This is a genomic window from Comamonas terrigena NBRC 13299, assembly GCF_006740045.1.
Lineage (GTDB): Bacteria > Pseudomonadota > Gammaproteobacteria > Burkholderiales > Burkholderiaceae_C > Comamonas > Comamonas terrigena.
In genome coordinates, this window is sequence record NZ_AP019749.1 from 1647044 (window position 1) to 1703205 (window position 56162).

Sequence of the window (56162 nt, forward strand, 5' to 3'; positions counted from 1 at the left end):
CAGCTACCCGGTGTTTCTGCCCATCACCACGCGCTGGTCGGACAACGATGTCTACGGCCATGTGAACAACGTCGTCTATTACAGCTGGTTCGACACGGCGGTGAACGCCCACCTGATTGAACAGGGCGTGCTGGACTTCCACGGTGGCGACACCATCGGCCTGGTGGTGGAGACGCAGTGCAACTACTTTGCCTCCCTGGCCTATCCGCAGAAAGTGGAGGCCGGCATCCGCGTGGCCCGGCTGGGAGGCAGCAGCGTGCGCTATGAGGTGGGCATTTTTGCCGCGGGCAGCGAGGAATCGGCGGCGGCCGGCCACTTTGTGCATGTGTATGTGGACGCCGCCACGCGCCGTCCCAAGCCGCTGCCGGAGGCGCTGCGGCGGGTGCTGCAGGCCTTGCAGCCGGCCACGGCAGCGGCCGCAGTCTGACGCGCCAGGGCAGATCTGGTGCATGCCTGGTGCATGTCTTAGACATGCCGGGGCTGTGCCCAGCGCGCAGCTGCAATGAATTTGATAGCTGCCCAGGATCACCATGGTTGCATCAGCGGTGATTTGGATGTCCATGTATGCGCCGCGCGGTTTTGCCCGGGCCCGTGCCCGCTTGGCCTACACTGTGCCCTCTGTTCCGATCGCGCCGCCATGCGGGCGCACTTTCCATGATCATCCACAGTCTGCTCGACACCGACCTGTACAAGTTCACCATGATGCAGGTGGTGTTGCACCAGTTCCCCGGTGCTGCCGTGGAGTACAAGTTCAAGTGCCGCAACCCGGGCGTGCAACTGGCCCCCCTGGTGCAGGAGATTCGGGACGAGATCCGCCAGCTGTGCAGCCTCAGCTTCACCACCGATGAGCTGGACTACCTGCGTTCGCTGCGCTTCATCAAGAGTGATTTTGTGGATTTTCTGGGGCTGTTCCGCCTCAATGAAAAGTACATCCAGGTCACGCCACTGCCCACGGGCGAGATCGACATCACCATCCAGGGGCCCTGGCTGCACACCATCCTGTTTGAAATCCCGGTGCTGGCCATCGTCAACGAGGTGTATTTCCGCAATACCCAGCCCCGCCCGGACTGGGGCGAAGGCCGCGCACGGCTGCAGGCCAAGATTGCCCAGATGCGCGGCGAAGGGCTGGAACACCTGAAGATTGCGGATTACGGTACGCGCCGGCGCTTTGCTCGCAGCTGGCACGAAGAGGTGCTGCGCACGCTGTGCCGCGATCTGGGTGCGGGCGAACAGCGTCCCGCACCGGGCCATGGACCGGGGCAGTTTGCCGGCACCAGCAATGTGCTGTTTGCCAAGGAACTGGGCATCTTGCCGCTGGGCACCATGGCGCATGAATACCTGCAGGCCTGCCAGGCGCTGGGCCCGCGCCTGCGCGACAGCCAGATCTACGGCTTTGAATCCTGGGCGCGGGAGTACCGTGGGGATCTGGGCATTGCGCTGTCGGATGTGTACGGCATGAATGCCTTTCTGCGCGACTTCGACCTGTATTTCTGCAAGCTGTTCGATGGCGCCCGCCATGACAGCGGCGATCCGTTTGCCTGGGGGGAGCGTCTGCTGGCGCATTACCGCGACAACCGGGTCGATCCGCTGACCAAGACTCTGATCTTCAGTGATGCGCTGACCATCCCGCGCACCATCGAGCTGTACCGGCGTTTCCATGGCCGCTGTCTGCTGGCCTTTGGCATCGGCACCAATCTGACCAACGACCTGGGCTATGAGCCGCTGCAGATCGTCATCAAGATGACGCGCTGCAACGGACAGCCGGTGGCCAAGCTGTCGGACACGCCGGGAAAAAGCATGTGCGACGACCAGAAGTACCTGGCCTACCTGCGTCAGGTATTTGACATCGCTCCCACGGCATGATCGGGCACGCAGGACGGCCCCGCGCACAGAGGGCACGCCTGCGGTCCACAACTACAAAGAGACAGAAGAAGGAGTACCCCTATGAAGCATCTGCGCAGCGCGGGCCTGGGCCTGCTGGGACTGGCGGGCCTGTTGCCCGGCGCCGCCATGGCGGCGGAAATCGATGGCGCTGCGCTGTCCGTGCTCTGGGGTGTGCCTTTTGCCGGCGTGCTGCTGTCGATTGCGCTGATGCCGTTGCTGGCGCCTACGGTGTGGCACCACCATTTCGGCAAGATCACCGCCGCCTGGGCGCTGGCCTTTTTGCTGCCGTTTGCGCTGGCGTTTGGAGTCGGTGCGGCCGGTGTGCATCTGGTGCATGCGCTGGTGGCGGAGTATGTGCCGTTCGTGATCCTGCTGACGGCGCTGTACACGGTGGCGGGCGGCATCTACATCCGCGGCAATCTGCGCGGCACGCCGCTGCTGAACACCGGCATCCTGGCCATCGGTGCGGTGCTGGCCAGCTTCATGGGGACGACGGGCGCGTCCATGCTGCTGATCCGCCCGCTGATCCGCGCCAACGACAACCGCAAGCATGTGGCCCATGTGGTGGTGTTCTTCATCTTCATCGTCTCCAATGCGGGCGGCTCGCTCACCCCGCTGGGCGATCCGCCGCTGTTCCTGGGCTTTCTGAAGGGCGTGGATTTCAGCTGGACGCTGCGCCAGATCTTCCCCGAAACGCTGTTTCTGGTCGGTGTGTTGCTGGTGATCTTCTATCTGCTGGACAGCTGGTATGCCAGCCGCAATGGCGAGCGCAAGGCAGTTGACCCCACGCCGGACAACGCCACGCCCACCCAGCTGGGTTTTGATGGCAAGTTCAACTTCGTGCTGCTGGGTGTTGTCGTGTTTCTGGTGCTGATGAGCGGGCTGTGGAAGTCGGCCGTGGTGTTCGATGTGATGGGCACCGAGGTGGGCTTGCCCGGTCTGGTGCGCGATGTGGGCCTGATCGGGGTGGCGCTGCTGTCTCTGTGGATAACGCCGGCCGTGGTGCACGAGCGCAACCAGTTCGGCTGGGGGCCGATGCAGGAAGTGGCCAAGCTGTTTGCCGGCATCTTTCTGACCATCATCCCGGTGATCGCCATGCTCAAGGCTGGGGTGGACGGCCCGTTCGGCGCCATTGTGCGCGCCGTCACCAACCCGGACGGCACGCCCAACCCGGCCATGTACTTCTGGGCCACGGGCGCGCTGTCGTCCTTTCTGGACAATGCGCCCACCTACCTGGTGTTCTTCAATACCGCCGGCGGCGACGCGCAGGTGCTGATGACCAGCATGGCGGCCACGCTGTCGGCCATCTCGGCCGGTGCCGTGTTCATGGGGGCCAACACCTACATCGGCAACGCGCCCAACATGATGGTCAAGGCCATCGCCGAAGACCGGGGCGTGCGCATGCCCAGCTTCTTCGGCTACATGGCCTGGTCGTTCGGCATTCTGGTGCCGTTGTTTGTGGTGATGACCTTCATCTGGTACCGCTGATGGCGGCGCGCGGGGCGGTGGATGGGGCGCGGACCTGATCCGGCCATGGCCTCTTTTCCACTACCATCGTTTCTATGATCCAGCCGGAGAGCTTTTCATGAGCAGCGCACGTGACGACGCCACCTTGGCCACCGCCATTGCGGCGCTGCACAACAACGTCCACTATCTGGGCGCCATTGCCCAGATGGCAGGCCAGCGGCAGGTGGTGGTGACGGAGACCGTGGTGTCGGACAGCGGAGCGCCCTTGCTGGAAAAGGGCACGGTGCTGGGGGGGGATCTGCTGGCGCTGCTGGCCGGACACCGCTTGCCGGCACCGCTGGATGCGCAGCTGGAAGTGAGCGAGCCGGTCGACATCGGCCTGCTGCATGTGGAGATGACGCGCCTGCTGTCCGAGCACCCGCTGGGCCGTCTGCTGGCGGCTGACCTGGGGGCCGAAGGGGCCATACTGGGCCGCGCGCTGCGGCTGATGCCCTGGCCGCACGCCGCGCGCTTCAAGATGACGGTGGTGCAGGTCCAGCTGCCCCTGCTGTTCGAGCATAGTGTGCTGATGGCCATGGTGTCGGTGTTCCTGGCCATTCGTGCGGGTTGGGACGAGGCCCAGTGCGCCAGGCTGGCGGCTGCGGCCCTGCTGCACGATGTGGGCATGCTCTATATGTCCACCGCCTGGGCCGACGCCGGGTACCGGCTTTCCGAGCGCGAGCGTGTCCAGCTGGCCGCGCACTCCATCACCGGCTCCATGGTGGTGCAGAGCATGGGCGCCTACCCCTTCAGCGTGGAAGACGCGGTGCTGGAACACCATGAATGCATGGACGGCAGCGGCTACCCGCGCCACCTGATGGGCGAGGCGATCTCGCCCATGGGGCGCATCCTGGTGGTGGCCGAAGTGGTGTCGGCTTTCTTTGGCAAATACAAGGCCATGGCCGGCGAGCGCCTGTCACTGGCACTGCGCCTGAATTCCCGGCGCTATCCGGCGGAGCAGGTGGCGCCGGTGCTGGCGCTGCTGCAGCGCGATGCCGCCGCCGCCGCGCCGCTGGCCGTGGAGGTGGTGCTGCGGGATTGCCTGGCCGTGGCCACGGTGTTCCAGTACTGGGCCTCCTGCAAGCGCGTGCTGCCCGAGCAGTGGCAGGCGCAGTCCGGCAGCCGGGCGCTGATGTGGGTGGATGCCCGTATGCGCGCCATTGAACTGTCCCTGACCGAATCCGGTGCCCACCCGCGTTCGCAGGACGACTGGCGCGCCATCTTTGCGCAGATGCCCGAGAGCGTGGCCGAGCTGGGCCTGATCCACCGTGAAGTGCTGTGGCAGATGGACAGCTGCATGGACACCTGCCAGCGCCGCTGGCCGCCCACGCAGCCCGCGCAGTCCACCGCGGAGCGCGCCTTGTGGACCTGGATCCACAGCAGCCGCAAAGTCCTGGGCCAGGGCACTGCGGCCACGGAACCCGATGCGCCGCAGCCACAGTGACTGTGTGCTGCGGATGTGATTTTTCAACAGAGAACCGACCTGGAGACTCCCCTCGCCATGCCCCGACAAAGCATTCTGATCGCCCGTGCCATCTCGTCCGAAGTGGTGGATTTCTTGCGCCAGCACTTTGATGTGCACACCAACCAGGACGATGTGGTCTGGAGCCCCGAAGAGCTGGCCCAGCAGCTGCAGGGCAAGGATGGCGTGCTGACCACGGGCTCGCAGAGCATCAATGCGGCCCTGCTGGCCGCTTGCCCGCAGCTCAAGGTGGTGTCCAACATGGCCGTGGGCTACAACAACTTTGACGTGCCGGCCATGACCGCTGCCGGCGTGCAGGGCACCAATGCCCCGGATGTGCTGACCGAAACCACGGCGGACTTCGGCTTTGCATTGCTGATGGCCACGGCCCGCCGCGTGACCGAGAGCGAGCACTACCTGCGTGCCGGTCTGTGGAAGGAATGGCGTTACGACCTGTTTGCCGGCAGCGAGGTGCATGGCAGCACGCTGGGCATCATCGGTATGGGCCGCATCGGCCAGGGCATTGCCAAGCGTGGTGCACATGGCTTTGGCATGAAGGTGGTCTACCACAACCGTTCGCGCCTGACGCCGGAGCTGGAAGCCGAATGCAAGGCCAGCTACGTCAGCAAGGAAGAGCTGCTGAAGACCGCCGACCATGTGGTGCTGGTGCTGCCTTTCACCCCCGAGAACCGCCACACCATCGGTGCGGCCGAGCTGGCGCAGATGAAGCCCACGGCCACGCTGATCAATATTGCGCGTGGCGGTATCGTGGACGACGCGGCCCTGGCCCAGGCGCTGCGTGCCAAGACCATTGCGGCCGCCGGCCTGGATGTGTTTGAAGGCGAGCCTGCCGTGCACCCCGATCTGCTGACGGTGCCGAATGTGGTGCTGACCCCGCACATCGCCAGTGCCACCATGACCACCCGCCGTGCCATGGCGCAGCTGGCGGCGGACAACCTGGTGGCCGTGCTGGGCGGCCAGGCACCGCGTACGCCGGTGAACCAGCCGGACGCCGCGGCGCGTGCGCTGCGTTGGGCATGACATCCCACCGCTCTGAGCGGTTGCCCGGCTGAACGCTGTTCTCGATCCGACTGTGCCGGAGCAGGATGGCAGGCGCACGGCGGGGTGCCCATGTGCAGTGTCCTGGTGTGACGGGCATGCGTTCCTGGCGGTGTGCCGCAGCAGGCCTCTTGAAAAAGTGAGCTTCGAGCCCCGCTTTGGAGCTGCTTTTGGCGCGGTGCCATGCCGAAATTGACGACAATCTTCTGCGGAAAGTTGGCAATTCTTTAGAGCAAGGAGCAGGCAGTGGTGCACGCGTGGATGGTCTGGCTGGTACTGGGGTTGCTCCTGGCCGTGTTGTTGTTGCAGCTGTGGCTGGCATTGCGCCCGCGCGCCGGCGGCGATGCGGCACTGGCCCCACAGCTGCTGGCGTTGCAGCAGGCGGCGCAGCAGACGCAGCTGGCACTGGCCAGGAACGACGGCGCCATGGAGCACATGGCCCAGCAGTTGCTGGGTTTGAGCCACCAGCTGAGCCAGCACCAGCAAGCGGCCAGCGACAGCCTGCGCAAGCTGGTGGACGGTCGCATGGCGCAAAGCCTGGCCGAGGCGCGTGCCAGCCGCCAGGAACTGCAGCAGCATTTCCAGCAACTGCAGGAAGCCATGGCCCAGCAGTTGCATCGGCTGCAACAAGGCACTCTGCACAATGCCGAGCAACTGCGGACCACGCTCAACGAGCGACTGTCCGCCATCCAGACCGACAATGCCGACAAGCTGGAGGCCATGCGCCGCACGGTTGACGAAAAGCTGCACGAAACACTGGAGCAGCGCCTGGGCGAATCGTTCAAGCTGGTCAGCGACCGGCTGGAGCAGGTGCACAAGGGCCTGGGCGAGATGCAGTCGCTGGCCGGCAGCGTGGGCGATCTGAAGCGTGTGATGACCAATGTCAAAACGCGGGGCACCTGGGGCGAGGTGCAGCTGGGCGCGATCATCGACAACGTGCTCACCCCGGCGCAGTACGCCAGGAACGTCAAGACCGTGCCGGGCAGCGATGAGCTGGTGGAGTTTGCCATCCGTCTGCCGGGGCAGGGCGGGATGGACGATGTGCCGGTGTGGCTGCCCATCGACGCCAAGTACCCGGTGGAGCATTACCAGCGGCTGCAGGATGCGCTGGATGCTGCCGAGCGCGGGGCGATCATGGCTGCGGGCAATGCGTTCGAAACCTCCATCCGCGCCGAGGCCAGGAAGATCGCCGCCAAATACCTGGCACCGCCCCACACCACGGACTTTGCCGTGATGTACCTGCCCACCGAAAGCCTGTTTGCCGAAGTGCTGCGGCGCCCGGGCCTGGTGGAGAGCCTGCAAAATGACAGCCGTGTGGTGGTGACCGGGCCGGCCAATCTGGCGGCCATGCTCAACAGCCTGCAGATGGGGTTCAAGACGCTGGCCATCGAGCAGCGCTCTTCCGAAGTCTGGGCTGTGCTGGGCCAGGTCAAGACCGAATTCGCCAAGTTCGGCGAGGTGGTGGAGGCCACGCGCAAATCCATTGACGCTGCGGCGCGCCGCTTCGAACAGGTGGACGTGCGCACCCGGGCCATCCAGCGCCGCCTGCGTGGCGTGCAGGAGCTGCCCAGTCCCGCATCCTCCGATTCCATCGATGCCGCAGACTTGTTGGGGTCCGCAGCTTCCATGGCCTCCGCACCAGGACTTGCTTCCACCAGCGCTGCCGCTGCGCCTGGGAAGGCTGCGCAGGGCCCCGAGGACGACGCTGAGTGAGTGCGGCGTTGCTGCGCCTGATCCTAGCGCAAATCTCCATCCATGCCTGCATGACGGGCATGCGCATGGCCACCCCCTTGCTGGCCTTGCGTGAAGGTTTTTCGGCGGCATCGGTCGGTTTTCTGCTGGCGCTGTTTGCGCTGACCCAGGTGTTTCTGTCGCTGCCAGCCGGCCGCTACGCGGACCGCCATGGCCTGCGCCGCCCGTTGGCGCTGAGCGTGGCCATTGCCGTGCTGGGGGCCGGCGCCGCTGCAGCGTTTCCTGTCTATCCGGTGCTGTGTCTGGCGGCACTGCTCACCGGAGGCGCTTCCGGCACCGCCATCATCGCCCTGCAGCGCCATGTGGGGCGCAGTGCGCACGACAAGGCCCAGTTGCGCAAGGTGTTCAGCTGGCTGGCCATTGGCCCGGCCATCTCCAATTTCCTCGGTCCGTTCTGTGCCGGTCTGCTGATTGACTATGCCGGGGGGGAGGCCGCCAGCACCACCGGGTTTCGCGCCGCGTTCCTGCTGCTGGCGCTGCTGCCGCTGAGTGCCTGGTTTCTGTCACGCAGCGTGCAGGAGCTGCCGCCGGTGGAAGTGCCTGCTGCTGCAGCCAGGCCGGCCACGGCCTGGGACCTGTTCCAGAACCAGGGCTTTCGCCGCCTGCTGCTGATGAACTGGGCGCTGTCGTCCTGCTGGGATGTGCACACCTTTGTGGTGCCCATACTGGGGCACGAGCGCGGGCTGTCGGCCTCGGTGATCGGGACCATTCTGGGATCGTTCGCCATGGCTGCGGCGGCCATCCGCCTGCTGGTGCCGCTGCTGCCCGAACGCATCGGCGAATGGCAGGTGGTGTTCACGGCCATGGTGCTGGCATCGGTGCTGTTTCTGCTGTACCCGCTGATGCCGGGTGCCTGGAGCATGGGGGCATGCTCCATCTTGCTGGGGCTGGTGCTGGGATCGGTGCAGCCCATGGTGATGAGCATGATCCACCAGATCACCCCGCCGCACCGCCATGGCGAAGCGCTGGGCCTGCGCATGATGGCCATCAACGGCTCCAGCGTGCTCATGCCCCTGATCTTCGGTTCGCTGGGCGCGGTGGTCGGGGTGTCGGCCCTGTTCTGGGCCGTGGGAGCGCTGGTGGGCAGCTGCGCACGCCTGCCATGGTTGATCGGGCGGGATGATCTGCCCGGTCACCCCACGCAGCTGCCGCCATCGCGCTGAGTGGTCTGCTAGCTGCCCATCGGGGGCATGAAAAAAGCCCGTGGCGCTTTGCAGCGCACGGGCTTTTTCGGGGATGGGGAGGTCAGTCCTGCAGGTTGTAGAACTTCTTGATGATGCTCCAGGCGCTGGCAGGATCGTCCACGTAGTGGAACAGCTCCAGATCCTTGGCCGAGATCATGCCTTCTTCCACCAGCATGTCGAAGTTGTAGAGCTTCTTCCAGAAGGCCGAATCGAACAGGATGATGGGCACGGGCTTGACCTTGGTGGTCTGCACCAGCGTCAGCACTTCGAACAGTTCGTCCATGGTGCCAAAGCCGCCCGGGAAGGCCAGCAGGGCCTTGGCGCGCATCATGAAGTGCATCTTGCGCAGCGCGAAGTAATGGAACTTGAAGCTCAGGCCCGGTGTGATGTAGCGGTTGCCCGACTGTTCGTGCGGCAGCAGGATGTTCAGGCCCACATTGGGTGCACCCGCTTCGTAGGCGCCGCGGTTGGCCGCTTCCATGATGCCCGGGCCACCCCCGGTGCAGATGTAGATGCGCTGGTCCTTGGGCTGGCGCAGGCTGTGCTCCGCCACCAGGCGCGCAAATTCACGGGCCTGGTCATAGCGGCGGGCATTGCGCACGCCTTGTTCGGCCGCCTTGATGCGCTGGGCATCGCCGCTGGATTTGGCCTCCAGCAGGCGCTGGGCCGCCACATCCGGGGCCACGAAGCGGGCGCTGCCATACACCACGACGGTGTGGTCAATCCCGAACTCGGCCTGGCCGATATCGGGCTTGAGCATTTCCAGCTGAAAGCGGATGCCCCGGGTTTCACGGCGGGCCATGAATTCCGGATCGGCAAATGCCAGGCGATAGGAGTCAGGCTGGGTCAGGTCAATTTGCTCTGCGGCCTGGGTGGATGCTTCCAGATCCACCAGCGATTCGGCGAGCGAGCGGTCGTGCAGGGAAAGCGTTGCGTCCATAGGGCTCCAGAAAACTCCGTGTATCGAGGAATCCATCTTCGCAGAAGCCAGGGCCCTGCGCAGGCTTCTGCGCGGATTTCTTTGACTGGACGGCATGGACATCTGCCGTGCACAAGCGCACAAAGCACAATGGCGTGCGGTGCCGTGCCGCAGTTCAGGCAGGGCGCAGACCGGAGAGGGTGGCGATGCCCGCCATGGTCAGCAGCAGCGACGCCAGCAGGTGCGATGCCGCCCAGGCCGTGGCCATGCCCCAGCGGCCTTGCTGCAGCAGCTCCACCACCTCGGCGGAGAAGCTGGAAAACGTGGTGAGGGCACCAAGAAAACCCGTGACCAGTGCCAGGCGCCAGACGGGATCCAGACCGGGGTGGCCCTGGAAAAAAGCCACGCACAGACCGATCAGATAGCCGCCCATGGCGTTGGCCGCCAAAGTGCCCCAGGGCAGAGATCCCGGGCTGCTGAGCCACTGGCCCAGCTTCCAGCGGGCCAGGGCGCCCAGGCAGGCGCCCGCACAAATTGCCAAAGCGTGTTGCATGGCCGCAGTGTATGCGTCTGCGCGGCTGCCGGGCTCAGCCCTTGCTGTCCTGGGCCGCTTCTTCTTCGGTCAGTGGTTCGTTGAGCACGATGCCGCTGACGCTGGGAGGCACATTGCGTCCCGCGCGGCGCGCGCGGAACAGTGCGGCACGCATCAGGAAAATGGTGGTGATGGGGACGGTGACGGCAATGAACACGGCAATCAGCAGCGGGTGCGCGGCAAAGCCATGGCCGGAAACCGAAAAGAAGATCACCAGGGCCCACATGATGAGCCAGCAGCCCAGGGTGGCAATGATGGAGGGGGCGTGCACCCGCTCGAAATAGGACTTCAGTCGCATCAGGCCCAGCGAGCCCAGCAGGGCAATCAAGGACCCGGCCAGCACCAGCACGGCAATGGCCACTTCGGCCCACAGCGGCAGCATGATTTCGTTCATTCGATCACCTCGCCGCGCAGCAGGAATTTGGCCATGGCGGTGGAGCTGACGCAGCCGAACAGGGCAATCAGCAGAGCCGCCTCGAAGTACATGCTGGAGCTGTAGGTGATGCCCAGCACCAGCATCAGCAGCATGCCGTTGATGTACATGCAGTCCAGCGCCAGGACCCGGTCCTGGGCCGTGGGGCCCTTGAGCAGGCGCACCAGGCAGCAGGCCATGGCGGCCGTCAGCAGGAACAGGGCCAGGGTCAGGGTGTAGGTGAACCACAGGCTCATTCGAAAATCTCCATCAGAGGGCGCTCGTAGCTACGCTTGATGTGGGCCACGATGGCATCGGCATCGCCAACTTCCAACACGTGCAGCAGCAGCATGGAACGGTCGCGCGACAGCTCGGCCCAGGCCGTGCCGGGGGTGATGCAGACGATCATGGCCAGCACCGCCAGCGCGTTGGGGTCGCGCACTTCCAGCGGGATGTACACAAAAGCCGATGGATGCCTGCGCAGGCTTGGGAACAGCAGAAAGCGCAGCACGGCCAGGTTGGAAGCGGTGGTGTCCTTGACCACGGTGGCCGCCAGAGTGATGGCCGTCCATGGGTGTCGAATGCGCACCGGCAGCGGACGCAGGCCGCGCAGCAGGATGGGAATCAGCAGTCCCAGAATGGCGCCCAGCACCATGTGGCCTGCGCTCAGGGAATGGTTCAGCAGCAGCCACGCGCCAAACAGGAAGATGGACAGCAACGGGGCAGGCAGGATGTGCTTCATGGTGCTGCTTTCTCCGTGGTAGGCAAGGGCGCAGCCAGCGGTTCGAGGACTGCGGCAGGTGCTGCCGTCTGGGCCGGTACCGCCGTGTCGGGTTTGGGCTCCTTTGGTGGATTGGGCACCGGATCCTGCTGCATCACGGCTAGGATGTAGGTCGATGGCGTATGCAATGCGTTGGCCGCGTTCTGTGTGAACTCCATCACCGCATGGGCATGCATGGTCAAGGCCACGCACAGCGCCATCAGGCCTGCAATCGGCGCACCTTCCAGCACGCGCAGCTCGGGCTTGGTACGGTCGTGCGTGGCCCAGAAATGGCGGATGCCGGCGCGTGTCAGTGCAATCAGCGCAAACAGACCGGTGGTGATCAGCAGGGCGACCAGTACCCAGCCCAGGTTGCCAGCCTGATAGCCTGCGGACTGGCCCAGACCCACCGGATTGACCAAGTTGGTGAGCATGGCAAATTTGCCGATGAAGCCCGACAGCGGCGGCAGCCCGGTGACCACCAGGGTGCACATGATGAAGACAATGCCCAGGAACGCGGCAGCAGCAGGGATCACGCGGCCGATCAGGACTTCTTCGTGTTCGTCCAGGTTCAGCGACTTGGTGGGTACCAGCTCGGGGTTGAGGAAGGGGGCGTCTTCATCGCCGAAATCATTGGCGCTGGAGCCATCGTTGCGCCAGCGGTCCATGATGTCGGCCAGCATGAACAGAATTGCCACGGCCAGCGTGGAGCTGGGCAGGTAGTACAGCAGGCCGGCGGTCAGCATGTTCTGACCAAAACCGGTGGCCGCCAGCAGCGTGCCGGAGGACAGGATGGCCGCATAGCCTGCCAGATAGGTCAGGCGCTGTGCGCCCAGCATGCCGAAGGCGCCATAGGCCATGGTCACCATGCCCATCACGGTGAGCCACTGGCCACCGAACAGGGCCGAGTCGCCGGCTTCGCTGGAGAACAGCAGGGTCCACAGCCGCAGGATGGTGTAGACGCCCACCTTGGTCATCAGCGCGAACAGGGCGCCAACGGGGGCGCTGGCCGCGCTGTAGGCCGGCACCAGCCAGAAGTTCAGCGGCCAGATGGCCGCCTTGATCAGGAAGGCGATGGCCAGGATGGCGGCGGCCGTGTGCAGCAGGCCCCGGTCGGCGGGGCTGACATGGGGAATGGCCTGGGCCAGATCCGCCATATTGAGCGTGCCGGTGATGCCATACAGCATGGACACGCCGACCAGAAACAGCGAGGACGCGGCCAGGTTGATGGCGATGTAATGCAGACCGGACTGCACGCGCAGGCGCCCGGAACCATGCAGCAGCAGCCCATAGGAGGCGGCCAGCATGATTTCGAAGAACACGAACAGATTGAACAGGTCGGCCGTCAGAAAGGCGCCCGACAGGCCCATCAGCTGGAACTGGAACAGCGGGTGGAAGTGCACCCCTGCCTTGTGCCAGCGGGCAATGGAGAACATGCCGGCGGCCAGGGCCACGCAGTAGGTCAGCACCAGCATCATGGCCGACAGCCGGTCCAGTGCGAGCACGATGCCGAACGGCGCTTTCCAGTTGGCAGCCAGGTACACGCCCATGGCGCTGGGTCCGGCTTGTTCGTCGCTCCACTGCAGCAGCGCCACCGCAATGCACAGGCCTATGGTAGTGGACGCAATGTTCAACACCACCTTGAGGCGCAGGTGCTCTTCCCGCAACAGCAGCATCACGGCGGCCGTGAACATGGGCAGCAGGATGGGCGCCAGAATCAGGTGCGGCATCAGAGAAGTGGTCAGCCAGTCCAGCATCACGGCATCTCCTGCTCGTCACGCGAATGGCTGCCATCCACATGGTCGGTGCCGGACATGCCGCGCGAGGCCAGCAGCACCACCAGGAACAGCGCCGTCATGGCAAAGCCGATCACGATGGCGGTCAGCACCAGGGCCTGGGGCATGGGGTCGGCGTAGTTGGCCAGGGTCTCGGCCAGACCGGCCTGCATCACCGGCTCCTTGTCGATGGCCAGGCCCTCGCGGCTCATGCTGAAGATGAACAGATTGACGGCATACGACAGCAGGGACAGGCCGATGATGACCTGGAAGGTCCGGGGCCGCAGCAGCAGCCACACGCCAGATCCGGTGAGCACGCCAATGGTGATGGCAAGCACGATTTCCATCAGCGGACCCCTTCCTGCAAAGCGGCGATCGTGGCCTCGGTTTCTGCCTGTTCTTTTTCTTCCATCAAGCGTGCGTGGTAACGGTGGCCGCGCACCGATTGGTGGGCAATGGCCGTGAGGATGAGCAAGACGGAGCCTACGACCAGGGCAAAGACACCGACGTCAAAGAAGGTGGCGCTGGCCAAGTGCATCTCGCCCACCAGAGGGAGGGTGAAGTGGAAGGTGTGGCTGGTCAGGAAGGGGTAGCCGGCATACACCGCACCCAGGCCGGTGCCCAGGGCACACAGCAGGCCCACGGCAATCCAGCGGCGCGGGAACAGCGGCATGTGCGCTTCCACCCACTGCGTGCCCGAGATGATGTATTGCAGCAGCAGGGCCACCGAGAACACCAGGCCGGCCACAAAGCCGCCGCCGGGCTCGTTGTGGCCGCGCACAAAGATATATACCGCCACCAGCGTGGCGAAAGGCAGCAGCAGGCGCACCAGCACAGCGGGCACCATCAGATAGCCCACGGCGGTATCGCTGGCATTGCGCGGGTTCAGCAGATCGGTCTGCAGGTCCCCCGGCAGGAAGCGCTGTTGCTCCGGCAGGTCCATGGTTTCGCGCGCCGGGCGGAAGCGCCGCAGCAGCGCATACACGGTCAGCGCCACCACGCCCAGCACCACGATTTCGCCAAAGGTGTCGAAGCCGCGGAAGTCCACCAGCATCACGTTGACCACATTGCTGCCGCCGCCTTCCGGAACGGCCCGCTCCAGGAAGAAGGTGGAGGTGCTCTGCGAGAACGGGCGGCTCATCATGGCAAACGCCAGCCAGGCCATGCCGCCGCCAGCGGCCAGGGCCAGCAGCAGATCGCGCAGGCGCCGGCTGCGTGCCAGCAATTCGGTGGACAGGGCGGGGATGCGCAGGTTCTTGTCGCGCTTGGGCAGCCAGCGCAGGCCCAGCAGGATCAGGATGGTGGTCACCACCTCCACCACCAGCTGGGTCAGTGCCAGATCGGGGGCGGAGAACCACAGGAAGGTCAGCACCACACACAGGCCCGCGCCGCCGAGCATGATCAGCGATGCCATCCGGTGGTACTTGGCCTTCCAGGCCGCGCCCAGTGCGCACAGACAGCCGATCACCCACAACACCAGGAAGGCGGGCGACAGCGGCAGGGGCGGGCGATTGCCCAGGTCCAGGCCGCGGATCCACAGCGGCATGAAGCCGCTCAGCAAGGCAATGGAGACCAGCCAAAGCATCTGCCACTGCAGGCGGTGGGTGGTCAGTGCGCGGCGCAGATGCTTGGCCAGCAGGCTGATGCGGGCCAGCACGTTGTCGAAGATGCGCTTGCCGTTGATGTGCTGCAGCACGGGAACGGCGTCGTCGATGCTGCCGTTGTTGCGCAACAGTCGCAGTGCCGTGTACAGCGCAATGCCGCCCACCAGCGCCACGAAGCTCATGATGAGCGGCGTATTCACGCCATGCCACACGGCCAGGCTGAATTCGGGCAGGGTGCCGCCCACCACGGGAGTCGCGGCTGCATTCAGGAACGGGCCCACCGACCAGGCTGGCAGCACGCCCACCACCAGGCAGGCCAGGACCAGCAGCTCCACCGGCACGCGCATCCAGTGCGGTGGCTCGTGGGGCTTGTGGGGCAGGTCGGTGGCCTTGGGGCCGAAGAAGACATCGACGGTGAAGCGCAGCGAATAGGCCACGCTGAAGATGCCGGCCAAGGTGGCGACCACGGGCAGCACGATCCGCAGCCAGTGGGCGGCGTCAACGAACACGGTTTCTGCAAAGAACATTTCCTTGGACAGAAAACCGTTGAGCAGCGGCACCCCGGCCATGGCCGCACTGGCCACGCAGGCCAGCGTGGCGGTGATGGGCATCATCTTGCGCAGGCCGGACAGGCGACGGATGTCGCGCGTGCCGCTTTCATGGTCCACAATGCCGGCCGCCATGAACAGCGAGGCCTTGAAGGTGGCGTGGTTCATGATGTGGAAGACGGCGGCCACGGCGGCCAGCGGGCTGTTCATGCCCAGCAGCAGGGTGATCAGGCCCAGGTGAGAAATGGTGGAGTAGGCCAGCAGTCCCTTGAGGTCGTGCTGGAACATGGCCAGATAGCCGCCCAGCAGCAAGGTGGCAGCACCCGCGCCGCCAACAATCCAGAACCATTCGTCCGTGCCGCTGAGCACCGGCCACAGCCGCGCCAGCAAGAACACGCCGGCTTTCACCATGGTGGCCGAGTGCAGATAGGCCGACACCGGGGTGGGGGCCGCCATGGCATGGGGCAGCCAGAAGTGGAACGGGAACTGCGCGCTCTTGGTGAAGGCGCCCAGCAGGATCAGCAGCAGCGTCGGCACATAGAGCGCATGGTCGCGCACCTGCTGGGCCGCCGCCAGGATGTTGTCCAGGTCGTAGCTGCCGACGATGTGCCCCAGCAGGATCATGCCCGCCAGCATGCACAGGCCGCCGGTGCCCGTGACGGTGAGTGCCATCCGCGCACCGCGGCGGGCATCCTGGCGGTGGTGCCAGTAGCCGATCAGCAGGAAGGAGAACAGGCTGGTCAGCTCCCAGAAAAACACCAGCTGGATCACATTGCCCGACAGCACGACGCCGGTCATGGCGCCCATGAAGGCCAGGAAGAACGAGAAGAAGCGCGGCACCGGATCGGCGGGCGACATGTAGTAGCGCGCGTACAGCACCACCAGGGCGCCAATGCCCAGCACCAGCATGCAGAACATCCAGGCAAAGCCGTCCATGCGCACCACGATGTTCAGTCCCAGCGCAGGCAGCCACGGAATCTCCTGGCGCAGCACGCCGCCGTGGGCTATTTCGGGAAAGAACAAAGCGGCCTGTACCAGACAGACCAGGGCGATCAGACCAGCCAGCGTGGATTCGGTGTTGCGTGCGTTGGCAGGCAGCACCGCGGCCATCAGGCTGCCGATGAAGGGCAGGAGGATGAGTGCGATCAGGGGCATGGGCTTTTTTATTCTACGGGCAAGCGTGGAGGAGGCCGCTATGAAAACCTGAGCGTGTTGAGGCCATTGGTCATGCATTAGGCATGAAAAACCCGCCAAAGGCGGGTGCAGGGCAGGGGCGTGGTGTATCAGGCCGCCGGCTTGGGGGTCTTGGCCGCTGGTGCCGGGGGCGTGTTGGCGGGCTTGGCTGCGGTGGCTGGCGTGGCCGTCTTGGCCTTGTAGCTCTGGCCGTTGATGGTCAGGCCTTCGCCGGACATCTTGGCGGCATTGCCCGGGCCTATGCCCTGGACGCGCCCGATGAAGTCTTCCCAGTTCTTGAATGGGGCAGTTTTGCGCTGCTCCACAATGCGGGCGGCAGTGGCGGGGCCTATGCCCTTGATCTGGTCCAGCTCGGCCGGGGTGGCCTTGTTGGCGTCGACGGTAGCAGCGTGTGCCAGGCCGAATACGCACAGGGCGGCGGCGGCGATCCATTGCTTGAGCATGCGGTCTCTCCACAAAAGAAAAGGGACGACGGCAAGAACGCCGCCCTGTACATGCTGCAGGGGGAATGGCCCCTGTGGGGGCGGGTTAACCCCAGCGCCCTGTGCCGGTAGGCGGCGCAGGGCGATGAGCCGATCAGTGGCGCTCTGTGTCTGCTGCACCCGGTCGGCGCGCATAGCGGCCTGCGATCACAGCCGACACCATCAGTTGCATGGGGTGGAACAGCATCAGCGGCAGCACGATGCTGCCGACCATGCTGGCAGGGAACAGCACCTTGGCCATGGGAACACCGCTGACCAGGCTTTTTTGCGCGCCGCAGAACAGGATCGCGATTTCGTCTTCGGTGCTGAAGCCCAGGCGGCGGCTGGCGAACACGCACAGGGCCATGGAGCAGGCCAGCAGCAGTGCGCACAGCACAAACAGGCCTGCCATGGCGGGCAGCGGCATTTGCGACCACAGGCCGGCGACCACGGCGCCGCTGAAAGCCGAATACACCACCAGCAGGATGGAGCCCTGGTCCACCACCTTGATGGATGTGCCCATCCACTGGACGATGGGGGCCACCCAGGGGCGCATCAGGTGGCCGACGATGAACGGTACCAACAGCTGCAGCGCAATCTTGCCGATGGCGGCCAGCGGATCGGACGACGAGGCGCTGACATGCAGCAGCATACCCACCAGCAGCGGGGTGAACAGAATGCCCAGCAAAGTGGAGCCCGATGCACTGCAGATGGCCGCAGGCATGTTGCCGCGTGCCAGTGCCGTCAGTGCAATGGCGGACTGCACGGTGGCGGGCACGGTGCACAGGAACAGAATGCCCAGGTACAGGTCGGGTGTGACCAGGGGCTCCAGCAGCGGGCGCAGCGACCAGCCCAGAATGGGGAAGGCCACAAAGGTGATGGCCGTGATCACCAGGTGCAGGCGCCAGTGGCCGATGCCGGCCAGAATGGCCGGGCGTGACAGTTTGGCGCCATGCAGAAAGAACAGCAGCACGATCACCACGGTGGTGGCAGTGTTCAGCCACTGTGCGGGAACGCCCGAGGCGGGGAAAAAGCTGGCGAGGGCCACCGTGGCCATCAGCATCAGGGTGAAGTTGTCAGGAAGAAAGCGCGGGCGGGACATGGACAGGCGGTAGAGACAGAGGGCGGACTGCGGATTGTCGGGGAATAATCCGCAGGTTGCAGTCTGCAGCCGGTTGTGGGCGGCCATGGCCCGCCGTGGCATGACCGCATTGCGGCATAGGGTGTGGAGTTGTCCCGCGGCGCACTTGGGAGTGCAGCGTGGAGGCGGCCAACGCCAGCGCACCAAAAAAATGGATGCAGCCCTAAACTTTGCTGCAAAGTTGTCGATGAGGACACATCACAGCTGAAAAAAGGAATGCCATGTTGGTCATCAATCCAGGTCAAGCCGAAGGCCAGCAGGCCCCCTATACCCGTGGTCACACCTTCCAGATGCCGGTGTTCAAGCCGGGTGTGCGTGTCATGCACGCAGGCCGCTCCGAGACCGTGAGCCATGTGGTGCTGCGCCGCCGCGAAATGATGGTGCATCTGGTGGGGCGCGACGAACCGGTCAAGCCCGAGCGCCTCACGCTGACGCCCACGATGTTCACCACCGAGCGCCGTCCCGAAGTGCTGAGCTGGTTTCTGTAAGCCCGTCTCTGGCGCCAGTGGCGCACCAAACACAACAGGCTGCCTATGGCAGCCTGTTGTGTTTGGCGAAGGGGCCGAGAAGGGCAGGCGCGCGCCTGCAATGCTTTAGTCGGCCATGGGTTCGCCCAGGCGCACCGCCGTGGCAGCATCCCAGCCGGCGTTGAAGGCATTCAAGGTGCCTGCCGGCATCAGCATGACCACGGTGGAGCCGAGCAGAAAGCGCCCCATTTCCTCGCCTTTGTGCAGCGTGATCTGCTGGTCTTCGTAGCGCCAGTCGCGGATGTCGCGGGTGCGCGGCGGGTTCACCACGCCGTGCCAGACGGTGGCCATGCTGCCCACGATGGTGGCACCCACCAGCACCAGGGCAAACGGGCCTTGCGCGCCTTCAAAGATGCACACCACCCGCTCGTTGCGGGCAAACAGGCCGGGCACACCACGTGCCGTGGTGGGGTTGACCGAGAACAGATCCCCCGGCACATAGATCATGCGCAGCAGCCGTCCGGTCTGCGGCATGTGGATGCGGTGGTAATCGCGCGGGCTCAGGTAGATGGTGGCGAAATGCCCGTTGTCGAACTGGCTCGCCAGCGCCGCATCGCCGCCCAGCAGTGCCTGGCTGGAATAGTGGTGGCCCTTGGCCTGGAAGATCTGGTCGCCGGCAATGGGGCCGATCTGGCTGACTGCGCCGTCCACCGGGCAGATCCATCGGCTGTCGCTCAGCGGGCGCGCACTTTCACGCAGCGGGCGCGTGAAGAATTCATTGAAGGTGGCGTAGGCCGCGGGGTCCGGGTTGGCCGCTTCCTGCATATTGACCTGGTAGCGCTGAATGAACCAGCGGATCACCGATGTGGTGAGCGAGCCCGCCTGCTTGCCGGCCAGGTGGCCCATGAGCATGGTGAGGGCCTGTTTGGGGATCAGGTATTGCGGGAGTACGGCAAGGCGGTCGGACACAGGCAGAGGGCTCCGGAAGAGGGCAGTTGGCAACAAGTGGCGTAAGTGTGGGCGCGATTCTATCGGTGCTGTGCGCAGGGCTAACCCGTGGTTGCTATGATTTTGAGCATGTTTCCAGTGAAAAAAACTGCGGAGAGCGGAGCATCCCATGTCTGAAACCGACCAGCGGCCGCATGCTGCGGCCCCCGGCTCCGGGCCAAGCCCGGCGGCGCCAGTGGTGCGAGAGTCTGCGCAGATGCCCACGCCGCTGGGCTCCCAGCATGCCCAGCTGACGCGTTGGGCGCTGTGGCTGCGCAATTTCTGGCCTGGCCCGGTGCGCATTGATCTGCAGGAGCTGCTGCGCATGGCGTTGGGTGTGGCACTGGGGCTGCTGGTGACGGGCATGTTGTCGCGCTGGTGGACGGATGTGCCGACCAGCACCTGGATGGTGTCGTCGCTGGGGGCCAGTGCGGTGCTGCTCTTCGGTATGCCGGCCAGCCCGCTGGCGCAGCCCTGGCCGGTGCTGGGCGGGACTGTGGTGTCGGCCCTGGTGGGCGCGCTCTGCCAGCGCCTGGTGCCGGATCTGGCGGTGGCGGCCGCCCTGTCGGTGGGGTTGAGCATCTTGCTGATGGTGCCGCTGCGCTGCATGCACCCGCCAGGCGCCGGTTTTGCCGCTTTCGTGGTGCTGGAGCATGCCGATGGCGTGGCGCTGGTGGCCTTCCCCATTCTGTTCAATGTGGCGGTGCTGGTGCTGTGCGCCGTGGTCTACAACACCTTGACCGGCAAGCGTTATCCGCATCCGCAGCACAGCTACAAGGGCGCCGGGTCGGCGCGCTTTGTCTCGGCCGACCTGGATGCCGCGCTGTCCCATTACAACCAGGTGCTGGACATCAGTCGGGCCGATCTGGAAGGCTTGCTGCACATGGCGGGCAAAGCGGCTTTTCAGCGCACCCTGGGCGATCTGCGCTGTGCAGACATCATGTCCCGGCCGGTGTTTGCGGTGGAGCCGCAGGTGGCACTGAAAGAGGCCTGGGCGCTGATGCGGCAGGAGCAGGTCAAGGCGCTGCCCGTGGTGGATGCGCAACACCAGGTGCTGGGCATTGTGTCGGTGACCGACTTCATGCGGCTGGCCCAGCTCGATGTGCGCGACGGCCTGGGTCAGCGGCTCAAGCACCTGGTGTCCTGGCGCAGCAACAGCCAGGGAACGGTGGGCGACATCATGTCCCAGGATGTACAGGTGGCCGGTGACGACGGGCTGGTGACGACGCTGATCCCCTTGTTTTCGGAAGCCGGTCACCACCACCATATTCCCATCGTGGATGCGCAGCGCCGGCTGGTGGGCATCGTCACCCAGACCGATCTGGTCCGCACTCTCAGCAAAACCATCGGCTCGGGTGACTGAGCGGCGCCGACACGCAGCAGCGGTCGTGCCATATTTTTGCCATCGTGCGGGCGTTTCCTGGCGTGGACGCGAAAAAAGGCAGCGGTCAAAAAAAGACAGTGCCTGTTGCAGCAGGTACAATTGAAGGATTTTCCTCGAGCAGTGCCAAGCCTTGCCCGGGAAGCGTGTGGAAGGCCGAATGCACGGCCTGGAGCGCCTTTCCGTCTGATCTGCGCCGTGGCTGGCGCAGTGCACCCGCTGTCTGTCTGAAGGAAAGGGCCGTCGCTTGTGGCCCGGCAGGTGGTTGTGGCCCACCTTGCGCTGGCACCGCTGACACAGATTGAACTGAAAGAATTGAAATGGCTAAAGAAGAACTGATTGAAATGCAAGGCTCGGTCACCGAAGTGCTGCCCGACTCGCGTTTCCGCGTGACCCTGGAAAACGGTCACCAGCTGATTGCCTACACTGGCGGCAAGATGCGCAAGCACCACATCCGCATTCTGGCCGGCGACAAGGTGTCGCTGGAAATGTCGCCCTACGATCTGACCAAGGGTCGCATCACTTTCCGTCACCTGGCAGGTCGCGGTCCAGGCCCCAACTCTTCGCGCTAAAGCGTTGGCGCCGCACAAAATGTGCATTTCGCGCCAACCAAGCCAAAAACCGTGTTGTGAGCACGTATAATCACATCTTTGTCGGAGCGTAGCGCAGCCTGGTAGCGCATCTGCTTTGGGAGCAGAGGGTCGCGAGTTCGAATCCCGCCGCTCCGACCATTGATTCAAGGGGTTAGCTCAATTGGGCTAACCCCTTTTGTCTTTTCTGGCCGCGCTGCAGGGTGCGTGCCTGCATCCCCTCCTGTCCGTTGTGTTCCAGCTCCGGTGCCATCTTTGTGTGGCCTGGCGGCTTTTGGGGTGCGGTTTTCGCTGCTTCCTGGCTTCGGTCTGAGATGGCTTTGTTACGATCCATTCCAACAATAGGAGAGGGTATGTTCATAGCCATTGTCTGGGTGGCGCTGGTGTTCGCGTGCGGATGGCTGGCTGCAAAGCGGGGGCGATCGGGAGTGGGCTGGTGCGTGGCCGCCTTGCTGGCGAGTCCTTTCATTGCAGGCATGCTGGTGCTGCTGCTCCCTGTGCAGGCCAGTGTCGAAATGCGCCGCCAGCAAAAGCGCTGCAAACAGTGTGACCCCAAGGGGCGGCGCAGCGCCGGAGAGTGCACGCAGTGCCTGGCGTCGGCGCCTTTCAATCTCTGAAGCCCGGTAGGCCTTCCAGGGCCTTGCGCACGCAGTACATCGCCCGAAGCCCGCTCGCGGTTTTTTTGCGCCGGGACCTGCCCAGGGTGGTGCACAGCGGCTGTCTGCCGGGGACCGGTGTCTGACAGAATTTCACAAAGCGTGCGATCTGCCGCACATCTCTACCAAAATGATGCGGATTCGCTTCTATAGAAATTTCTGAATCGATAGCATTTCTCTGAAATACGGAAGGCTATCGTGATCGAGCAGTTGTGGGATGAGGTCTTTGAAGCGGCGCTGAAGCTTCATAAGCGCCTGGATGTGGAGCAGTTGGATGGCATCCCTGCAGAATTTTTGCAGCAACTGAACGCGGCACAAAGCCAATGCTGTGCATTTGCAGAGGAGTTGATGCAGCAGACGCCCGGCCGCTTGGTCGCGATGGCTGCCGATCCGGAAGTGAACCACCGCGGGCTCCAGCTTGCGCATGCCTATGCCAGCCTGGTGCTGGAGGCTGCCCGGTTGCGTCGCACCCTGCCGCAAGCAGGGCGCGACTGAAACAGTGCATCCATCGGGCCGATGGGTGGCGTAAATCGGGTATACTTCTCGCTGTCCGGAGCGTAGCGCAGCCTGGTAGCGCATCTGCTTTGGGAGCAGAGGGTCGCGAGTTCGAATCCCGCCGCTCCGACCAAGATCAACCCCATCGAGTGAAAGCTCGGTGGGGTTTTTTCATGCTCATTTAATCCTGGTCAGTCCGCAAACCGGCAGAAAGCTGACAGTGGTGTCAGTTTGTACTGGCGATTTGTACTGCTATGGTCATAATTGGATTCATATATAAATTCAATGTGACCGCGGTGTTAGCTTGTCGCGCACCGCAGCAGATCCCTCACTGATACCCATGCCCATTCCACATGCGCGATACACCCGCCAATGGGCCGGCCTGTTGGACGCCGTCACCCCTGCCGTGCGCGAGGCCGTGCGCTCCGTGGCGCAGGGCCATGCCGAGGAGCTGGCGCGGCGTTTTTACCAGGACATGTCGCAGGAAGAAGGGGCTGTGCTCTTTCTGTCGAACATCCCTTTGCGCCAGCGGCTGGAGCAGTCGCTGCAGCGCTGGATGCGCAGCGTGTTTGACGGCTCCAGCCTGCAGCTGGAGCAGAAGGTGGCGCAGCAGGTGCATGTGGGCGAGGTGCATGCCCGCATCGATGTGCCGGTGCACCTGGTGCTGCAGGGCGCGCGCGGGCTGAAGGTGCATCTGCATCAGTTGCTGTTGCAGGCCGACGGCGCAGCCCAGCATGCGGCCGTGCTGGTGGATCTGTGTATGGAGATCATGAGCCAGGCCTATGCCCGTTCGATGGAGCGCACGGCCCGCACCAAGGACGCCTACCGCCTGCACGCGATCACCCACAACCTGGGCACCGAGCGCGAACGCCAGCGCGCGGCGCTGCTGGAATGGGAGAACCAGTTGCTGTGCGAGCTGGCCATGGAGCGCTCCGGTGCACAGCTGCCGCGCATGGCCGTGTCCGACTTTGGCCTGTGGTTTCACCACAAGGGCGAGTTCGTGTTCCGCGGGGCGCAGGAGACGCGCCGCATCGAATCGGCGATGCAGGACGTGGATGTGGTCTGGCTGCCCGCGTTGGAAGCGCTGGAGCCGGGGGCTCCGCGCATGCAGCAGCTGCGTCAGCTGCGGGACGAGGTGCGCCGCATCAACTACCACCTGGCCGCACTGTTCGAGCAGCACCAGGAGCTGGATGCCGGGCGCGATGTGCTCACCCGGCTGCTGAACCGCAAGTTTCTGCCTGTGGTGCTGGGCAAGGAAATGGGGCATGCCCAGCAGCACAGCGAATCCTTTGCCGTGCTGGTGGTGGATGTGGACCATTTCAAGCAGATCAACGACCAGCATGGCCACGATGGCGGTGACCGTGTGCTGCAGCAGGTAGCGGATGTGCTGCAGTCTGCCTGCCGTGGTGGCGACTATGTGTTCCGCCTCGGCGGTGAGGAATTTCTGCTGCTGCTGGTGGATGTGGGCCAGGCCCAGGCGGTGGCGCTGGCCGAGCGCTTGCGCCAGCGCATGCAGCATGAGCCCATGCGCCTGCCGCAGGATCGCAGCACCCAGGTGACGGTGAGCATTGGCGTGGCCCTGTATGACGGCCACCCGGACTACCAGCGCATGCTCCAGCGTGCCGATGCGGCGCTGTACCAGGCCAAGGAGAAGGGGCGCAACCGGGTGGAGTTGGCGTAGCAGGCTGCCGCCCCAGCCTGCGCTTGGCGCTGCGGGTGATCAGGCGATTATGGGAAAGGCGGGTGACCTGCTGCCAGTGCTTGGTGGGCACCAGATGGGGTGGTCCGGTCAGTGCTGCGCAGGCCAGGCGCACTCTGGCGCTAGGAGGTTGTGCTCAGTCTGCGCTGTGCACGCCCAGCAGGGCATGCAGATGGCTGCTGCTGGTGGTGTATTGCAGCAGCGGGGCCTGGCCGCTGAGTTGCTCGGCCACGGCAAAGGCGGCCAGCGTGGCTTCGTGGAAGCCGCACAGAATCAGCTTGCGTTTGCCGGGATAGGTGTTGATATCGCCCACGGCATAGATGCCGGGCTCGGCCGTGGCAAAACGGGCCGTGTCCACGGGCAGCTGCTTGCGTTCCAGCTCCAGCCCCCATTCGGCGATCGGGCCCAGCTTGGGTGAAATGCCCAGGTAGGCCAGCAGCAGATCGGCGTGCAATGCCTGGGTGCTGCCGTCGGGCAGCGCCACTTCCAGCGCTTGCAGGCGGCCATCGGCGGCCTGCTGTAGTGCTGCGGGCTGGCCTGCCACCACCTGGATACGGCCCTGGGCGCGCAGGTCGGCCAGCTGGGCCAGCAAGGCATCGGGGCCGGTGAACACATCGCGGCGGTGCAGCAGCGTGGTGCTGGCGGCGTCCTGTGCGGTGGCGCAGGCCACGGCAGCGGCCACGGCGGTTTCGTCGCCACCCAGTACCACCACGTGGCGGCTGCGGGCATGGCCCAGCTGGTGCGGGTGGTAGAAGAGCTGGCTGCCCACCAGGGCATCCGCCCCCTCTACCTTGAGTGCACGCGGCACAAAAGCGCCCACACCAGCGGCCAGGATCAGGCTGCGGGCGGCAAAGCGGGTGCCGGTGTGGGTGGTCAGCAGCAGGCGGTCATCGGCCAGACGCTGCAGCTGTTCCACCTGCTGGCCCAGGTGGTAGACCGGGGAAAACGGTGCGGCCTGCTGCTGCAGGCGCTCCGACAGCTCCCGGCCGGTGCAGGCGCGGATGCCGGGAATGTCGTAAATCGGTTTGTCGGGATAGAGCTCGGCGCATTGGCCGCCAGCATGGGGCAGGGCGTCCACCACATGGGCCCGCAGGCCCAACAGCCCCAGCTCGAATACCTGGAACAGCCCCACCGGGCCGGCACCTACGACCACCACGTCGGTGGTGATCGGTGCGGCAGTGTCGGCGGGTTGCGCCGCAGCGGCTTGCAGGGGCATGGCGGCGTGGCGCTCAGCGGATCAGGTCGTTGATCTTGCCGGGCGTGCCGTTGAAGCTGTCGGCGTCAGGCAGCGAAGCCTTGCGCTTGGTGATGCTCTTCCAGCCCTTGGCCAGCGACAGCTCGGCATTCAGCTTGATGAAGGCCAGTTGGTCGGCAGGCACATCTTCTTCGGCAAAGATGGCGTTGGCCGGGCATTCGGGAATGCACACGGCGCAGTCGATGCACTCATCGGGATCGATGACCAGGAAGTTCGGGCCTTCGCGGAAGCAATCCACAGGGCACACATCCACGCAATCGGTGTATTTGCACTTGATGCAGTTTTCGGTGACGACGTGAGTCATGGTTGTTCTTATGGGGTTCGGTGAAACCCCAGGATTTTAGGTGTTTTCCCAAGTCCCTCCAGCAGGCGGGGCGGAACAAGGGTTAAAGAGACCCGCCAGACCGGTGCCTGGCAGGGTCCGGGCTGTTGCTCAACGCACCAGGGCCGCGCCGGCGGTGGCATTGCTGGCAGTGTCCACCAGAATCAGCGAACCCAGCTGGCGTGCACGGGTGAAGGGGGCTGCAGGAATGGCTTCCTGCAGTTGCAGTTCGACCTGACCGATGGCGTTGGCTTCCAGCTGCTGGGCCTCTTCCTGGTCCAGGGTGTTGATGTTCAGGCGGTAGGCCACGCGGCGCGCCTTGGCCTTGACCCAGCGGTGGCCATGCAGCGCCCAGTAAACGCGGCCGGGAACCAGCGGCTCGTTGTCCATCCAGGCCACGGTGGCGGTGATGTCGCGGCTGGCCGGCCAGGGGCTGACGGCGGTGGGGGTATCAAAGTCGTCCTCGGCCATGGCGGACTGCACGGGGGCGGCCACGATCCAGTCGCCACGCGAGACATCGACCTCGCGGTCCAGCGTAATGCCAGCGGACAAGCCGGCTTCCACGCCCTTGGGTGCGCGGGCATGGTCAATCACCTGGGCGATGGTGGCCAACTGGCCGCTGGGCAGAATCTGTGCCAGTGCCCCGACCTGGGCGCTGCCGGCAGCCACACGGCCCCAGAACACGCGGCGGCCCTGGGTGGTGACGGCACTGTCATGGAATTTCTCCACCCACTGCACCGGGAAGGCCAGCGGCAGCTGTACATCGGCCGGGGTGTTGGGCAGCTCTTCCAGCAGTTGCAGCAGGCTGGGGCCTTGGTAACCGGCCCAGCCGGCTTCGCGGTTCACCACGTTGAAGCCCTTGAGGGCCGAGACGGGAATGGTGGCGGCCACGGCAATGCCCGCGTCCTGGGCAAATTGCGCCAGTGCGCCGCGGATGTGGGCAAAGGCCAGTGCCGGGTCGGCCACGGCGTCGAGCTTGTTGACGGCAAACACTAGCGAATGCACGCGCAGCAGATGGGCCAGCAGGCTGTGGCGGCGGGTCTGGGGCAGCAGCTGCAGGCTGGCGTTCTGCCAGTCGAGCTTGGTGGCGTCCACCAGCACCACGGCGGCATCGGCGCTGGAGGCTGCGGTGACCATGTTGCGGGTGTACTGCTCGTGGCCGGGGGCGTCGCCGATGATGAACTTGCGGCTTTCGGTGGCGAAGTAGCGGTAGGCCACATCGATGGTGATGCCCTGTTCGCGCTCGGCAGACAGGCCGTCGGTCAGCAGTGCCAGGTCGGTTTCACCGCTCTTGGTCACGCCGGCCAGCTGGTCCTGCAGCACGGCGCGGGTGTCCACCAGCAGGCGGCCGATCAGCGTGGATTTGCCGTCGTCCACCGAGCCGCAGGTGATGAAGCGCAGCGCGGATACATGGTCATTCAGGTCTGCTGTGCCATCGGCACCGGCCTGGGCCGCTGTGGAGTTGATCGTTTCAGTCATCGCATTCTTTCAGTGTTCAAACACGTCCCAGGTCGGGACCGCCGCGCTGGCGGTGTCGCCCTTCCGGCAGTACGCCCTGCCTGGGAAGGGGCAGGCGCGCAGCGCCTCAGGGCTGTGTCAGAAGTACCCATCCTTTTTGCGCTTTTCCATCGATGCCTCGCTGGTCTTGTCGTCCATGCGGGTGGCACCGCGCTCGCTCACATCGGCGGCCAGGGTTTCGACCACGATGTCGGCGGCCGTGGCGGCCGTGCTCTCCACGGGGCAGGTGCAGGTGATGTCACCCACAGTGCGAAAGCGCACATCGCGCTGCACCACCTGCTCGCCATCCTTGGGCGGCGTCAGCGGCGTGACGGGCACCAGCAGACCCTTGCGCTCCACCACATCGCGCTGGTGCGTGTAGTAGAGGCTGGGCAGGGCGATCTGTTCGCGGTCGATGTACTGCCACACATCCAGCTCGGTCCAGTTGCTGATGGGGAAGACGCGGAAATGCTCCCCCTGTGCAATGCGGGTGTTGAACAGCGTCCACAGCTCGGGGCGCTGGGCCTTGGGCTGCCATTGGCCAAAGCTGTCGCGGTGGCTGAAGATGCGTTCCTTGGCACGGGCTTTTTCTTCGTCGCGGCGGGCACCGCCAATCAGCGCGTCAAAGCGGAATTCCTCGATCGCTTCGAGCAGCGTGACCGACTGGTGCACGTTGCGCGATTCGCCGGGGTGGGCCAGGCGCACCGTGCCGCGGGCCATGGAGTCTTCCACGCTGCGCACGATCAGCTCGGCGCCCAGTTCCTGGGCACGGAAATCGCGGAAATCGGTCACTTCCGGGAAGTTGTGGCCGGTGTCGATCATCAGCAGCGGATAAGGGATGCGGCCCGCACCAAAGGCCTTTTCCGCGCAGCGCAGCATGACCAGCGAATCCTTGCCGCCCGAAAACAGCAGGGCGGGGCGTTCAAAAGCGGCAGCCACTTCACGCAGGATGAAGATGGTTTCCTCTTCCAGCGCATCCAGGTGGCGGTTGCTGAGGTGGCTCAGCACGGAAGTATCCACACGGGCGTTCATAAATACACTTTCAAGCGAAACAGGTCTCTGGCGCTGACGCAGCAAGCGCCAGAAGCCAATGTTTTTCAGTGGGCGATGTGCAGGCCGCACTCGCGGTTGTCTTCGCCCTTGGTGGGGTCCACGTAGTCGAAGTTGTTGGGCAGGCCATGCTGTTCGCAGTATTCGTACAGGTCCTTGGACGACCAGTGCAGCAGCGGCGCCACCTTGATCAACCCGTCGGGGTTGATGCTCACGGGATCCATCTGGGCCCGCACGGCGGTGTCGGTGGCGCGCAGCGCGGTGAACCAGACCTTGGGCGCGGTCTCGCGCAGGGCGCGGGCAAAGGGCTCCAGCTTCACTTCTTCGGTGAAGGCAGCATGGCGGGGATCATCCAGCGCCGGCGTGGCGCCTTCCACGGCTTCGCGGTGGGCGCGGGAGCGGCGCGGCAGGTAGATCTTCAGATTCAGATTCAGCTGCTTGGTGACCGCATCGGCGAACTGGTAGGTGGCTTCGGTGTTGTAGCCGTTGTCCATCCACACCACGGGGACGCCGGGCTGGGCCTGGGCGACCAGGTGCAGGATCACGGCCTCGAACGGGCGGAAGTTGGTGGTGACGATGGTGGGCTGGTTCAAACCCACGGCCCAGCGCACCAGGGCCTGGGCGTCACGGCCCAGCTCGGTGTTGATGCGGGCCAGATCCAGAGCGGGGGCGAGCTGGCTCATGCTTGCTCCTCGGCGAAATGGGGCTTGGTGTGCACGGCATCGGCCTGGTAGTAGCCGCCAAAGCGCTCGAACTGGCGCTGGGCATCGGCCGCATCCACGTCTGCACGCAGCACGGCAGAGCTGAAGCCGGTGCGCTCCATCTGCACCAGCTGGTCGATCAGCACATCGCCGGTGGCGCGGATGTCGCCGGAAAAGCCACGGCGGCGGCGCAGCAGATAGGCCTGGCTGAAGGCGCGGCCATCGGTGAAGTTGGGGAAATGCAGGTCAACCTGGGTGATGCCGTCCAGATTGGCTTCCAGGGCATTCGCATCATTGGCCAGCACCAGCACGCTGGTGTCGCCTTCGGCGGGGCCGGCGTAGGCGGAGTGGGTCAGGATTTGCATAGGGGTTCCTTGTTCTTGTTCTGGCGCTCAGGCTGCCGCTTCTTCCTCTTCGGCAGCGGGGTGGCGCGCGGCCTTGCCGGCTTCCTTGAACGGGTCCAGGCCAATGCGGCGCACGGCATCGATGAAATGCTCGCCGGGCTGGCGCAGGTTGCGGTAGGTGGTCAGGACAGCTTCCAGCACGTCGGGCACCTCGGCGGCACTGAACGAGGGGCCGATCACCTTGCCGGCCACGGCTTCGCCCGACAGGCTGGAGCCGTCCGAGCCGCCCAGCGTGACCTGGTACCACTCCTTGCCATCCTTGTCGACGCCCAGAATGCCGATGTGGCCGCTGTGGTGGTGGCCGCAGCTGTTGATGCAGCCGCTGATGTGCAGGTCGATCTCGCCGATGTCGTCCAGCTCGTCGAGGTCCTGGTAGCGCTGTGTGATGGCTTCGGCAATCGGCAGGCTGCGGGCATTGGCCAGAGCGCAGAAGTCGCCGCCGGGGCAGGCGATCATGTCGGTCAGCAGCGCCACGTTGGTGCTGGCCAGACCCAGGGAGCGGGCCGCCTGCCACAGCGCGTGCAGCTGGCTGACCTGGACCCAGGGCAGCATCACGTTCTGGTCGTGGGTCACGCGGGCTTCGCCGGCAGAGAAGCGGTCCACCAGCTGGGCCAGGGCATCCAGCTGGTCGCTGGTGGCATCGCCGGGGGCCTGGCCGGTGCGCTTGAAGGACAGCGTCACGGCGCGCAGGCCGGCCAGCTTGTGGGCGTGGACGTTGCGGCTGATCCAGCGCGCAAAAGCGGGCTCCTGCGCGGCCTGGGCAATCAGGGTCTGTTCATCGGCTGCCGCGTCGGCCACGGCGGGCAGTGCGGGCGTGGTGAACATGGCAGCCACGCGGTCGAATTCGGCCTGGGGCACGGTGTGGGGGCCACCGTCGACTTCCACGATCTGGCGGAATTCCTCTTCCACCGCATCGATATAAGCCTGGCCTTCGGCCTTGACCAGAATCTTGATGCGGGCCTTGTACTTGTTGTCACGGCGTCCCAGCTCGTTGTAGACGCGGACGATGGCCTCGATGTAGTTCATGATCTGGTTCCAGGGCAGGAACTCACGGATCACCGTGCCGATCACCGGCGTGCGGCCCATGCCGCCACCCACAAAGACCCGGAAGCCCACTTCGCCGGCTGCGTTCTTGAGCACATGCAGGCCCACATCGTGCCAGCCGGTGGCAGCACGGTCTTCGGCGGCTCCGGTGATGGCGATCTTGAACTTGCGCGGCAGGAAGGCGAACTCCGGATGCAGCGTGGTCCACTGGCGCAGAATTTCTGCGTAGGGGCGGGGGTCGACCACCTCGTCGGGCGCAATGCCGGCCAGCGCATCGGTGGTGGTGTTGCGGATGCAGTTGCCGCTGGTCTGGATGCCGTGCAGGTTCACGGAAGCCAGCAGGTCCATCACATCGGCGGCCTTGGACAGCGGAATCCAGTTGAACTGCACATTGGTGCGCGTGGTGAAGTGGGCGCAGTGCGTGGGCAGGAAGGTCGTGCCCAGCTTGCCCTGGCCTTCCATGGCGGCCTTGAACACGGCGGCTTCGGGTTCGTCGTACTCGCGGGCGACGCGGGCCAGCACGCGGATCTGGTCGGAATTGATTTCCCCATAGGGCACGGCCACACGCAGCATGGGGGCGTAGCGCTGCACGTACCAGCCGTTTTGCAGGCGCAGCGGGCGGAAGTCATCTTCCGGGAGCTTGCCGCTTTGCCAGCGCTCCAGCTGGTCTCGGAACTGGTCAGCGCGCTGCTGGACGAAGGCTTTGTCGAAGTCGGTGTATTGGTACATGGCTACGGTGCTTGCGTGGGGGGCACGGGCCGTGCATGCGATGCCGGCCTGACTCTATGGGGCCGCACTGTAGAGAAAGCTTATATGGAAACAAACTATTGTTTTTTCCTTCATGTATATCTGTTTGTGTATATAGAACTGTCATGCACGCTGACTAGCGCTGACAGGCGGTGCAAAAAAGCCCGCGCAAGGCGGGCTGGATGGGCCAAGTAGGGCTTCAGGCGGCCTGCATGTGCCAGCCAACTGGATACGGACGGTCAAGACGACCGGACAAGGCGAAAGCCCGGCGTGCCGATTGGTGCCGGCCGGCGCTCAGAACGGCTTGGCGCCCATGATGGCGGCCGTGGCCAGCAGAAACACCAGTTGCAGCACCAGCACCAGGCGGCGTGTGCTGGGGTTGGGCGCCGTCAGCAGCCGCTTGGCAACGCCGCAGCACACGCCGTGCACCACGTACAGGATCAGGCCGATGTAGGGATACATCATCTGCTGCCAGGGGCCGACAAAGGTGACGGCCAGGCCGGTGAGCGCAGCCAGGCCGCCAAAGACCCGGGTGAAGCCATAGCTGAGCGTGGCCTTGCGTGCGGGCAGTGCCTTCCAGGCCAGTGCAGTGAACAGCAGGGCGCACAGCAGGGTCAGCACGGCCAGCAGCATGTGGGAATGTTTGAGAGCGATGTACATGGGGTGATACGGTGTGGAAGTTCTTATGAAAACAGGAGCTTGCTGTGCACTGTTGGTATGGTTCTGCAGACTATTTTGCGTGGAAAAAATGCTTGCAGCTGCCAGTCAGCTATCTGTGGGCGGTGCTGCGGCGGCGCTGGCCGTGGTGCGCAGCGTCTCCAGGTGGATGCTGGTTTCGGAGTGGCTGATGCCCTTGATCAGGCGGATGCGCTCCAGCGCCCGCGCCAGTTCGGGCAGGGTGGCCACCTGCAGCTCGGCCAGCAGGTCCCACTGGCCGTTGGTGGCGTGCAGGGCCTGCACGGCGGGTTCGCCCAGCAAGGTGGCGGTCACCCTGCGTGCGTCATTGCCTTCGATGGCAATGCTCATCCAGGCCTGCAGTCCGCCGGTCTCGGCTTCGGGTTTGAGGCGCAGCGTGTAGCCCACGATCACGCCTTCGTCTTCCAGGCGGCGCAAACGGTTGGTCACGGTGCCGCGCGACACCTGCAGCCGCGCGGCCAAGGTGGCCACGCTTTCACGGGCGTTGTGGCGCAGCAGGGCAATCAGGCGCTGGTCGATCTGATCCAGATTGAACATAGTGGCAACGATGGCTGTCGATATGGCAGATTTTTGCCGATTTTGAACAGTTTTTGGCGATATGAATTGCCGCTGGCCTGTGTCACGCTCATGCCATCTCTTCCGCGCACCCTGGGTGCTGCTTTGCCGGAGGCAATTTTCATGACTGCACTGACCGCTGTACACCGCCTGCCGAGCGCCCAGGTACACACCGACTTCCTGAGCGCCACCGATGCCGCGCGCCTGGTGGCGCGCGTCGGCGTGGTCGAATGCGTGCGCCGCATCACCCAAGCGCTGGAGGCCGACTTCGGCCGCTGGAACGACTTTGACAAGACCGCACGCACGGCAGCCCATTCCGCGCAGGGTGTGATCGAACTCATGCCCGTGGCCGATGCGCACGATTACGCCTTCAAATACGTCAACGGCCACCCCGTCAACACCCAGCACGGCCTGCCCACGGTGATGGCTTTTGGCGCGCTGGCCGATGTGGCCACCGGCATGCCGCGCTTTGTCAGCGAACTGACGCTGACCACGGCCTTGCGCACCGCCGCCACCTCGGTCATGGTAGCGCGCACGCTGGCCCGGCCTGGCAGCCACCGCATGGCATTGATCGGCAACGGCGCCCAAAGCGAATTCCAGGCCTTGGCGTTTATCGATCAATTGGGGGTGCGTGAACTGCGGCTGTTCGATGTGGACCGTGCCGCCAGCGCCAAGCTGCAGCGCAACCTGGCACCGTTTGCGGCCCTGTATGGGGTCGAGGTGCAGATGGTGGACAGCGTGCATGCGGCCGTGCAGGGCGCCGATGTGGTCACCACCGTCACCGCCGACAAGCGCAATGCCGTGGTGCTGGACGCCAGCGCACTGGCGCCGGGCATGCACATCAACGCCGTGGGCGGGGACTGCCCCGGCAAGACCGAGCTGGATGCCGAGGTGCTGGCACGCAGCAGCGTCTTTGTCGAATATGAACCCCAGACCCGGCTGGAGGGTGAGCTGCAGCAGATGCCGGCCGACTTTGCCGTGACCGAGTTCTGGCGGGTGCTGAGCGGCGCGGCGCCCGGCCGGGTGTCGGATGCCCAGATCACCCTGTTTGATTCCGTGGGCTTTGCGCTGGAAGATTATTCCGCCCTGCGCACCATGCAGGCGCTGGGCCGGGAGGCGGGGCTGCTGTCGCGCATCGAGCTGGTGCCCACGCTGGCAGATCCCAAGGATTTGTTTGCCCTGCTGCACCAGGGTGAGGATATGCACCAGGCAACGCTGCCCTCCGTGGAGCGCGCGGCCTGGCACAAAGTGGCGTGAGGATGGAAATGCTTCAGAAAGACGAGTTGGCCGTGCAGGTGCACCAGGCCGTGACGCTGATCGGTGTGCCCACGGACGTGGGCGCGGGGCGCCTGGGTGCTGCCATGGGGCCGGATGCCCTGCGCGTGGCCCAGCTGGGCCCGGCCTTGGCGCATTTTGGCGTGGATGTGCAGGACATCGGCAACCTGGCCGGCCCGCCCAATCCGCGCGGTGCACGCGATGCGCAAGGCCTGCGCAACTATGCCGAATGCCAGGCCTGGAACCAGGCCACGCACGACACCGTGCTGGCGCAGCTGCAGGCTGGGCGCATGCCCATCATGCTGGGCGGCGACCACACGCTGGCCACCGGTTCCATCAGCGCCGTGGCGCGCTACTGCCGTATGGCGGGCAAGCGCCTGCGCGTGCTGTGGCTGGATGCCCATGCCGACTGCAACCTGCCCGACATCAGCCCTACCGGCAATCTGCACGGCATGCCCGTGGCCAGCCTGTGCGGTCACGGTCCGGCTCCGCTGGCCGGCATGGCCGGCTTCACGCCCGCGCTGCAGGGGCCAGACATCTGCCAGATCGGCCTGCGCAGCGTGGACGAGGTGGAAAAACGCATGATCCAGCGCCTGGGTCTGGAAGTGTTCGATATGCGTGCCATTGACGAGCAAGGCATGCGTGCCGTGATGCAGCAGGCCCTGGCCGGGCTGGAAGGGCCTGAAGGCGACGATGTGCACCTGCACCTGAGCTTTGATGTGGACTTTCTGGACCCCGATATCGCTCCCGGCACCGGCACCACCGTGCGCGGCGGGCCGAACTACCGCGAAGCCCAGCTGTGCATGGAAATGATTGCCGACACCGGCCGCCTGGCATCGCTGGACATTGTGGAGTTGAACCCGGCTCTGGACATCCGCAACCAGACGGCCGAGCTGGTGGTGGATCTGGTGGAAAGCCTGTTCGGCAAGAGCACGCTGGTGCGCTAGTGCGAAGCAGCCCGGGCTGACGTGGTTCCGCTCCGTCGCCCCATCCCGTCTCACCATCTGCGTTCCGGCATTCCCGGTGCGCTGCCGCAGGACGCCGTAGCGGCGTCCTTGCATCTGTGCTGCTCAGCCGCGCCGCTGCAGCCGTTCCGTTCCCAGGTGCAGCGCCAGCTTGGCGTCCAGCGGCAGTGGTTCACCGTGCAGGCGCGCGGCCAGCAGCTCGCCGCAGAGGATGGACAGCGTCAGCCCGCGCGCGCCCAGGGCGGTGAGGGCCCACAGGCCTGCCAGGTTCTCCCCGGTGTCGTCTGAGCCAGCCCCCGGGGCTGCAGAGCCCACCGCGTGCGCAGTTGCCGCCGGCCCCACCGGCCCCACGATCGGCAGCCGGTCGTGGCTGGCCACCCGCACCCGGCCCCAGGTCGGGCTGCAGCGGGCATCTTGCGGGTCAAACCAGGGGGCCATGGCTGCGCCGCTGGCGGGCAGCAGTGTGGACAGCTTGCCGTGGTTCACCGCGTGGGCGGCCGCCTGGTCGGCTGCGGAGATGGGCATGGCGGTCACATCGCGCTCGAAGGTGGAGCCCATGACCCAGATTTCACCATGCTGCGGGTCTTGCGGCTGTGGAATATGGGTGACCAGATTGCCATTGCCGTTGACCGGGAAGGGCGGCAGGGCGCTGGCGTTGTCTGCGGTGTGCAGCCCCCAGCTGATCTGCCCGCGGATGGGTTGCAGCGGCCACGGTTGCCGGTGCGGCAGCAAGTCAGCCGTGGCGGGGCCGCAGGCCAGTACCGCCAGGTCGGCCTCGGCCAGGATGCGGTCGTCTGCGTCCAGCGCCTGCCAGCGGCCATCTGCGCTGCGCTGCAGGCGGGCCACCACGGCATGCGCCTGCACACGGATCTGCGGGTGATGCAACTGGGCCTGCACCAGCTGGGCCGGGCGCACCCAGCCGGCTTGCTGGTGCCAGCAGGCCACGGTGTCCGGTGGGAGGCCGGCCCGGGACAGCTGGGTGGCGCTGGCGCTGTGGCTCCAATCGTCCCCCGGGCCGCCGGCCCAACTGGCCGGAAGGCCGGTGCCGCCATCGGTGCAATGCTCCAGCACGCCGCTGTGGCCCCAGTCCGTGCCTTCCTGGCACAGGTCGCGCAGGCGCTGCAGCGTCTGGCGCACCCCGTTGCGTGACAGGCGCGAGAGCACACTGTCATCGGGCGATACATGCGGGCAGAACAGGCCGGCAGGCAGGCCGGAGGCGCCGTCCGCCGGGCCGTCACCGGCTACCAGCACCTGCACCTGCCAGCCACGCAGCGCCAGGCTGTGGGCGGCGGCACTGCCGGCCAGGCCGGCACCCACCACCAGGGCCGTGCCGGCTTGGGCCACCGGGGATGGACCCGTCTGGGCGCGCACGCGCGGTTCCCAGGCCGGGTTGAAGCAGGCCTGCAGGTTGTCGCGCTTGGGGGGCACGCCAGGCACCTTGCGCACTTCAAAGCCGCATTGCGCCAGCTGGTCGCGCACCGCGCGCGCAATGGTCCAGGTGGCCAGTTGCGTGCCGCGCCGGCAGTGGCGGGCCAGGGCTTTCAGGGTGTGGGCATCCCAGATGCCGGGGTTGGCGCTGGGGCTGAAACCGTCCAGGTAGATGCTGTCGGCCACCGTGGTCTGCTGGCGCAGCATGGCCTGGGCATCGCCAATCCACAGCGTCAGCTGCACGCGGCCGTCTTCAAAGCCCAGGCGGTGCACACCGGGCAGCAGACCATGAAAGCGCGCGGCCAGCTGTTCGGCCAGCGGGCGCAGCAGGGGATCGGTGGGGGCAGCGCGCAGCAGGTCGGCGGCGCTGACCGGGTAGGCCTCGACCGAGGTGAAATGCAGCATGCGCGGGCGCTGCGGATCGGCCTTCCAGGCCGCCCAGGTCACCAGAAAGTTCAGGCCCATGCCAAAGCCGGTCTCCAGCACGCGCCACTGTGCCTGGTCGGCCCAAGCCGCAGGCAGGCCACAGCCTGCCAGAAACACCTGGCGCGCCTGGTTCAGTCCCCCGAGTTCGCTGTGGTAGCGGTCCTCAAAACGGGGGCTGTAAGGAGTGCCATCGGGCAGCCAGGCAATCGGTTCGGACATGGGGGCAGGGTTCAGAGGAGTAAGACTAGGGGGCACCCGGGCCGACGCCGCAGCGGCGGTACGCCGCGCCACAGGGATCCGCTCAGTCCCAGCGTTGCTGGTAGGAAAACGTGGGCAGCCGCCAGTGAAAGCGGATGGCGGCCAGCCGGAACAGCAGCCCGCCCGCAAAGCACACCAGGGTGCTGATGTTGGGGCCGACATCCAGCGCGCGCAGGCCCAGGAACAGCAGGCAGACGGCCAGGGACACGCTGGCATACAGCTCGCGGCGGAAGACCACCGGCACCTGGTTGCACAGCACGTCGCGCAGAATGCCGCCGCTGATGCCGGTGATCATACCGGCCATCACCACCACCACGCCGGGGTAGCCCAGCTCCAGCGCCACATTGCAGCCGATCAGCGAGAAGGCGATCAGGCCCATGGCGTCCAGCAGCAGGAACACCTGCTTGAGGTGGATCATGTAGCGTGCCACCACCGTGGTCAGCAGGCCGGCGGAAATCACCAGGTACACATATTCGGGGTGCTGCGTCCAGCCAATGGGGTAGTGGCCCAGCACCATGTCGCGGATGGTGCCGCCGCCCAGTGCGGTGACGAAGGCGATCACGACCACACCAAAGATGTCCATGTTGCGGCGGCCTGCCGCCAGTGCGCCGGACATGGCTTCGGCCGTGATGGCGATCAGGTAGATCACCAGCATGACGGTGAGATTGGACAGCTGGAACGATTCCAGCAGGGAAACAGATGGAAGCATGGCGGACCCATACGTGAAAAAACCAGGCATGGATGCTGTCCATGGCCTGGTGCGCCTCTCCCGCTGTCCTTTGTACCTGAGAGTTGCGTGCGCGCAGCCCGGTGCTGCGGCACTTGCCCCTTCGGTGAGCCGGGCCGGGTGGCACGGGCTGCTCTCCAGTTGGCGAATCTTTGCTGCGGTACGTCGGCCTGAGCGATTATGGGAGTTTGCGCCTTCGGCGGAGGCCGGCTGTGCAGCTGCCTCGCTCTCCCGCAGAAAGCGGCGATTCTAGGCGCTTTTGTGCAGCGCAGAGGCTGCAGGGGCGTTGGTGCGGGGGAAGCGGCTTGCAGGCTGCGGGCAAAAGAAAGCCCCAGGGCCTGAAGCGCTGGGGCGGGTCTTCACGCAGTGCCCACCGCACTGCGTTGGGCACGCTGCAATTACTGCGCGCTGGGGGGCGGCACAAAGCCGGCTGCGGCATCGGCGCCAGCGCCGAAGAAATGGTTTTCCATCTGGCGGGCCAGGTACTGGCGGGCGCGGGCATCGGCCAGGTTCAGGCGGTTTTCGTTGACCAGCATGGTCTGGTGCTTGAGCCAGTCGGCCCAGGCTTGCTTGCTCACGCTTTCGAAAATGCGCTTGCCCAGCTCGCCGGGGTAGGGCGGAAAGTCCAGGCCTTCAGCGTCTTGGCCGAGCTTGATGCAGTGAACGGTACGTGCCATAGGGGAAATCCTGTCTACGGATGTTTTGGTAATAACAAACTGAAATCTTATTGGTTTCAGTTTTGAGGGTGGCATTCCAGAATGCACAGCAACGGAGCGAGAAGCCGTTTGACAACGCAACCAGAATCACCGAGACCCTCAATGACAAATCGCCGCCACTTTATCAAGTTTCCCCTGCTTGCCAGCCTTTTGACCGGCTTGACCCTCGGCGCTCTGCCGGCTCTCCCCGCACTGGCCCAGCAGCAGGTGACGCTGCTGAATGTCTCCTACGACCCGACGCGCGAGCTGTATGTGCAATACAATCAGGCCTTCGCCAAGTACTGGAAGGCCAAGGCCGGTCAGGATGTGACGATCAAGCAGTCGCATGGCGGCTCGGGCAAGCAGGCCCGCTCGGTGATCGACGGCCTGGATGCCGACGTGGTGACCCTGGGTCTGGCTCCGGACGTGGATGCCCTGGTCAAGCACGGCGGTCTGGTGGCGGCCGACTGGCAAAAGCGCCTGCCGCACAACTCGGCACCTTACACCTCGACCATCATCTTCCTGGTCAAGAAGGGGAACCCCAAGGGCATCAAGGACTGGGATGACCTGATCAAGCCCGGCGTGTCGGTGATCACCCCCAACCCCAAGACATCGGCTGGCGCCCAGTGGAACTACCTGGCTGCCTGGGAATACGGCAAGCGCAAGTTCGGCGGCGAAGCCGGCGCCAAGGACTATGTGAAGAAGGTCTACGGCAATGTGCCCGTGCTGGACACCGGCGCGCGCGGCTCCACCATCACCTTTGCCCAGCGCAATGTGGGCGATGTGCTGCTGGCCTGGGAAAACGAAGCCTTCCTGGTACTCAAGGAGTTTGGTGCCGAGAAGTTCCAGATCGTGGTGCCTTCCGTCAGCATCGTGGCCGAACCCACCGTCTCCGTGGTGGACAAGAACGCCGACAAGAAGGGCACCCGCGCCGTGGCCGAGGAGTACCTGAAGTACCTGTACTCGGACGAAGGCCAGGACATCGCCGGCAAGAACTACTACCGTCCCACCTCGGAAAAGGCGCGGGCCAAATACGCAGCCCAGTTCCCCAAGCTGGATCTGTTCACCATCGACCAGGCCTTTGGCGGCTGGGCCAATGCCGGCAAGCACTTTGTGGATGGCGGCAGCTTCGATCAGATCTACACCAAGAAGTAAGCACCACGCGGCGGGGTGGCGCACGTCACCCCGCTGCACTCAACCAAGGAGCATGCCATGCAAGCACAGCCTGCCTACCAGCCTTATTTGAAAAGCAATCTCGCCCCGCGCGGCAAGGCACCCCAGGAGCAGGTGCGCCAGCTCCTGCTGGTCACCGCCCGGCAATGGGGGGTGCGGGCCATGGCACAGCAGGCGGCATCAGTGGCACGGCCCTGCTGGCAGGCAGGTTGAGCCTGCCCGCTCCCACATCGCGTTCGTAGGGGTTGATGCCTTGTTCTTCCGAAAGGAAGGCAAGGCTTTTTTGCATGGGACCTGCAGACAGGCGGTTGCACAGGCATTTTGTGTGCGCCTTCTATTGCACTGCAGCAGAGTTTGGTGGCGCAGAAAGCGTGAGGGCTGGAAACACCTTGCACTGCACAGTTCTGTAAACGAAAAAATACGAACCGGAGCGCGGCAGATGCGTGAAAACGGCGTGCCAAAAAATAAAGCCTGCAGCGCAAACTGCAGGCTTTTAAAAAAGAAACTGATTGAAGTTGAACTCGCTTTGAATAAGCTTGGTGATGGCCATCCAAGCTTGTTCTCGCATAGGTTCCAAACCGCAGGGCCTGCACGGTCTACCAATCGGACTCTCCCCCCTCTCGGAATCCCATGAATATTGCACACTGCGATTTGGAGCCTGAATATTAACCGATTTCTTCCCATAGGATTTCTATATGTCAGGGGAATGAAAAATCTCTGATGAAAAGCAACAAACCGTACCGAGTTAAGCAAGCCGTCAGTTTGGCGTGAGCGCGGTGTGCAATATGCACTGCGCCAATGCCGGGGTGTGAAACCGTCGGCGCATTATCGGCGCGGCCCGGGTTGGCCGTGCCTGTGCACACCCAGGAGCAGCCCCGTGGCGCCGGGGCTGCTCCTGGCCGTTGAGGCGGCCTGACCCCCGCGCTTGACACCTTGGAAGGCGCCAGGGCGCGAAGGGCAGGGGATGCCGGTTACGCCATGGTCATCAGGCTGGCATTGCCGCCAGCGGCGGCGGTGTTCACACTGACGGCACGCTCCAGCAGCAGGCGTTCCAGCGGTACCGGCGCCGTGGCGTCGGCCAGGTGGCAGCAGCCCACCAGCGGTCCGCTGCGCTGGGCCAGAGCCTGCAGCAGGCTTTGCAGGCTGGCGGCGCTGCCTTGGTGCAAGACCACATCCACTTCGGTCTGGGCCAGGGCGCCGTCGTCCACCAGTTGCACGCGGGTTTGCACGGCTTCCGGCAGGCGGCTGTGCAGCAGCGCATGCTGGCTGCTCCACAGCGCCTGGCTGCCCACGGCCAGCACCGCGGCCAGCTGGCGCAGCAAGGCGATGTCGCTGTCCGCCTGGCACAGCACCTGGGCACGCGGCAGCAACTGGTAGGTGTTGCGTTCACCGGTGGGGCCGGGCAGGGCATAGCGCAGGCCTGCAGGGGACTGGGCGGGCAGTTCCTGACCATAGGCGTGCACGGCTTCCAGTGCCGGCTGCAATGCCGACCAGCGGGACAGGGCATGCAGGGCTTCGGGTTGCTGGACGCTGTCGATAGCCGGGCTGCAGGCGCGCTCCAGCAGGGGGCGCAGCCGGCCGGGATGGCGGGCCAGCAGGCGCAGAAGGTACAGCGGGCCACCGGCCTTGGGGCCCGTGCCCGACAGGCCTTCGCCTCCAAAGGGCTGCACGCCCACCACGGCCCCCACCATATTGCGGTTCACATACAGATTGCCGGCGTGGGCGCGCGCCAGCACCGCCTCCACGGTTTCGTCGATGCGGGTGTGCAGGCCCTGGGTCAGGCCATAGCCGGTGGCGGTGATCTGGTCCAGCAACTGGGGCAGCCGGTCACGGCGGTAGCGCAGCACATGCAGCACGGGGCCGAAGACTTCGCGCTGCAGCTCACTGATGGCGTCAATCTCGATCAGCGTAGGTGCCACGAACGTACCGTTGCCATCCACCGCCGGAGACAGCGGTGCCTGCGTGGTGCGGTGGCCCTTGGCCTGCATGGCGGCAATATGCTGGCGGATGCCGGCTTGCGCTTCGGCGTCGATCACCGGCCCCACATCGGTGGACAGGGCGGCGGGGTTGCCGCTGGCCAGCTCCTGCATGGCGCCGCGCAGCATTTCCAGCACGCGGGGCGCGGCGTCTTCCTGCACGCACAGCACGCGCAGGGCCGAGCAGCGCTGGCCGGCACTGTCAAACGCGCTGCTCAGCACATCGCCCACCACCTGTTCGACCAGCGCGGAAGAGTCCACGATCATGGCGTTCTGGCCGCCGGTTTCGGCAATCAGCACCACCGGTTGGCCGTCCGGGCGCAGGCGCTGGGCCACGCTGCGCTGCAGCAGGCGCGCCACCTCGGTGGAGCCGGTGAACAGCACACCTTGCACGCGGGCATCGGCCACCAGGGTGGCGCCCACGGTGTCGCCCGCGCCGGGCAGCAGTTGCAGTGCCGGTGCAGGGATGCCGGATTGCAGCATCAGCTGCGTGGCCAGGTGGGCGACCAGCGGGGTCTGTTCGGCCGGCTTGGCCAGCACGGTGTTGCCAGCGGCCAGGGCCGCGGCAATCTGGCCAGTGAAGATGGCCAGCGGAAAGTTCCAGGGGCTGATGCACACCACCGGGCCCAGCGGAATGTGGGTGGCGTTGGAGAAGTCACGCTGGACCTGGGCGGCGTAGTAGCGCAGAAAGTCCACGGCCTCGCGCACTTCGGCCACGGCATTGGCCGAGGTCTTGCCGGCCTCGCGCTGCAGCAGGGCGATGAACTGGGGCAGCTGTGCCTCATAGGCGTCGGCGCAGGCCTGCAGCAGGCGGGCACGCTCGGTGGTGGACGTGCGTGCCCAGTCGGCGGCGCCGGCATGGGCGGACTGCAGTGCCTGCTCCACTTCCGCCAGCGTGGCATCGCGCACTGTCCCCAGCGGGTCGCCGTGGTCGGCGGGGTTGCGCACGGCCACGGGCAGGGGGGCGGACGGCGCTGTGTCGGCAGGCAGGGCCAGCAGCGGCTGGGCATGCCAGCTGGCGCCCAGTGCCTGCTCCATGGCGGCTTGCAGCTCGGGCAGCACGGTGTCGCTGCTCAGATCCAGGCCTTGCGAATTGGCGCGTTGCGGGCCGTAGAGCTGGCCGGGCAGGGGAATGCGCGGGTGGTGTGCGCCCACGCTGCCTTCGTGGATGGTGGACTGGTCCACGACGGTGACGGGGGAAACCGCCAGTTCGTGCAGGGACAGCAGGGGGTCGGCAATGCGGTGCACGAACGAGCTGTTCGCGCCGTTTTCCAGCAGGCGGCGCACCAGGTAGGCCAGCAGCGTTTCGTGTGTGCCAACCGGGGCGTAGATGCGGCAGGGGCGGCCCAGCGGGCCCACCACCTGTTCGTACAGTGATTCGCCCATGCCGTGCAGGCACTGGAATTCATACTGGCCGCGCTGGTAGCTGGCGGGTTCGGCCATCTGGTAGATGCTGGCCAGGGTCTGCGCGTTGTGGGTGGCGAACTGGGGGTAGACCGCGTCCGGTGCTGCCAGCAGCTTGCGTGCGCATGCCAGGTAGGACACGTCGGTGTGCACCTTGCGGGTGTAGACCGGGTAGTCGGTCAGGCCGTCGATCTGGGCGCGCTTGATCTCGCTGTCCCAGTAGGCGCCCTTGACCAGGCGGACCATCAGCCGGTGGCCGGTGCGGCGTGCCAGATCGACCACATGGTCGATCACGAACGGGCAGCGCTTCTGGTAGGCCTGAATGACAAAGCCCAGGCCGTTCCAGCCCGCCAGCGATGGGGCCAGGCACAGGGCCTCCAGCAGGTCGAGGGAAATCTCCAGACGGTCGGCCTCTTCCGCATCGATGTTCATGCCGATGTCGTACTGCCGGGCCAGTTCGGCCAGCTGCAGCACGCGTGGCAGCAGCTCGGTCATCACACGGGCGTACTGTGCGCGGCTGTAGCGCGGATGCAGGGCGCTGAGCTTGATGGAGATGCCCGGCCCTTCATAGATGCCGCGCCCGGCCGATGCCTTGCCGATGGCGTGTATGGCATCCACGTAGGACTGCATATAGCGCGCTGCATCGTCCTCGGTCAGTGCGGCTTCGCCCAGCATGTCATAGGAATAGCGAAAGCCCTGCGCTTCCAGGCGGCGGGCGTTGTTCAGTGCCTCGCCAATGGTCTCGCCGGTCACAAACTGCTCGCCCATCATGCGCATGGCCATGTCCACGCCTTTGCGTACCAGGGGTTCGCCGCCCTTGGAGGTGAGCTTGGCCAGTGCCGTGCCCAGGCTGCCTTCGCTGTGCGTGGCCACCAGCTTGCCCGTCAGCAGCAGGCCCCAGGCCGCGGCATTGACGAACAGCGAGGGGCTTTTGCCCAGGTGGCTTTGCCAGTCGCCGTCGCGGATCTTGTCGCGGATCAGGGCATCGCGGGTGGCGCTGTCGGGAATGCGCAGCAGCGCTTCGGCCAGGCACATCAGTGCAATGCCTTCCTGGCTGGAGAGCGAGAATTCCTGCAGCAAGCCCTGCACCAGCCCGCTTTTGCCGCTGCCGGCCTTGCGTGCGCGCAGCTGCTGGGCCAGTTGCAGTGCCATGTCCTGCACCGCCTGGGCGGTGGCAGCGGGCAGACGGGCCTGCTCCAGCAGCGGGGCCACCGCCTGGGGCTCGGGAATGCGGCAGGCGGCGGTGATGGCGGCACGCAAAGGCGTGGCGGGGGCCGGACCGGTCGCAAAATGGCGAACCGCATCGACGGTAGTCATGGCAGAAACAGCGCCGGCAGGCAGGGGGCTGGACATGGAAGGCTCCCAGAGAACTGGATGGTTAATGAATTGCGCGATGATTTCCGAAAATGTGACGAATAAAATTCTGAAAAATGACAGACGCAACGAACAATTCACCAAGCGATGCCGATGAAGGCCTGCAGCAGGACAGCGGCCTGGACCGCATCGACCGGCGCATTCTTGCCATCCTGCAGGACGATGGCCGCATCTCCAACCTGAAATTGGCCGAACGCGTGGCCCTGTCGCCCACCGCCGTGCTGGCCCGCGTGCAGCGCCTGACGCGCGAAAAGTTCATCCTGGGCTACGAAGCCCGGCTGAACCCCCAGAAGCTGGGGGTCGGCATGCTGGTGTTTGTGGAAGTGCTGCTGGACCGCACCACGCCCAATGTGTTCGATGAATTCAAAGCCGCCGTGCAGGTGCATCCCGAGGTGATGGAATGCCATATGGTGGCCGGCGGCTTTGACTATCTGCTCAAGACCCGCATGGCCGACATGCACGCCTACCGCGCGTTCGCAGGCCGCGTGCTGTGGCAACTGCCCGGCGTTCGCGAGACGCGCACCTATGCGGTGATGGAAGAGGTCAAGGACGAGGCACGGCTGCCGATGCGCTGAGCAGCGGCAGGCCCCGACCTGTCCGGCCCGTCGCACCATGGCTTGTGCGGGCTCTTCAGGCCGCCGTCGAGCGACGAAGGCCGCGAAGGCACCGGCAGTCTCCCTGCCCGAGGTTGGAATGGATCGGCGGGTGATCCGTTTCAGTGCAGTCCGGCTTTGTCCAGCCCGAACATCTGGTCCTTCGAGCCCGGCAGGTTGCGAAAGGCCACATTGAGGCGGTTCCAGCCGTTGATGGCCACCACGCGGAAGGTGAGCTCGGAGAGCTCGGTGTCCTCGAAGTGCTCGCGGGCGGCGGCATAGAGTTCGTCCGGGACCCCTTCGCCCTGGATTCTCGTCAGCGCTTCGGTCCAGGCCAGGGCCATGCGCTCTTGCGGCGTGAACAGCGTGGACTCCCGCCAGATGGTGAGGTGGTGCAGGCGCAGCTCGCGCTCACCGTGGAGCCTGGCCTGCTTGACGTGCATGTCGAGGCAGAAGGCACATCCGTTCAGTTGCGAAGCACGAATGTCCACCAGCAGGGCGAGGCTCTGGTCCAGCTTGCCGGCCATGCCGAACGCGAGATATTTCCTGAACAGGTCGGGCGAGGTTTGCATGTAGTCGAGGCGTGGCGAATGTGCAGTCATGGTCATTTCCTTGGTACAGGTTGGCGTACCGGGCTTGCAGCAAGCGCGGGACATGAACAAGACGACAGGGCCGGGTGCTTTGTGACATGCGCACCGGATTTTTCTAATCCTGCACCGCCTGCTTCTGCACGATCCCGGCCAGCTTGTCCGGGTTGCGCTGTATGTAGAGTGCGCCGATGCGGCTTTCTGCCCCGGTGGCAGGGGTGAGAGTGATGGTCTGCACCGGTGCGCCATGGTTGTGATCGTCCACGATCAGGCAGCCAGGCAGACCATTGACCACGGTCGGCACAATGCGCCAGCCACGGTTGTGCTCCAGCTTCGCCCAGCCGATCAGGGCCTTGGCAATGCCGACGCTGCCGCACAGCGGCCTGGTGATTGCGCTGACCTTGCCGCCGCCATCGGCCACCATCACCGCGTCGCTTGCCAGCACCTGCGCCAATGCGTGGATGTCCCGGGTGCGTATGGCCTGGGCAAAGGCTGCGGCCAGGCGCTGGCGCTCCTCGTCGGCAACTTCGCAGCGTGCGTAGCCCGCCTTGATGTGCCGGCGTGCCCGGCTGACCAGCTGGCGGCAGGCGTCGGTGCCGCGGTCGAGATGGCGGCCGATCTCTTCGTACTCCAAATCGAACACGTCGTGCAGCAGGAAGGCTGCACGCTCCAGCGGTGACAGGCGCTCCAGCGCCAGCATGAAGGCCACCGAGACGTCCTGGGCAAATTCCGTCTGCCGCTCGGGACTGGGGGCCCAGCCAAACAGCAGGTCGTCCTCGAGCAGCGGCTCGGGCAGCCAGATGCCTATGTACTGTTCGCGCCGCACCGCTGCCGACCCCAGCTTGTCGAGGCACAGATTGGTGGTCAGGCGTGACAGGTAGGCGCCCGGATTGTCGATCCCGCTCTCGTCCACCTCGACCCAGCGCAGCCAGGTGTCCTGCACGATGTCTTCTGCCTCCGCGCGCGAGCCCAGCATGCGATAGGCCAGCGCCCGCAGCCTGCGTGCATGTTCGGCGTCATAGCGGCGTGCGCGTTCGTCGGGAGAGTAGGGATTTTTCTGGATCACGGGTGCGGTCTCTCGGCTCGCCCCAAGCGGGCGCACCAGTATGACGACATAGCCTTCATGGGTGTGACATGAACGGCCGCGCTGTGGCTCCGGCGGCCGGGAACAGCTGGCGCATGGCCCTGCGGGGTCAGCAGGCGGAATGCCGACCGGCTGGTGCAGGCTCTTGTCCTGTCCCTCTTTCCCAGAAGCCGTCGCAGGGGCAGGCGAATAGGTACCACATGAGACAATCGCGCCACCATGAGTGACCAGAACGACAAGATTTCCCCCGATACCGAGTACGCCGCCATGCCCGCCGCCGACCCCAACCTGCCCGAGGGCTGGCTGGAGGTGGTGTCCATGGACATGGAGGCCAAGGGTGTGGCCCGCAAGCCCGACGGCAAGGTGGTGTTCATTGACGGCGCCCTGCCGACCGAGCTGGTCACGGCCAATGTGCACCGCAAGAAGAACAACTGGGAAGCCGCCAGCCTGCGCGAGATCCACCGCGAATCCGCGCAGCGGGTGAAGCCCGGCTGCCCCAACGCCGGCCTGCACGAAGGTGCCTGCGGCGGCTGCAAGATGCAGCACATGCATGTCGCAGCCCAGGTGGCCGTCAAGCAGCGCGTGCTGGAAGACAATCTGTGGCACCTGGGCAAGGTGAAGCCTGAAACCCTGTTGCGCCCCATCGAAGGCCCGACCTGGGGCTACCGCTACCGCGCCCGCCTGTCGGTGCGCTATGTGATCAAGAAGGGCAAGGTGCTGGTGGGCTTCCATGAGCGCAAGAGCCGCTATATTGCCGACATGGAAACCTGCAAGGTGCTGCCGCCCCATGTGGATGCCATGCTGATGCCCATGCGGGCACTGATTGCCAGCCTGGATGCGCGCGAGACCTGCCCGCAGATCGAAGTAGCCTGCGGCGACGACGTGACGGCCCTGGTGCTGCGCCACCTGGAGCCCTTGAGCGACGCCGACCTGCAGCGTTTGCGTGACTTCGGCACGCAGTACGACGTGCAGTGGTGGCTGCAGCCCAAGGGGCCGGACACCGTGCACCTGATGGAGCAGGGCGGTACCCAGCTGGCGTATTCCCTGCCGGACTTCGGCATCACCATGCCGTTCAAGCCAACCGACTTCACCCAGGTGAATCCGCACATCAACCGCGTGCTGGTGACGCGTTCGCTGCGCCTGCTGGCGGCGCAGAAGACCGATCGCGTGATTGACTGGTTCTGCGGTCTGGGCAACTTCACATTGCCGCTGGCGACGATGGCGGGCGAGGTGCTGGGCATTGAAGGCTCGGACGCGCTGGTGCAGCGCTCGCACGAAAACCTGGCGGCCAACAATGCGGCCCGCGCCGACGGCGACAAGCTGGCGCCCACCACGTTCGTGGCCCGCAACCTGTTCAATATGACGCCCGCCATCCTGATGGCCGACGGCAATGCCGACAAATGGCTGGTGGATCCTCCCCGCGAAGGTGCGTTTGCGCTGGCCAAGGCGCTGGCCGACATCCACCAGATCCGCATTGGAGCCAAGCAGACCGGTGTGGCCACCGAGGAGCAGCCCGATCTGCTGCCGCCGCTGCCCGAAGGCCATGAGAACTGGACGTTCCCCGAGCGCATCGTGTATGTGAGCTGCAGCCCCGCCACGCTGGCGCGCGATGCCGGCCTGCTGGTGCATCAGGCGGGTTACCGCTGCGTGACGGCGGGCGTGGTGAACATGTTCCCGCACACGGCCCACGTGGAATCGATGGCGGTGTTCGAGCGCGCTTGAGCTTGAGACCGGGCGGGGGCCGGATCGTGTTCCCCGGCACAGGACAGCGCCAGCCACAAAAAAAGCCCCGGTAACGGGGCTTTTTTGCGTCTGCGGCCGTGCGGCAGGCCATGGGTGACGCCGACAGGATCCCGGCAGGCCGCACGGCGGAAGGTGGCCGCCAGCGTCCGCGGGCTTCAGCTGCGGTCGCGGCTTTCGGTTTCGACGCCGTCGTTGTCCGAGCGGTTGCGGCGTTGCACGGGTTTCTGCGTGAAGACCGAGGGTGTGCCTTCGATCTTGAATTCGCGCATGTAGCTGTCCATGTCCTTCCAGCCTTCAAACACCAGACCCTTGGGGGACTTGGGGTTCAGGGCGTAGCAGTCTTCCAGTCCGCGCATGGCGTGGCGGCATGCACCGCCAATGGCGCGGGCTTCGCTTTCCTTGGCGACGGTGCGCGGATCCGGGCCGAGGCCGGGGATTTCATTGCAACCGGCCAGCAGCGCGCTGAACGCGCACATTGCCAGCAGGGTCGGGCGAAAGGAGTGGTGGATTTGGGGCATCTTGTCCCCATTATCGGCAGCTGCACCGGAATATTGAGTGCTTTTTACATGCTGCAGAGATGGCGCATCAGCAGGTGGCCTGACGGCGATGGAGCCAGCTGACACAGCGGTCAAAAAAAGAGCCACCGGCCAAGCTGGCCTGGGGATCTTGATCCGGGTGCAGGCCCTGGCGGGTGGCGCTCAGGCGGGGCGGCAGGGCAGGCTGCGTTCAACAGCCTGCCGCAGCAGACCGATTTACCAGCCCCACAGCAGGCTGCGTGCCACCCAGCCCTGGGTGCCGCTGGGGCTGCGCACCTTGGCCCAGCCGGCACGCTTTTCCAGCGTGCGCACCACTTCATGCTGTTCCAGCTTGCCGATCACGCGGTGGTTGGCGCCCGGGCCGTTGCGCAGATTGGCGGTACGGGCCTTGACCACATGGTGGGCCTGCGTGCTGGTGTTGGGGCGGTAGACCCAGCCCAGGGCGGATTCGTAGTCCCGCACTTTCAGCCAGTTGCCCTGGCGCGCAGTGACCTGCAGCGGGTAGCCCTTGGACAGCTCCCATTGGACCTGGGCGCGCGCCTGGGGTTGGGCGCGCACATTGGCGCTGTTGCCCTTGACGCTGACAAACTCCGGTGCCCGGGCGGCACTGGGCAGGGCGGTCCAGCTGGCGGCCAGGGTGGCAGCCACCAGCAGGGCGTGGGGAAGTGATGAACGGATGGAACGGTGAACGCGGTGTAGGGCGGCGGTGAACACGCGGCAAAGACTCCTGTGCGGGTGGTGCGCGGTGCCGCTGTCTGCCCTCAAGCCAGCCAATCGGGCGCCGCGCTGTGGATGGATGCTGCACCCGCCGGGGCCATGCCTGCCGGGGTGCATCTCTGGCTGGAGTGCCGCGCTGCGCCGAAAGTTCCCGGAAATTCAGGCGCTGTGGCGCTCTGCGGGGGTGGAGCCTGCTATGGAAGTTGTTGCGCGTGTGGTCCAGGCCAGTACAAAGCACAGCGCCAGCGTGGGCAGGGCTGCACCGGTCTGTGGCAGCCAGTGGGCAATGGCGTGGTAGCAGGCAATGCCGGCCAGCCACAGTCCGATCGACACCGGGTGCAGCGGGCGGGCGCCGGCCATCCAGTGGGCGGCGGCCTGGGCGCGGTCGGCGGCAGACTGGAACGCCAGGCGCCCGAGAATGACGCCGAACATGGGCACAAAGATGGAGCTGAGCGTCAGCAGGAACGGCTCGATGCTGTGCATGGGCAGCACCAGGGCCAGGGCGGTGCACAGGGCGATGAGCAGCAGACCCCAGCGGCGCACGCTCCAGGCCGGCAGCAGGCTGTGCAGCGCCAGGCTGCCGGAATAGGTGTCGCCATAGGCGTTGTCCACCTCGTCGATCAGGATCAGTGTCAGCGCAATCAGGCCGCCCTGGGCCAGCAGCAAGGCGGTGAGCAAGTCCTGCGACGGCAGGGTCAGCGCCACCAGCACGCCCAGGCCATAGCACCAGCAGTTGGCCACGGCAAAGCCCAGCCAGGTGCCGCGCAGCGCGCTGCCGCCGCTTTTGCCATGGCGGGCGTAGTCGGCCACCAGTGGCAGCCAGGAGATGGGCATGGCAATCACCAGGTCCATGGCCGACAGCCAGGACATGCCGCCTTCGCCCCGGCGTTGCCACAGGCTGTCCCAGCCGATGGCGCTGGCGCGCTCGGCAAAATGCCAGCTCAGCCACAGCAGCGAGAGCACGACCAGGGGCAGTGCGATGCGTGCAATCAGTTTGCGCACCAGCTGGATCATGGAGCCGCTGATCATCAGCGCCACCACCGCACCCCACAGGGCCGTGGCGCCCAGCATCCAGCCCAGGCCGGACTGGCCGCTGATGGCCAGCGTGGCGTCGCGCATCACCACCAGCTCGAACGTGCCCCAGCCCATCAGCTGGACCAGGTTCAGCGCGATCGGCAGCTTGGCAAAGTGGCTGCCATAGACATGGTGCATCAGCGCCGCACTGCCCAGGCCGGTATCGCAGCCGATCTTGGCGACCCAGGCCAGCAGGCCGGCGCCGACGATGGAGCCCAGCACAATGGTCCACAGGGCTTCGCGCAGGCCCAGGGCCGGCACCAGATAGGCGCCCACCTGCATCACCAGCAGGCCCACCCCCAGGCTGAACCACAGGGAGGCGTGGTCGTGGGTGGCGAATACCCGTTCGCTGGCGGCCACCTGCGTGAGTGCCTGGTTGTGCGCCGGACTGTGCCCGGCAGCGTTGGAAGAGGGAGAAGAAGACATGGATGCTCCGTATCGATACGAAGCAGGGCGCGTGGCCAGCGTGGTGCGCGGGCGGGCTGCGCAGGGGAGTCCCTGGCGGCTGGCTGGCACCGAGATGGTTCGGCTTCCCTGCGCGAGGATGATCTCGATGCGCACCATCGATCCTCTCGGACCGGTGGTGCGCGAAACAGGTTCAAAGGGTGTGATCTCAGCCCATGCCCTGCGGCACGGACACCCCTAGCGGTTGCAGTCCGCCAAGACTGCGGCGGCGATTGTACGGGAGCACCCGCGCCGCCCATATATATGGCAACAGGCGCCGCAGGGGCAGGCCTGGGGAGGATGGGCCTGGCAAGGGCGGGGAGTGCGAGAACAGGCCGCGCAAGCGCATGAACGCAAAAAACAGCGCGCAATTGCAGCGCGAACCGATTCGGGTCGGAAAACTTGGCTACAATCACGGCTTCGCTTCTGAAGTGTTTCACCCAGTCCCTTGTGCCCTGGGACACCAGGAAAAGACTTCAAAAGCGGCTTCAAAAAAAGTTGCTGATTTTGTTTTTAGCACTCATTTTTGTAGCGTACAATCTAGTTTCTGTCGGAATGTAGCGCAGCCTGGTAGCGCACTTGCATGGGGTGCAAGGGGTCGCGAGTTCGAATCCCGCCATTCCGACCATTTATAAAAGCAAAAGGGCTAGCAACAATGTTGCTGGCCCTTTTGGCGTCTGAGACTTGATTTTTTTGTATTGACAACATGGCCAGCAACCGGCCCGTGCCGACCGCTACGCCAACACCCGACGGGTAGTGCATATTTATGATCGAAGGTTTGATTGCAGGTCGCCTGACGGGTACGCCCGAAGAGCGCACCGACCGTTTTGGCAAGCTGTTCATGGTGGCGCGCATGCGCGCCACAGCCAATGACGGCAGCAGTCTGTTTGTGAACGTGGTGGCGTTCGATCCCGTGCCGTGCAACCAGCTGCGTGAACTGGAAGAGGGCGACGCCGTGAGCCTGACCGGCCCCATGACCCCGAAGGTGTGGACCGACCGCCAGGGTGTGAACCACGCCGCGCTGGACGTGGTGGCCTACCGGGTGCTGGCCCTGCCGGTCAAGCAAGCGGTCCAAGACTACAACTGAGCGCTCTGCGCTGCGGCGGGCATGGTCCCGCCATGCCAGCGCCGGCATTTTTGCAGGGCATGCAGCACATGCCTGCCGCCGGCAGGCCGCAGGCGGTTGGCGCAGCCGCAGCGGCCTGTGCTGATGCCTGGGGTGTTCCGGCGCTTTATGCCTTTTATCGATATGCATCGGAAAAAGCATTCTGAGCTGCGGGCCTGGAAGCGGGGTACATTGCTGGTTTTTCCCAAGCTCTGAGAGATACCCGTGAACAAGCGCCATTTCTTCCGCAATGCCCTGGCCGTGGCCGCTGTCGCCACCCTGTCGCTGGTGGCCCAGGCCCAAGACAAAGTGATCAAGATCGGCGTCACCGCCGGCCCCCATGCCCAGCTGATGGAGCAGGTCAAGAAAGTGGCCGAGCGCGACGGTCTGAAGCTGCAGGTGGTGGAGTTCAGCGATTACGTGCAGCCCAACGCGGCCCTGGTCTCTGGTGATCTGGATGCCAACAGCTACCAGCACAAGCCATATCTGGATGCCCAGATCAAGGACCGTGGCTACAAGCTGGTGAGCGTGGCACCCACGGTCAACTTCCCGATCGGCCTGTATTCCAAGAAGGTCAAGCGCCTGGAAGACCTGAAGTCCGGCGCCAAGTTCGGCATTCCCAACGATCCTACCAACGGCGGCCGCGTGCTGCTGCTGCTGCAGGACAAGGGCCTGATCAAGCTCAAGCCCAACGTCGGCCTGAAGGCCACGCCGCTGGACGTGGTGGAAAATCCCAAGAAGCTGCGCTTTGTGGAACTGGATGCGGCCCAGCTGGCGCGTTCGCTGGACGATCTGGATGCCTCGGCCATCAACACCAACTTCGCCATCGCCGCCGGCATGAGCCCGAAGAAGGATGCCATCACGCTGGAGCGCGCAGACAATCCCTATGTGAACATCATCGTGGTGCGTGAAGCCGACAAGGCCCAGCCCTGGGTGGCCAAGCTGGTCAAGGCCTACCACTCGGATGAAATCCGCCAGTTCATCGACAAGGAGTTCAAGGGCTCCGTGGCTGCAGGCTTCTGATCGCGGTCAAGGCCTTCGACGTTCCACTGCCGAATCCCCCCGTCCGCAGCCGGTCTGCGGCCGAGGAATGAAAAAGCTGCCAGGTGCATACCGGGCAGCTTTTTTGTGTCTGCGCGCAGCAGCGTGCCTGTGCGTGCGTGAGTGTGTGGGTGCGTGCGTGCAGGTGGTCGGTGTCTACAGTTTGGTGCTCGTATCCGGCGCTGCCGGTGTGCTCAGGGGTTCAGCGCGCGCTGCGTTCCTGGGCGGTGTCGATGGCATCGACGATGGCTGCACCGGTGGACTGCACGCCGGGGCGGTCAAAGCCGGGGCCGGGAGTCACGTTGGGATTGGCCAGCAGGCGGGCGCGCACCTCCTGGGCTTTCTGCATGTCGGCCGGCAGGGGCGGACTGGTGGGGCGGGCCGCCGCCGGGGGGGCTGTGGCGCGGCGGTAGGCATCGAACTGTTGCTGCTGCTGGCGCTGTTCCTGCGCTTCCTGGCGCCAGTGGTTGCTGAGGAAATAGCCCAGCGCAAACATGCACAGCACGGCCACCAGGCTGATGGAGACCGCGGTCAGTACCCAGTTCTCATCACTGGCGCGGCGGGGTTTGTGGGCGATGTACTGCGGCATGGCGATCTCGGGAAAAGCAACTGGTGCGCAACGCGGGCGTGGCACGCAACCTAATGTAATTCGAGTTGGAACTGGATTGAATGCCTGGGGTTTGTGCGGCGGATGGGTTGAGGTGGCGTGAGATGGCGCTTGTCTGTGGAAAAAGCCTGCCACAGGACTGGAAGCGCCGCCTTGATGCATGCCAAGTGGTGGCTTGTGTCATCGCGAACGGCGATGGGTGGGGTGGCCGTGCCGGCGCCGGTGACCCCATGGAGATGGGGTGCAGGATCTCTGATGTGTGAGGGTTGTGCCTTCTGTGGCTTCTTTTGTGCGCAAAGATCTATTTCTGCGCGCAAAAAGTGCGTGGGGTGGCAGCGTGGCGGCAGGAGGCGCGGGCGGAGCCGCTCTGCAGAATTTCCGACGGGTGGCATGAGGCCCGCGTTTGGAGGCCGGCCCCAGGCAAGACGCCATCGCGGGTGCAGCGGGCGCTGTCTAGAATTTGCCGCTTCGTATCTGGAGACATACAAGGATTCCCCCCATGAGCATGTTCCGCCGTTCCTTTATCGCCACCTGCGCGGGTACCGCCCTCGCGCTGTCTGCCGGGGCCGTCATGGCTGCAGGCAAGGAAGTGAAGCTGGGTTACGCCCTGCCGCAAACCTCGCACTATGGCGCCGGCGCCAATGGCTGGTCGCAGGCCATCGAGAAGTCGCTGGGCGGCAAGTTCAGCTTCAAGCAGTTCCCCGCCAGCGCCCTGGGTGGCGAGCGTGAGCTGATCGAAGGCCTGCAGCTGGGCACCGTGGAGGCGGCCATCGTCTCCACCGGCGCCTTGAGCAACTTCGTCAACGAAGTGGGCGTGGTGGACATTCCCTTCCTGTTCCGTGACACGGCCCATGCCCGTGCGGTGCTGGACGGCAAGTTCGGCCAGGACCTGCTGGCCAAGTTCCAGCAGCGCGGCCTGGTGGCGCTGGCCTGGGGTGAGCAGGGCTTCCGCCATCTGACCAACAACAAGCACGCCGTCAAGAGCGTGGCGGACATGAAGGGCCTGAAGATCCGCGTGACGGAGAACCCGGTGCACATCACCGCTTTCCGCACCCTGGGTGCATCGCCTACGCCCATGAGCTGGCCTGAAGTGATCAGCGCGCTGCAGCAAGGCACCATCGACGGCCAGGAGAACCCGATCTCGGTGCTGGCCTCCACCAAGCTGTGGGAGGTGCAAAAGCACCTTACACTGACGGCTCACGTGTACGCACCGGTCGTATTCATCATGTCGCCCAGCTTCTGGGGCGGCCTGAGCGATGCGGAAAAAGCCGCCTTTACCCAAGGAGCGAAGTCCGGTGCTGCAGCCTCCCGCGCCTTTGTGGACGCTGTGGAGAAAAAGGGTGTGGAAGAGGCCAAGAGCCATGGCATGCAGGTCGTCGACAAGGTGGACCAGGCTGCTTTCCGCACCGCCCTGGAGCCTGCCTACCAGCAGTACGCCAAGAAGTTCGGTCAAAAGACGCTGGACACCATCGCGAACGTGAAGTAAGTAGCACGCGCAGTTTGCGACTGCACTGCAGGCCTGCGTCCTCTGGAAAGAGGGCCGCGGGCTGCATGCGTTGTGGGCTGTGTGTGCAGCGCCGCGGGGCAGGAATGGTCCTGATCCTCCGGCAGTGTTGGACTCCTTACGGAACGATGGGACCGGGCGGGCAGCGCAGGCAGCTGGCCGGTTCGTCGTGACTGCATATGCTCGATCGCATCGAAAAAGGCCTGGTGGCAATCAACCGCTGGGTACTGATCTTTTTGTTGCTGGCCATGGCCATCATCATTTTCTCCAACGTGGTGCTGCGCTACACCACGGGTGACTCCATTGTCTGGGCCGAAGAAGTAGCCCGCCACATGATGATCTGGGTGGCGTTCCTGGGCGCAGGCCTGGCGCTGCGTTTTGGTGGCCATGTGGCCATCGACAATCTGCACCGCTCGGTCAGCACACGCACGGCACAGTTGCTGCGCGCGCTGGTGCTGCTCTGCCTGGCGCTGTTCTTCATCTTCATGACCATCTCGTCCAGCGACTATGTCTGGCGCACGCGCTTTCAAAGCACGGCGGCCACGGACATTCCGATTTCCTTTGTCTACGCCGCCATGCCGGTAGGCTTTGTGCTGATGCTGGTGCATCTGCTGTTCATTGCACGCG

52 protein-coding genes, 3 tRNA genes and 1 riboswitch (2 of these 56 running past the window's edge) are annotated in these 56162 nt (G+C 65.1%); of the genes, 25 read left to right on the forward strand and 30 right to left on the reverse strand.

Features of this window, described 5'->3' with window-relative positions; translation table 11 throughout:
* The 7 genes from CT3_RS07570 to CT3_RS07600 form a co-directional block, all read left to right on the forward strand.
* Positions 1-427, forward strand: the 3' portion of a protein-coding gene (locus CT3_RS07570) for an acyl-CoA thioesterase (protein ID WP_066536181.1). It extends 92 nt beyond the left edge of the window; the window shows 427 of its 519 coding nt (coding positions 93-519); its start codon lies beyond the left edge, outside the window; its stop codon occupies positions 425-427.
* A 227-nt stretch (positions 428-654) separates the two neighbouring features.
* Positions 655-1863: a nicotinate phosphoribosyltransferase gene (gene pncB / locus CT3_RS07575; RefSeq protein WP_066535437.1), complete on the forward strand. Its 1209-nt coding sequence runs from the start codon at positions 655-657 to the stop codon at positions 1861-1863.
* A gap of 81 nt (positions 1864-1944) precedes the next feature.
* Entirely contained in the window at positions 1945-3372 is a 1428-nt protein-coding gene (locus CT3_RS07580) for a sodium:proton antiporter (protein ID WP_066535436.1), read from the forward strand.
* A 97-nt stretch (positions 3373-3469) separates the two neighbouring features.
* Complete coding sequence (locus tag CT3_RS07585) at positions 3470-4834, forward strand: HD-GYP domain-containing protein (RefSeq protein WP_066535435.1); 1365 nt, start codon at positions 3470-3472, stop codon at positions 4832-4834.
* 57 nt (positions 4835-4891) lie between these two features.
* A complete protein-coding gene (locus tag CT3_RS07590) occupies positions 4892-5893 on the forward strand; it encodes a 2-hydroxyacid dehydrogenase (protein ID WP_066535434.1) in 1002 nt (333 codons plus the stop codon).
* A gap of 279 nt (positions 5894-6172) precedes the next feature.
* Positions 6173-7624: a DNA recombination protein RmuC gene (locus CT3_RS07595; protein WP_083520390.1), complete on the forward strand. Its 1452-nt coding sequence runs from the start codon at positions 6173-6175 to the stop codon at positions 7622-7624.
* Positions 7621-8826 carry an MFS transporter gene (locus CT3_RS07600; RefSeq protein ID WP_066535431.1) on the forward strand — a complete coding sequence of 402 codons (1206 nt, stop codon included), beginning with the start codon at positions 7621-7623 and terminating at the stop codon, positions 8824-8826. The genes CT3_RS07595 and CT3_RS07600 overlap by 4 nt, the downstream gene beginning before the upstream one ends.
* 82 nt (positions 8827-8908) lie before the next feature.
* Here the strand turns inward: CT3_RS07600 and CT3_RS07605 are convergent, their stop codons facing one another.
* The 10 genes from CT3_RS07605 to CT3_RS07650 all read right to left on the reverse strand — a co-directional run bounded on the left by CT3_RS07605 (position 8909) and on the right by CT3_RS07650 (position 18214).
* The gene (locus CT3_RS07605) at positions 8909-9787 is read right to left on the reverse strand and encodes an LOG family protein (protein WP_066535428.1); all 879 of its coding nucleotides are present in this window, start codon (positions 9785-9787) and stop codon (positions 8909-8911) included.
* A gap of 154 nt (positions 9788-9941) precedes the next feature.
* Complete coding sequence (gene crcB / locus CT3_RS07610; RefSeq protein ID WP_066535425.1) at positions 9942-10319, reverse strand: fluoride efflux transporter CrcB; 378 nt, start codon at positions 10317-10319, stop codon at positions 9942-9944.
* A 34-nt stretch (positions 10320-10353) separates the two neighbouring features.
* The gene (gene mnhG, locus CT3_RS07615; protein ID WP_066535420.1) at positions 10354-10752 is read right to left on the reverse strand and encodes a monovalent cation/H(+) antiporter subunit G; all 399 of its coding nucleotides are present in this window, start codon (positions 10750-10752) and stop codon (positions 10354-10356) included.
* Positions 10749-11027 (reverse strand): K+/H+ antiporter subunit F, encoded by a 279-nt coding sequence (locus CT3_RS07620; protein WP_066535418.1) that lies wholly within the window; start codon positions 11025-11027, stop codon positions 10749-10751. Before CT3_RS07620 ends, mnhG begins: the two co-directional genes overlap by 4 nt.
* Positions 11024-11512, reverse strand: a complete 489-nt coding sequence (locus tag CT3_RS07625; RefSeq protein WP_066535416.1) for a Na+/H+ antiporter subunit E — start codon at positions 11510-11512, stop codon at positions 11024-11026. The genes CT3_RS07620 and CT3_RS07625 overlap by 4 nt, the downstream gene beginning before the upstream one ends.
* Positions 11509-13287 (reverse strand): monovalent cation/H+ antiporter subunit D, encoded by a 1779-nt coding sequence (locus tag CT3_RS07630; RefSeq protein WP_066535411.1) that lies wholly within the window; start codon positions 13285-13287, stop codon positions 11509-11511. Before CT3_RS07630 ends, CT3_RS07625 begins: the two co-directional genes overlap by 4 nt.
* Complete coding sequence (locus tag CT3_RS07635; protein ID WP_066535409.1) at positions 13287-13652, reverse strand: Na+/H+ antiporter subunit C; 366 nt, start codon at positions 13650-13652, stop codon at positions 13287-13289. The genes CT3_RS07630 and CT3_RS07635 overlap by 1 nt, the downstream gene beginning before the upstream one ends.
* Positions 13652-16612, reverse strand: coding sequence for a monovalent cation/H+ antiporter subunit A (locus CT3_RS07640; RefSeq protein WP_066535406.1), 2961 nt, complete (start codon positions 16610-16612; stop codon positions 13652-13654). The genes CT3_RS07635 and CT3_RS07640 overlap by 1 nt, the downstream gene beginning before the upstream one ends.
* 128 nt (positions 16613-16740) lie before the next feature.
* Positions 16741-17094, reverse strand: a complete 354-nt coding sequence (locus CT3_RS07645; RefSeq protein ID WP_066535403.1) for a ComEA family DNA-binding protein — start codon at positions 17092-17094, stop codon at positions 16741-16743.
* 133 nt (positions 17095-17227) lie between these two features.
* Positions 17228-18214 carry a bile acid:sodium symporter family protein gene (locus tag CT3_RS07650; protein ID WP_066536174.1) on the reverse strand — a complete coding sequence of 329 codons (987 nt, stop codon included), beginning with the start codon at positions 18212-18214 and terminating at the stop codon, positions 17228-17230.
* 260 nt (positions 18215-18474) lie between these two features.
* Between CT3_RS07650 and CT3_RS07655 the strand changes: the two genes are divergently transcribed.
* The gene (locus CT3_RS07655; RefSeq protein WP_066535401.1) at positions 18475-18741 is read left to right on the forward strand and encodes a hypothetical protein; all 267 of its coding nucleotides are present in this window, start codon (positions 18475-18477) and stop codon (positions 18739-18741) included.
* A gap of 105 nt (positions 18742-18846) precedes the next feature.
* On the opposite strand, the gene asd is transcribed toward CT3_RS07655, so the two are convergent.
* The gene (gene asd, locus CT3_RS07660; protein WP_066535396.1) at positions 18847-19689 is read right to left on the reverse strand and encodes an archaetidylserine decarboxylase; all 843 of its coding nucleotides are present in this window, start codon (positions 19687-19689) and stop codon (positions 18847-18849) included.
* Between the two features lie 148 nt (positions 19690-19837).
* Here asd and CT3_RS07665 point away from each other — a divergent pair, with 148 nt between their 5' ends.
* The 6 genes from CT3_RS07665 to CT3_RS07695 all read left to right on the forward strand — a co-directional run bounded on the left by CT3_RS07665 (position 19838) and on the right by CT3_RS07695 (position 24510).
* On the forward strand, positions 19838-21070 hold the full coding sequence (locus CT3_RS07665) for an HPP family protein (RefSeq protein ID WP_305954872.1): 1233 nt from the start codon (positions 19838-19840) through the stop codon (positions 21068-21070).
* A gap of 338 nt (positions 21071-21408) precedes the next feature.
* Positions 21409-21660: a translation initiation factor IF-1 gene (gene infA, locus CT3_RS07670; protein ID WP_066535392.1), complete on the forward strand. Its 252-nt coding sequence runs from the start codon at positions 21409-21411 to the stop codon at positions 21658-21660.
* Positions 21661-21742: 82 nt separating this feature from the next.
* Positions 21743-21819 (forward strand) — tRNA-Pro (locus CT3_RS07675).
* 713 nt (positions 21820-22532) lie between these two features.
* The gene (locus CT3_RS07685) at positions 22533-22829 is read left to right on the forward strand and encodes a hypothetical protein (protein ID WP_066535382.1); all 297 of its coding nucleotides are present in this window, start codon (positions 22533-22535) and stop codon (positions 22827-22829) included.
* A 56-nt stretch (positions 22830-22885) separates the two neighbouring features.
* Positions 22886-22962, forward strand: a tRNA-Pro gene (locus CT3_RS07690).
* A 207-nt stretch (positions 22963-23169) separates the two neighbouring features.
* Positions 23170-24510: a GGDEF domain-containing protein gene (locus tag CT3_RS07695; RefSeq protein ID WP_083520388.1), complete on the forward strand. Its 1341-nt coding sequence runs from the start codon at positions 23170-23172 to the stop codon at positions 24508-24510.
* Between the two features lie 154 nt (positions 24511-24664).
* Here CT3_RS07695 and CT3_RS07700 read toward each other — a convergent pair whose 3' ends face one another.
* From CT3_RS07700 to CT3_RS07740, 9 genes are all read right to left on the reverse strand, one after another.
* Positions 24665-25744, reverse strand: a complete 1080-nt coding sequence (locus CT3_RS07700) for an NAD(P)/FAD-dependent oxidoreductase (protein ID WP_066535370.1) — start codon at positions 25742-25744, stop codon at positions 24665-24667.
* 13 nt (positions 25745-25757) lie between these two features.
* Positions 25758-26087 (reverse strand): ferredoxin FdxA, encoded by a 330-nt coding sequence (gene fdxA / locus CT3_RS07705; RefSeq protein ID WP_066535367.1) that lies wholly within the window; start codon positions 26085-26087, stop codon positions 25758-25760.
* Between the two features lie 129 nt (positions 26088-26216).
* Positions 26217-27584, reverse strand: coding sequence for a sulfate adenylyltransferase subunit 1 (locus CT3_RS07710; protein ID WP_066535364.1), 1368 nt, complete (start codon positions 27582-27584; stop codon positions 26217-26219).
* A 117-nt stretch (positions 27585-27701) separates the two neighbouring features.
* Positions 27702-28634, reverse strand: a complete 933-nt coding sequence (cysD, locus tag CT3_RS07715) for a sulfate adenylyltransferase subunit CysD (RefSeq protein ID WP_066535362.1) — start codon at positions 28632-28634, stop codon at positions 27702-27704.
* A gap of 65 nt (positions 28635-28699) precedes the next feature.
* Positions 28700-29335: a phosphoadenosine phosphosulfate reductase domain-containing protein gene (locus tag CT3_RS07720; protein ID WP_066535355.1), complete on the reverse strand. Its 636-nt coding sequence runs from the start codon at positions 29333-29335 to the stop codon at positions 28700-28702.
* A complete protein-coding gene (locus tag CT3_RS07725) occupies positions 29332-29718 on the reverse strand; it encodes a DUF934 domain-containing protein (protein WP_066535353.1) in 387 nt (128 codons plus the stop codon). The genes CT3_RS07720 and CT3_RS07725 overlap by 4 nt, the downstream gene beginning before the upstream one ends.
* A gap of 27 nt (positions 29719-29745) precedes the next feature.
* Positions 29746-31530, reverse strand: a complete 1785-nt coding sequence (locus CT3_RS07730) for a nitrite/sulfite reductase (RefSeq protein WP_066535350.1) — start codon at positions 31528-31530, stop codon at positions 29746-29748.
* A gap of 312 nt (positions 31531-31842) precedes the next feature.
* Complete coding sequence (locus CT3_RS07735; RefSeq protein ID WP_066535349.1) at positions 31843-32208, reverse strand: hypothetical protein; 366 nt, start codon at positions 32206-32208, stop codon at positions 31843-31845.
* A gap of 105 nt (positions 32209-32313) precedes the next feature.
* Positions 32314-32772 (reverse strand): Lrp/AsnC family transcriptional regulator, encoded by a 459-nt coding sequence (locus CT3_RS07740; protein WP_066536170.1) that lies wholly within the window; start codon positions 32770-32772, stop codon positions 32314-32316.
* A 150-nt stretch (positions 32773-32922) separates the two neighbouring features.
* Between CT3_RS07740 and CT3_RS07745 the strand changes: the two genes are divergently transcribed.
* Both CT3_RS07745 and rocF read left to right on the forward strand, forming a co-directional pair.
* Positions 32923-34056 (forward strand): ornithine cyclodeaminase, encoded by a 1134-nt coding sequence (locus CT3_RS07745; protein WP_066535348.1) that lies wholly within the window; start codon positions 32923-32925, stop codon positions 34054-34056.
* An 8-nt stretch (positions 34057-34064) separates the two neighbouring features.
* Positions 34065-35021, forward strand: a complete 957-nt coding sequence (gene rocF / locus CT3_RS07750; RefSeq protein ID WP_066536167.1) for an arginase — start codon at positions 34065-34067, stop codon at positions 35019-35021.
* 123 nt (positions 35022-35144) lie between these two features.
* Here the strand turns inward: rocF and mnmC are convergent, their stop codons facing one another.
* The 3 genes from mnmC to CT3_RS07765 all read right to left on the reverse strand — a co-directional run bounded on the left by mnmC (position 35145) and on the right by CT3_RS07765 (position 38555).
* The gene (gene mnmC / locus CT3_RS07755; RefSeq protein ID WP_066535345.1) at positions 35145-37112 is read right to left on the reverse strand and encodes a bifunctional tRNA (5-methylaminomethyl-2-thiouridine)(34)-methyltransferase MnmC2/FAD-dependent 5-carboxymethylaminomethyl-2-thiouridine(34) oxidoreductase MnmC1; all 1968 of its coding nucleotides are present in this window, start codon (positions 37110-37112) and stop codon (positions 35145-35147) included.
* An 82-nt stretch (positions 37113-37194) separates the two neighbouring features.
* Positions 37195-37860: a trimeric intracellular cation channel family protein gene (locus tag CT3_RS07760; protein ID WP_066535340.1), complete on the reverse strand. Its 666-nt coding sequence runs from the start codon at positions 37858-37860 to the stop codon at positions 37195-37197.
* A gap of 166 nt (positions 37861-38026) precedes the next feature.
* Positions 38027-38122: riboswitch (glycine riboswitch) on the reverse strand.
* A 154-nt stretch (positions 38123-38276) separates the two neighbouring features.
* The gene (locus CT3_RS07765) at positions 38277-38555 is read right to left on the reverse strand and encodes an oxidative damage protection protein (RefSeq protein WP_066535337.1); all 279 of its coding nucleotides are present in this window, start codon (positions 38553-38555) and stop codon (positions 38277-38279) included.
* A 141-nt stretch (positions 38556-38696) separates the two neighbouring features.
* Here CT3_RS07765 and CT3_RS07770 point away from each other — a divergent pair, with 141 nt between their 5' ends.
* Positions 38697-39728 (forward strand): sulfate ABC transporter substrate-binding protein, encoded by a 1032-nt coding sequence (locus CT3_RS07770; protein WP_066535335.1) that lies wholly within the window; start codon positions 38697-38699, stop codon positions 39726-39728.
* A 57-nt stretch (positions 39729-39785) separates the two neighbouring features.
* Positions 39786-39959, forward strand: a complete 174-nt coding sequence (locus CT3_RS21210; protein ID WP_172591829.1) for a hypothetical protein — start codon at positions 39786-39788, stop codon at positions 39957-39959.
* A 758-nt stretch (positions 39960-40717) separates the two neighbouring features.
* Here the strand turns inward: CT3_RS21210 and putA are convergent.
* Positions 40718-44443, reverse strand: a complete 3726-nt coding sequence (gene putA / locus CT3_RS07775; RefSeq protein WP_066536163.1) for a trifunctional transcriptional regulator/proline dehydrogenase/L-glutamate gamma-semialdehyde dehydrogenase — start codon at positions 44441-44443, stop codon at positions 40718-40720.
* A 113-nt stretch (positions 44444-44556) separates the two neighbouring features.
* Here putA and CT3_RS07780 point away from each other — a divergent pair, with 113 nt between their 5' ends.
* Complete coding sequence (locus tag CT3_RS07780; protein ID WP_280024289.1) at positions 44557-45075, forward strand: Lrp/AsnC ligand binding domain-containing protein; 519 nt, start codon at positions 44557-44559, stop codon at positions 45073-45075.
* A gap of 140 nt (positions 45076-45215) precedes the next feature.
* Here the strand turns inward: CT3_RS07780 and CT3_RS07785 are convergent, their stop codons facing one another.
* A complete protein-coding gene (locus CT3_RS07785; protein WP_066535329.1) occupies positions 45216-45701 on the reverse strand; it encodes a carboxymuconolactone decarboxylase family protein in 486 nt (161 codons plus the stop codon).
* 97 nt (positions 45702-45798) lie between these two features.
* Entirely contained in the window at positions 45799-46746 is a 948-nt protein-coding gene (gene sigJ / locus CT3_RS07790; RefSeq protein WP_083520386.1) for an RNA polymerase sigma factor SigJ, read from the reverse strand.
* Positions 46747-47031: 285 nt separating this feature from the next.
* Here sigJ and rlmD point away from each other — a divergent pair, with 285 nt between their 5' ends.
* Positions 47032-48486 (forward strand): 23S rRNA (uracil(1939)-C(5))-methyltransferase RlmD, encoded by a 1455-nt coding sequence (gene rlmD / locus CT3_RS07795; protein ID WP_098066364.1) that lies wholly within the window; start codon positions 47032-47034, stop codon positions 48484-48486.
* Positions 48487-48662: 176 nt separating this feature from the next.
* On the opposite strand, the gene CT3_RS07800 is transcribed toward rlmD, so the two are convergent.
* The 3 genes from CT3_RS07800 to CT3_RS07810 all read right to left on the reverse strand — a co-directional run bounded on the left by CT3_RS07800 (position 48663) and on the right by CT3_RS07810 (position 51260).
* Positions 48663-49025 (reverse strand): hypothetical protein, encoded by a 363-nt coding sequence (locus CT3_RS07800; protein ID WP_066535322.1) that lies wholly within the window; start codon positions 49023-49025, stop codon positions 48663-48665.
* A 234-nt stretch (positions 49026-49259) separates the two neighbouring features.
* Entirely contained in the window at positions 49260-49757 is a 498-nt protein-coding gene (locus tag CT3_RS07805; protein WP_370510799.1) for an SH3 domain-containing protein, read from the reverse strand.
* A gap of 162 nt (positions 49758-49919) precedes the next feature.
* Positions 49920-51260 (reverse strand): purine-cytosine permease family protein, encoded by a 1341-nt coding sequence (locus tag CT3_RS07810; RefSeq protein WP_066535320.1) that lies wholly within the window; start codon positions 51258-51260, stop codon positions 49920-49922.
* A 569-nt stretch (positions 51261-51829) separates the two neighbouring features.
* On the opposite strand from CT3_RS07810, the gene CT3_RS07815 reads away from it, so the two are divergent.
* The 3 genes from CT3_RS07815 (at position 51830) to CT3_RS07825 (ending at position 53406) form a co-directional block, all read left to right on the forward strand.
* A tRNA-Pro gene (locus tag CT3_RS07815) sits at positions 51830-51906 on the forward strand.
* A gap of 138 nt (positions 51907-52044) precedes the next feature.
* Positions 52045-52365: a single-stranded DNA-binding protein gene (locus tag CT3_RS07820; protein WP_066535317.1), complete on the forward strand. Its 321-nt coding sequence runs from the start codon at positions 52045-52047 to the stop codon at positions 52363-52365.
* 237 nt (positions 52366-52602) lie between these two features.
* Positions 52603-53406, forward strand: coding sequence for a MetQ/NlpA family ABC transporter substrate-binding protein (locus CT3_RS07825; protein ID WP_066535315.1), 804 nt, complete (start codon positions 52603-52605; stop codon positions 53404-53406).
* 220 nt (positions 53407-53626) lie between these two features.
* Here the strand turns inward: CT3_RS07825 and CT3_RS07830 are convergent, their stop codons facing one another.
* The gene (locus CT3_RS07830; RefSeq protein WP_066535313.1) at positions 53627-54013 is read right to left on the reverse strand and encodes a hypothetical protein; all 387 of its coding nucleotides are present in this window, start codon (positions 54011-54013) and stop codon (positions 53627-53629) included.
* A 517-nt stretch (positions 54014-54530) separates the two neighbouring features.
* On the opposite strand from CT3_RS07830, the gene CT3_RS07835 reads away from it, so the two are divergent.
* Positions 54531-55517 carry a TRAP transporter substrate-binding protein gene (locus tag CT3_RS07835; protein WP_066535310.1) on the forward strand — a complete coding sequence of 329 codons (987 nt, stop codon included), beginning with the start codon at positions 54531-54533 and terminating at the stop codon, positions 55515-55517.
* 197 nt (positions 55518-55714) lie between these two features.
* On the forward strand, positions 55715-56162 hold the 5' portion of the coding sequence (locus CT3_RS07840) for a TRAP transporter small permease (protein WP_066535307.1). It continues 68 nt past the right edge of the window; the window shows 448 of its 516 coding nt (coding positions 1-448); its start codon is at positions 55715-55717; its stop codon lies off the right edge, out of view.

Coding starts and splice junctions, on each gene's coding strand:
- pncB (WP_066535437.1), top strand. CDS start 655: ATGATCATCCACAGTCTGCTCGACACCGACCTGTACAAGTTCACCATG.
- CT3_RS07580 (WP_066535436.1), top strand. CDS start 1,945: ATGAAGCATCTGCGCAGCGCGGGCCTGGGCCTGCTGGGACTGGCGGGC.
- CT3_RS07585 (WP_066535435.1), top strand. CDS start 3,470: ATGAGCAGCGCACGTGACGACGCCACCTTGGCCACCGCCATTGCGGCG.
- CT3_RS07590 (WP_066535434.1), top strand. CDS start 4,892: ATGCCCCGACAAAGCATTCTGATCGCCCGTGCCATCTCGTCCGAAGTG.
- CT3_RS07595 (WP_083520390.1), top strand. CDS start 6,173: ATGGTCTGGCTGGTACTGGGGTTGCTCCTGGCCGTGTTGTTGTTGCAG.
- CT3_RS07605 (WP_066535428.1), bottom strand. CDS start 9,787: ATGGACGCAACGCTTTCCCTGCACGACCGCTCGCTCGCCGAATCGCTG.
- crcB (WP_066535425.1), bottom strand. CDS start 10,319: ATGCAACACGCTTTGGCAATTTGTGCGGGCGCCTGCCTGGGCGCCCTG.
- mnhG (WP_066535420.1), bottom strand. CDS start 10,752: ATGAACGAAATCATGCTGCCGCTGTGGGCCGAAGTGGCCATTGCCGTG.
- CT3_RS07620 (WP_066535418.1), bottom strand. CDS start 11,027: ATGAGCCTGTGGTTCACCTACACCCTGACCCTGGCCCTGTTCCTGCTG.
- CT3_RS07625 (WP_066535416.1), bottom strand. CDS start 11,512: ATGAAGCACATCCTGCCTGCCCCGTTGCTGTCCATCTTCCTGTTTGGC.
- CT3_RS07630 (WP_066535411.1), bottom strand. CDS start 13,287: ATGCTGGACTGGCTGACCACTTCTCTGATGCCGCACCTGATTCTGGCG.
- CT3_RS07635 (WP_066535409.1), bottom strand. CDS start 13,652: ATGGAAATCGTGCTTGCCATCACCATTGGCGTGCTCACCGGATCTGGC.
- CT3_RS07640 (WP_066535406.1), bottom strand. CDS start 16,612: ATGCCCCTGATCGCACTCATCCTCCTGCCCTTCATCGGCAGCCTGATG.
- CT3_RS07645 (WP_066535403.1), bottom strand. CDS start 17,094: ATGCTCAAGCAATGGATCGCCGCCGCCGCCCTGTGCGTATTCGGCCTG.
- CT3_RS07650 (WP_066536174.1), bottom strand. CDS start 18,214: ATGTCCCGCCCGCGCTTTCTTCCTGACAACTTCACCCTGATGCTGATG.
- CT3_RS07655 (WP_066535401.1), top strand. CDS start 18,475: ATGTTGGTCATCAATCCAGGTCAAGCCGAAGGCCAGCAGGCCCCCTAT.
- CT3_RS07665 (WP_305954872.1), top strand. CDS start 19,838: ATGTCTGAAACCGACCAGCGGCCGCATGCTGCGGCCCCCGGCTCCGGG.
- infA (WP_066535392.1), top strand. CDS start 21,409: ATGGCTAAAGAAGAACTGATTGAAATGCAAGGCTCGGTCACCGAAGTG.
- CT3_RS07695 (WP_083520388.1), top strand. CDS start 23,170: ATGCCCATTCCACATGCGCGATACACCCGCCAATGGGCCGGCCTGTTG.
- CT3_RS07700 (WP_066535370.1), bottom strand. CDS start 25,744: ATGCCCCTGCAAGCCGCTGCGGCGCAACCCGCCGACACTGCCGCACCG.
- fdxA (WP_066535367.1), bottom strand. CDS start 26,087: ATGACTCACGTCGTCACCGAAAACTGCATCAAGTGCAAATACACCGAT.
- CT3_RS07710 (WP_066535364.1), bottom strand. CDS start 27,584: ATGACTGAAACGATCAACTCCACAGCGGCCCAGGCCGGTGCCGATGGC.
- cysD (WP_066535362.1), bottom strand. CDS start 28,634: ATGAACGCCCGTGTGGATACTTCCGTGCTGAGCCACCTCAGCAACCGC.
- CT3_RS07720 (WP_066535355.1), bottom strand. CDS start 29,335: ATGAGCCAGCTCGCCCCCGCTCTGGATCTGGCCCGCATCAACACCGAG.
- CT3_RS07725 (WP_066535353.1), bottom strand. CDS start 29,718: ATGCAAATCCTGACCCACTCCGCCTACGCCGGCCCCGCCGAAGGCGAC.
- CT3_RS07730 (WP_066535350.1), bottom strand. CDS start 31,530: ATGTACCAATACACCGACTTCGACAAAGCCTTCGTCCAGCAGCGCGCT.
- CT3_RS07735 (WP_066535349.1), bottom strand. CDS start 32,208: ATGTACATCGCTCTCAAACATTCCCACATGCTGCTGGCCGTGCTGACC.
- CT3_RS07745 (WP_066535348.1), top strand. CDS start 32,923: ATGACTGCACTGACCGCTGTACACCGCCTGCCGAGCGCCCAGGTACAC.
- rocF (WP_066536167.1), top strand. CDS start 34,065: ATGCTTCAGAAAGACGAGTTGGCCGTGCAGGTGCACCAGGCCGTGACG.
- mnmC (WP_066535345.1), bottom strand. CDS start 37,112: ATGTCCGAACCGATTGCCTGGCTGCCCGATGGCACTCCTTACAGCCCC.
- CT3_RS07760 (WP_066535340.1), bottom strand. CDS start 37,860: ATGCTTCCATCTGTTTCCCTGCTGGAATCGTTCCAGCTGTCCAATCTC.
- CT3_RS07765 (WP_066535337.1), bottom strand. CDS start 38,555: ATGGCACGTACCGTTCACTGCATCAAGCTCGGCCAAGACGCTGAAGGC.
- CT3_RS07770 (WP_066535335.1), top strand. CDS start 38,697: ATGACAAATCGCCGCCACTTTATCAAGTTTCCCCTGCTTGCCAGCCTT.
- CT3_RS21210 (WP_172591829.1), top strand. CDS start 39,786: ATGCAAGCACAGCCTGCCTACCAGCCTTATTTGAAAAGCAATCTCGCC.
- putA (WP_066536163.1), bottom strand. CDS start 44,443: ATGACTACCGTCGATGCGGTTCGCCATTTTGCGACCGGTCCGGCCCCC.
- CT3_RS07780 (WP_280024289.1), top strand. CDS start 44,557: ATGACAGACGCAACGAACAATTCACCAAGCGATGCCGATGAAGGCCTG.
- CT3_RS07785 (WP_066535329.1), bottom strand. CDS start 45,701: ATGACCATGACTGCACATTCGCCACGCCTCGACTACATGCAAACCTCG.
- rlmD (WP_098066364.1), top strand. CDS start 47,032: ATGCCCGCCGCCGACCCCAACCTGCCCGAGGGCTGGCTGGAGGTGGTG.
- CT3_RS07800 (WP_066535322.1), bottom strand. CDS start 49,025: ATGCCCCAAATCCACCACTCCTTTCGCCCGACCCTGCTGGCAATGTGC.
- CT3_RS07810 (WP_066535320.1), bottom strand. CDS start 51,260: ATGTCTTCTTCTCCCTCTTCCAACGCTGCCGGGCACAGTCCGGCGCAC.
- CT3_RS07820 (WP_066535317.1), top strand. CDS start 52,045: ATGATCGAAGGTTTGATTGCAGGTCGCCTGACGGGTACGCCCGAAGAG.
- CT3_RS07830 (WP_066535313.1), bottom strand. CDS start 54,013: ATGCCGCAGTACATCGCCCACAAACCCCGCCGCGCCAGTGATGAGAAC.
- CT3_RS07835 (WP_066535310.1), top strand. CDS start 54,531: ATGAGCATGTTCCGCCGTTCCTTTATCGCCACCTGCGCGGGTACCGCC.